General features: G+C 55.2%; 53 protein-coding genes (1 of these 53 running past the window's edge). 19 read left to right on the forward strand and 34 right to left on the reverse strand.

Translation table 11 applies throughout. The annotated features are described in order from the left end of the window. From JNK54_02435 to JNK54_02465, 7 genes are all read left to right on the forward strand, one after another. Positions 1 to 221, forward strand: a 221-nt coding sequence (locus tag JNK54_02435; protein MBL8023126.1) for a transposase, incomplete at its 5' end; no start/stop codon positions are given. Between the two features lie 293 nt (positions 222 to 514). After that, entirely contained in the window at positions 515 to 730 is a 216-nt protein-coding gene (locus JNK54_02440) for a hypothetical protein (GenBank protein ID MBL8023127.1), read from the forward strand. After that, positions 727 to 981 carry a hypothetical protein gene (locus JNK54_02445; GenBank protein MBL8023128.1) on the forward strand — a complete coding sequence of 85 codons (255 nt, stop codon included), beginning with the start codon at positions 727 to 729 and terminating at the stop codon, positions 979 to 981. The genes JNK54_02440 and JNK54_02445 overlap by 4 nt, the downstream gene beginning before the upstream one ends. Positions 982 to 1065: 84 nt before the next feature. Next, on the forward strand, positions 1066 to 1350 hold the full coding sequence (locus tag JNK54_02450; protein MBL8023129.1) for a BrnT family toxin: 285 nt from the start codon (positions 1066 to 1068) through the stop codon (positions 1348 to 1350). Further along, entirely contained in the window at positions 1322 to 1549 is a 228-nt protein-coding gene (locus JNK54_02455) for a CopG family transcriptional regulator (protein ID MBL8023130.1), read from the forward strand. Before JNK54_02450 ends, JNK54_02455 begins: the two co-directional genes overlap by 29 nt. 76 nt (positions 1550 to 1625) lie before the next feature. Further along, positions 1626 to 2066, forward strand: a complete 441-nt coding sequence (locus tag JNK54_02460) for a hypothetical protein (GenBank protein ID MBL8023131.1) — start codon at positions 1626 to 1628, stop codon at positions 2064 to 2066. Positions 2067 to 2081: 15 nt separating this feature from the next. Next, entirely contained in the window at positions 2082 to 2990 is a 909-nt protein-coding gene (locus tag JNK54_02465; GenBank protein ID MBL8023132.1) for a transposase, read from the forward strand. A 134-nt stretch (positions 2991 to 3124) separates the two neighbouring features. On the opposite strand, the gene JNK54_02470 is transcribed toward JNK54_02465, so the two are convergent. Genes JNK54_02470 through JNK54_02520 form a run of 11 tightly spaced genes read right to left on the reverse strand, consistent with a single transcriptional unit; the run spans position 3125 to position 13849 of the window. Next, positions 3125 to 3472 (reverse strand): hypothetical protein, encoded by a 348-nt coding sequence (locus tag JNK54_02470; protein MBL8023133.1) that lies wholly within the window; start codon positions 3470 to 3472, stop codon positions 3125 to 3127. Continuing rightward, positions 3469 to 4308 carry a fumarylacetoacetate hydrolase family protein gene (locus JNK54_02475; GenBank protein MBL8023134.1) on the reverse strand — a complete coding sequence of 280 codons (840 nt, stop codon included), beginning with the start codon at positions 4306 to 4308 and terminating at the stop codon, positions 3469 to 3471. Before JNK54_02475 ends, JNK54_02470 begins: the two co-directional genes overlap by 4 nt. Next, the gene (locus JNK54_02480; GenBank protein MBL8023135.1) at positions 4242 to 5021 is read right to left on the reverse strand and encodes a 4-hydroxy-tetrahydrodipicolinate reductase; all 780 of its coding nucleotides are present in this window, start codon (positions 5019 to 5021) and stop codon (positions 4242 to 4244) included. The genes JNK54_02475 and JNK54_02480 overlap by 67 nt, the downstream gene beginning before the upstream one ends. A 1-nt stretch (position 5022) precedes the next feature. Next, complete coding sequence (locus JNK54_02485) at positions 5023 to 5925, reverse strand: 4-hydroxy-tetrahydrodipicolinate synthase (GenBank protein MBL8023136.1); 903 nt, start codon at positions 5923 to 5925, stop codon at positions 5023 to 5025. A 9-nt stretch (positions 5926 to 5934) separates the two neighbouring features. Beyond that, a complete protein-coding gene (locus JNK54_02490; GenBank protein MBL8023137.1) occupies positions 5935 to 6786 on the reverse strand; it encodes a diaminopimelate epimerase in 852 nt (283 codons plus the stop codon). After that, the gene (gene lysA / locus JNK54_02495) at positions 6783 to 8108 is read right to left on the reverse strand and encodes a diaminopimelate decarboxylase (protein ID MBL8023138.1); all 1326 of its coding nucleotides are present in this window, start codon (positions 8106 to 8108) and stop codon (positions 6783 to 6785) included. The genes JNK54_02490 and lysA overlap by 4 nt, the downstream gene beginning before the upstream one ends. Continuing rightward, positions 8051 to 8995 carry a tetratricopeptide repeat protein gene (locus tag JNK54_02500; protein ID MBL8023139.1) on the reverse strand — a complete coding sequence of 315 codons (945 nt, stop codon included), beginning with the start codon at positions 8993 to 8995 and terminating at the stop codon, positions 8051 to 8053. Before JNK54_02500 ends, lysA begins: the two co-directional genes overlap by 58 nt. A gap of 34 nt (positions 8996 to 9029) precedes the next feature. Then, the gene (locus tag JNK54_02505; GenBank protein ID MBL8023140.1) at positions 9030 to 9995 is read right to left on the reverse strand and encodes a patatin-like phospholipase family protein; all 966 of its coding nucleotides are present in this window, start codon (positions 9993 to 9995) and stop codon (positions 9030 to 9032) included. Positions 9996 to 10012: 17 nt separating this feature from the next. Continuing rightward, positions 10013 to 11284, reverse strand: coding sequence for a TolC family protein (locus tag JNK54_02510; protein MBL8023141.1), 1272 nt, complete (start codon positions 11282 to 11284; stop codon positions 10013 to 10015). A 2-nt stretch (positions 11285 to 11286) separates the two neighbouring features. Next, positions 11287 to 12630 (reverse strand): argininosuccinate lyase, encoded by a 1344-nt coding sequence (gene argH, locus JNK54_02515; protein ID MBL8023142.1) that lies wholly within the window; start codon positions 12628 to 12630, stop codon positions 11287 to 11289. A 10-nt stretch (positions 12631 to 12640) separates the two neighbouring features. Then, positions 12641 to 13849 carry an argininosuccinate synthase gene (locus JNK54_02520; protein ID MBL8023143.1) on the reverse strand — a complete coding sequence of 403 codons (1209 nt, stop codon included), beginning with the start codon at positions 13847 to 13849 and terminating at the stop codon, positions 12641 to 12643. 248 nt (positions 13850 to 14097) lie between these two features. Here JNK54_02520 and JNK54_02525 point away from each other — a divergent pair, with 248 nt between their 5' ends. Next, positions 14098 to 14598, forward strand: coding sequence for a DNA starvation/stationary phase protection protein (locus JNK54_02525; GenBank protein MBL8023144.1), 501 nt, complete (start codon positions 14098 to 14100; stop codon positions 14596 to 14598). Between the two features lie 32 nt (positions 14599 to 14630). Here JNK54_02525 and JNK54_02530 read toward each other — a convergent pair whose 3' ends face one another. Next, positions 14631 to 14882, reverse strand: a complete 252-nt coding sequence (locus tag JNK54_02530) for a 4Fe-4S binding protein (protein ID MBL8023145.1) — start codon at positions 14880 to 14882, stop codon at positions 14631 to 14633. 74 nt (positions 14883 to 14956) lie between these two features. Here JNK54_02530 and rpmH point away from each other — a divergent pair, with 74 nt between their 5' ends. The 8 genes from rpmH (at position 14957) to JNK54_02570 (ending at position 21564) form a co-directional block, all read left to right on the forward strand. Further along, positions 14957 to 15094 (forward strand): 50S ribosomal protein L34, encoded by a 138-nt coding sequence (rpmH, locus tag JNK54_02535; protein MBL8023146.1) that lies wholly within the window; start codon positions 14957 to 14959, stop codon positions 15092 to 15094. 199 nt (positions 15095 to 15293) lie between these two features. Further along, the gene (gene rnpA, locus JNK54_02540) at positions 15294 to 15641 is read left to right on the forward strand and encodes a ribonuclease P protein component (GenBank protein MBL8023147.1); all 348 of its coding nucleotides are present in this window, start codon (positions 15294 to 15296) and stop codon (positions 15639 to 15641) included. 5 nt (positions 15642 to 15646) lie between these two features. Next, on the forward strand, positions 15647 to 15889 hold the full coding sequence (gene yidD / locus JNK54_02545; GenBank protein MBL8023148.1) for a membrane protein insertion efficiency factor YidD: 243 nt from the start codon (positions 15647 to 15649) through the stop codon (positions 15887 to 15889). Next, complete coding sequence (gene yidC / locus JNK54_02550; protein MBL8023149.1) at positions 15886 to 17418, forward strand: membrane protein insertase YidC; 1533 nt, start codon at positions 15886 to 15888, stop codon at positions 17416 to 17418. The genes yidD and yidC overlap by 4 nt, the downstream gene beginning before the upstream one ends. Beyond that, positions 17415 to 18419 carry a Jag N-terminal domain-containing protein gene (locus JNK54_02555; protein ID MBL8023150.1) on the forward strand — a complete coding sequence of 335 codons (1005 nt, stop codon included), beginning with the start codon at positions 17415 to 17417 and terminating at the stop codon, positions 18417 to 18419. The genes yidC and JNK54_02555 overlap by 4 nt, the downstream gene beginning before the upstream one ends. A gap of 19 nt (positions 18420 to 18438) precedes the next feature. Next, on the forward strand, positions 18439 to 19830 hold the full coding sequence (gene mnmE / locus JNK54_02560) for a tRNA uridine-5-carboxymethylaminomethyl(34) synthesis GTPase MnmE (GenBank protein ID MBL8023151.1): 1392 nt from the start codon (positions 18439 to 18441) through the stop codon (positions 19828 to 19830). Beyond that, positions 19796 to 20680 carry a M23 family metallopeptidase gene (locus JNK54_02565; protein MBL8023152.1) on the forward strand — a complete coding sequence of 295 codons (885 nt, stop codon included), beginning with the start codon at positions 19796 to 19798 and terminating at the stop codon, positions 20678 to 20680. Before mnmE ends, JNK54_02565 begins: the two co-directional genes overlap by 35 nt. Beyond that, positions 20677 to 21564 carry a cation transporter gene (locus JNK54_02570; GenBank protein ID MBL8023153.1) on the forward strand — a complete coding sequence of 296 codons (888 nt, stop codon included), beginning with the start codon at positions 20677 to 20679 and terminating at the stop codon, positions 21562 to 21564. The genes JNK54_02565 and JNK54_02570 overlap by 4 nt, the downstream gene beginning before the upstream one ends. On the opposite strand, the gene JNK54_02575 is transcribed toward JNK54_02570, so the two are convergent. From JNK54_02575 to JNK54_02635, 13 genes are all read right to left on the reverse strand, one after another. Continuing rightward, complete coding sequence (locus JNK54_02575) at positions 21561 to 22292, reverse strand: type I 3-dehydroquinate dehydratase (GenBank protein ID MBL8023154.1); 732 nt, start codon at positions 22290 to 22292, stop codon at positions 21561 to 21563. The genes JNK54_02570 and JNK54_02575 overlap by 4 nt on opposite strands. Position 22293: 1 nt before the next feature. Continuing rightward, positions 22294 to 23220, reverse strand: a complete 927-nt coding sequence (locus JNK54_02580; GenBank protein ID MBL8023155.1) for a PorV/PorQ family protein — start codon at positions 23218 to 23220, stop codon at positions 22294 to 22296. After that, positions 23217 to 28727 carry a carboxypeptidase regulatory-like domain-containing protein gene (locus tag JNK54_02585; GenBank protein ID MBL8023156.1) on the reverse strand — a complete coding sequence of 1837 codons (5511 nt, stop codon included), beginning with the start codon at positions 28725 to 28727 and terminating at the stop codon, positions 23217 to 23219. The genes JNK54_02580 and JNK54_02585 overlap by 4 nt, the downstream gene beginning before the upstream one ends. Continuing rightward, positions 28717 to 29943, reverse strand: coding sequence for a hypothetical protein (locus JNK54_02590; protein ID MBL8023157.1), 1227 nt, complete (start codon positions 29941 to 29943; stop codon positions 28717 to 28719). Before JNK54_02590 ends, JNK54_02585 begins: the two co-directional genes overlap by 11 nt. Continuing rightward, a complete protein-coding gene (locus JNK54_02595) occupies positions 29940 to 31649 on the reverse strand; it encodes a FecR domain-containing protein (protein MBL8023158.1) in 1710 nt (569 codons plus the stop codon). The genes JNK54_02590 and JNK54_02595 overlap by 4 nt, the downstream gene beginning before the upstream one ends. Before the next feature lie 192 nt (positions 31650 to 31841). Beyond that, complete coding sequence (locus tag JNK54_02600) at positions 31842 to 32648, reverse strand: TatD family hydrolase (protein ID MBL8023159.1); 807 nt, start codon at positions 32646 to 32648, stop codon at positions 31842 to 31844. A gap of 5 nt (positions 32649 to 32653) precedes the next feature. Further along, a complete protein-coding gene (gene metG / locus JNK54_02605; protein MBL8023160.1) occupies positions 32654 to 34180 on the reverse strand; it encodes a methionine--tRNA ligase in 1527 nt (508 codons plus the stop codon). Beyond that, a complete protein-coding gene (gene holB, locus JNK54_02610) occupies positions 34177 to 35163 on the reverse strand; it encodes a DNA polymerase III subunit delta' (GenBank protein MBL8023161.1) in 987 nt (328 codons plus the stop codon). Before holB ends, metG begins: the two co-directional genes overlap by 4 nt. After that, complete coding sequence (gene tmk, locus JNK54_02615; protein MBL8023162.1) at positions 35160 to 35882, reverse strand: dTMP kinase; 723 nt, start codon at positions 35880 to 35882, stop codon at positions 35160 to 35162. The genes holB and tmk overlap by 4 nt, the downstream gene beginning before the upstream one ends. Positions 35883 to 35906: 24 nt before the next feature. Further along, positions 35907 to 37325: a hypothetical protein gene (locus JNK54_02620; protein MBL8023163.1), complete on the reverse strand. Its 1419-nt coding sequence runs from the start codon at positions 37323 to 37325 to the stop codon at positions 35907 to 35909. A gap of 174 nt (positions 37326 to 37499) precedes the next feature. Beyond that, the gene (locus JNK54_02625) at positions 37500 to 38867 is read right to left on the reverse strand and encodes a hypothetical protein (protein MBL8023164.1); all 1368 of its coding nucleotides are present in this window, start codon (positions 38865 to 38867) and stop codon (positions 37500 to 37502) included. 144 nt (positions 38868 to 39011) lie between these two features. Further along, complete coding sequence (locus JNK54_02630; GenBank protein MBL8023165.1) at positions 39012 to 39518, reverse strand: hypothetical protein; 507 nt, start codon at positions 39516 to 39518, stop codon at positions 39012 to 39014. A gap of 4 nt (positions 39519 to 39522) precedes the next feature. Then, entirely contained in the window at positions 39523 to 42114 is a 2592-nt protein-coding gene (locus JNK54_02635; protein ID MBL8023166.1) for a carboxypeptidase regulatory-like domain-containing protein, read from the reverse strand. Positions 42115 to 42783: 669 nt separating this feature from the next. Between JNK54_02635 and JNK54_02640 the strand changes: the two genes are divergently transcribed. The 3 genes from JNK54_02640 to JNK54_02650 are packed head-to-tail and all read left to right on the forward strand — an operon-like array spanning position 42784 to position 47134. Then, complete coding sequence (locus tag JNK54_02640; protein ID MBL8023167.1) at positions 42784 to 45378, forward strand: carboxypeptidase regulatory-like domain-containing protein; 2595 nt, start codon at positions 42784 to 42786, stop codon at positions 45376 to 45378. Between the two features lie 29 nt (positions 45379 to 45407). Beyond that, on the forward strand, positions 45408 to 45869 hold the full coding sequence (locus JNK54_02645) for a hypothetical protein (protein ID MBL8023168.1): 462 nt from the start codon (positions 45408 to 45410) through the stop codon (positions 45867 to 45869). Next, on the forward strand, positions 45869 to 47134 hold the full coding sequence (locus JNK54_02650; protein MBL8023169.1) for a hypothetical protein: 1266 nt from the start codon (positions 45869 to 45871) through the stop codon (positions 47132 to 47134). Before JNK54_02645 ends, JNK54_02650 begins: the two co-directional genes overlap by 1 nt. A 14-nt stretch (positions 47135 to 47148) precedes the next feature. On the opposite strand, the gene rnr is transcribed toward JNK54_02650, so the two are convergent. From rnr to JNK54_02695, 9 genes are all read right to left on the reverse strand, one after another. Then, positions 47149 to 49068, reverse strand: coding sequence for a ribonuclease R (rnr, locus tag JNK54_02655; GenBank protein ID MBL8023170.1), 1920 nt, complete (start codon positions 49066 to 49068; stop codon positions 47149 to 47151). Between the two features lie 161 nt (positions 49069 to 49229). Beyond that, the gene (locus JNK54_02660; GenBank protein MBL8023171.1) at positions 49230 to 49832 is read right to left on the reverse strand and encodes a DUF4202 domain-containing protein; all 603 of its coding nucleotides are present in this window, start codon (positions 49830 to 49832) and stop codon (positions 49230 to 49232) included. Continuing rightward, positions 49829 to 50656 (reverse strand): hypothetical protein, encoded by an 828-nt coding sequence (locus JNK54_02665; GenBank protein MBL8023172.1) that lies wholly within the window; start codon positions 50654 to 50656, stop codon positions 49829 to 49831. The genes JNK54_02660 and JNK54_02665 overlap by 4 nt, the downstream gene beginning before the upstream one ends. After that, entirely contained in the window at positions 50653 to 51831 is a 1179-nt protein-coding gene (locus JNK54_02670) for a tetratricopeptide repeat protein (protein ID MBL8023173.1), read from the reverse strand. Before JNK54_02670 ends, JNK54_02665 begins: the two co-directional genes overlap by 4 nt. Next, complete coding sequence (gene nadB / locus JNK54_02675; protein ID MBL8023174.1) at positions 51828 to 53456, reverse strand: L-aspartate oxidase; 1629 nt, start codon at positions 53454 to 53456, stop codon at positions 51828 to 51830. Before nadB ends, JNK54_02670 begins: the two co-directional genes overlap by 4 nt. Next, complete coding sequence (gene folP / locus JNK54_02680; protein MBL8023175.1) at positions 53441 to 54325, reverse strand: dihydropteroate synthase; 885 nt, start codon at positions 54323 to 54325, stop codon at positions 53441 to 53443. Before folP ends, nadB begins: the two co-directional genes overlap by 16 nt. Positions 54326 to 54355: 30 nt before the next feature. Beyond that, on the reverse strand, positions 54356 to 56248 hold the full coding sequence (gene ftsH, locus JNK54_02685) for an ATP-dependent zinc metalloprotease FtsH (protein MBL8023176.1): 1893 nt from the start codon (positions 56246 to 56248) through the stop codon (positions 54356 to 54358). Between the two features lie 85 nt (positions 56249 to 56333). Next, complete coding sequence (gene tilS, locus JNK54_02690) at positions 56334 to 57299, reverse strand: tRNA lysidine(34) synthetase TilS (protein ID MBL8023177.1); 966 nt, start codon at positions 57297 to 57299, stop codon at positions 56334 to 56336. A gap of 1 nt (position 57300) precedes the next feature. Then, positions 57301 to 57671, reverse strand: partial view of an adenylate/guanylate cyclase domain-containing protein gene (locus tag JNK54_02695; GenBank protein MBL8023178.1) — the 3' portion only. The gene runs 1660 nt beyond the window's last position; only the last 371 of its 2031 coding nucleotides appear in the window; its start codon lies beyond the right edge, outside the window — the gene reads right to left on this strand; it ends in the stop codon at positions 57301 to 57303.

The following is a 57671-nucleotide window of genomic DNA, read 5'->3' on the forward strand; positions in this document are numbered from 1 at the left end:
CGTTGGGGCGCTTTATTTACAGTCGCCGGATGGGAATGATCGAGCCTGTGTTTGGGAATATTCGGCACGCGTTGGGATTGGACCGGTTTACCTTGAGGGGAAAGGAAAAGGTGAACATCCAGTGGAAGTTATACACGACGGTGCACAATCTTCTGAAGATCTTCCGCTACGGGTGGACAACGGCGATGGTGCCGAGCGGACTGAGGGCGATGGCGGGGTAGGGAAAACTTTATCCCCGGTATCCACAAGAAAATATGAAATTAGATGGAAAGATGGACTGGAAATTATGCTGAACGGGAGGTAGGCTAGGTTCTGTGGGGCCGGGGGGCGCGAGATCGCAGAAGTTCCGACGGATTTACCCGGACCGGCATGAGAGGGGTGTTGGCTCCCACCAAAAGATGAGCCCCACGACAAGGGTGGGCGTATGTAAAGAGAGTTTTTCTACAGACTCGTTGGGCTTAAAAACGAAATGGTAAAATCATCGTAACCCAGTTTGTTTGGAGACAACTGACCCATGAAAGAAAATCTGTTTCGTGCGGCACGAGATTACATCGATCTGATTGAATTGATAGAAAAAACCAGCGACCGGAATAAACTCCAGGTCCTCGATGAGAAACGGGCCGAGGCCCATTGGAAGTTCATCGAGATGCTCAAGACCCAAGGAATCAAATTCAAAGATAGAGAGCATGCGACACGAATCGCTTTTCGGATCGCTAATGAGGAATTATGACCCTGCTTGAAATCGCCCAAGTTTACACGGATCTGGTTTTAACGGAAAATCAGGTTCCTGAACATGAGCACATTGCAAAAGAAGAAATCAATGCCCTGAGGTCCAAGTATCATCAGATCCTAATGGATAAGCTCCACGAGGAAGGCATTGAATTTTCCGATCGCTTCGAAGCGATGAACATCGCTTTCGAAATAATCAAATCCCCCAACCAGTCATTCCAGCGGACGTTGCCCTCCGGGCAACGCCGTTGAATTCTAACGTTGGGCACGGACTTGACATAGAATATTAATGTATGTATTTTTATAAGGTAGTTAATATGGCTTTTCGAGAGGGACATGCTTCACTTTGAATGGGACGAAACAAAAGACACTGAGAACCAAAAAAAGCATGGCGTTTCCTTCAGTTTGGCCCAACACGCCTTTGCCGACCCCATTCGTGTCATCTCCAACGATTTGGCGCATAGCGATTCTGAAAGAAGATTTTATTGCTTCGGCAAAGCAGGAACAGGTGTTTTAACCGTCCGCTTTACTTATCGGAAAGATATTGTCCGGATTATCGGAGCCGGTTATTGGAGGAAGGGGAGGACGATCTATGAAACAGAAAACAAAATACACGAATGAAACCATTCAGGCGCGTGTGGTTAGGGATTTTCTCCCCCCTCCTGAAGATCTAGTTTTTAAAGAAGACAATGTTAAAGTCACAATGTTTTTAAGCCGCTCCAGCGTCGAATTCTTCAAACATACGGCAAGACAACGCCACACCCATTACCAGAAGATGATTCGGAATCTTTTAGATACCTACGCGGACAAATTCAAATAGACCCATGGCCCAACAAGGCGCTCCACCGGACGCGGTTATGAATGGCCCGCGCCGGTGAGCTTGGGTTGTGGGCATTATGAAAAATATTCTTATCCCGTTGATGTTGGTCACCTGTTCTCATGTGGTGAGCATTGCCTGTTCATGCGCTGGAATACCGTCAATTGAACAGGGGCTATCCAGTGCTGCGGTCGTGTTTGTTGGTGTAGTCAAGTCCACAGCGTCCCCCACTCCCGATATTTCCACCACCACATTGGAAGGGAAGAGATTTTGGTTCGATATTCATGATGATGTCCGCTACACTTTTGATATTCAAGAGACGATAAAAGGGACATTATCTCAGACTGTTGAAATTGCGACTAAAAAAGACGGGGCAATGTGCGGCGTTCATTTCGAAATTGGCACTTCCTATCTTGTTTATGCATACCAAAGAAAAACAGGATTGCGCACAAATTCATGTTGGCGAAATCGAATTATGGATTTTGAAGCTCAAGGAGAGGTCATTGAGCTAAAGCGTTAACAGGGGCCGAAGTGTTTGATTCTTCGGCGCGTCTTTCAAGAGCAGTTCCGCGTGGAGGAGAACGAGGTTTTGGCGGAGCGGACGGGATCTGGTCAGATACAGAACCCGCATGATCCAGAGGCACAGTATCGAACGAAACAGCAAGGCAAACGGGGATGGGTTGGATACCTGATGCAGGCAGCCGAAACAGTGAGCGAAAAACCTGTCGCACCCGGTGAGCCGACGGCAAACTTTATCACCTCGATTGTGACCCAGACGGCACTGGGGAGCGACGAGGCGGGCATGGCCGAAACGATGGAAGAGCAGGGGCAGATGGGGATGGAGAAACCGGGTGAACTGTATGTGGATGGAGCCTATATCTCTGGCAAGGAGTTAGCGATCGCGGCGGCGGAAAATCGAGAACTGATCGGGCCCGCGATTTCGGCGCGTGCGGGAAAAGAGGCCGAGTTTCGTGTCAGCGACTTTATTGTTGATATCGATGGGAGAGAAGCTCTTTGCCCTGCGGGCCAGGCCAGCACACAATGTAGCCGGATTGAGGATCGATGGAATGGGATAGTGGAATATCGGTTTGAATGGAGCTGGCGATGCCAGGCCTGCCCTGCGCGCGCGAAATGTTTAAGCACTGGACAAAACCATCGGACGATTCGAGTGGGGCCACATCCTATGCACCTGCAGGCCCGTCGTCGGGAGATGAAAACGGATGCGTTTCGGGAAAAGATGAAGCGACGCTCGGCGATTGAAGGGACACAAAGTGAATTGGTCCGCGGGCACGGAGCCCGCCGTGCGCGCTATCGGGGATTATCGAAAGTGCGCCTACAGAATTATTTTATCGGGGCCGCGTGCAACGTGAAACGATGGTTGCGCCGAATCGCCTGGGAAAGGCAACACCTTCCAGGGCTCCAACAGTGTGCACAGGGGGCATAAAAAGAGTCGTTGGAAGATCAGAAATGAAGAAATCCATCTCTTGAAGATATTGGAGACCTAAAATTAAAAACTTTTTACATTCTCCTCGCAAAGCAGGGGGGTTTTGCAGCAGAATCATTAGTTGAGAACGTCCCCTACTTTTTTAGGGTATAGCGGATGCTGAAAATTAGGGAGAGGGACAGGAGGAGCGCTAGGAGGTTGACGGGCCAGCCTTTGAAGAGACCCATCGCTTGGGGGGATCCTTGGTAACCGTAATCGCTTAGGGTCTTGGAGGTCAAGACCACTTGAAAGAAGGGGCCGATTTTAGTGAAAAGGCCTCCCTCGAACACCAGAAGGGCCCACAGGATCCAGAAAAGGGTTCCCATCGCCACAAGACATCCCACGACAACCGCCGCGGCCTGGACGGGGTCATAGACCATTTCTTCCTTCGCAGAATCATCTTCCCACAGATCCAGAAGCGCGCGGCCGGCCCTCCGGATCACTTTCGGTTTCCCACGGTGTTGATCAGACGGCCGATCTCGGGACTCCGAATTTCGACCCTGTCACCGGACTGGAGGGGACCCACCCCCGCGGGAGTCCCCGTTGAAATAATGTCACCGGGTTCTAACGTCATCACGTGACTGATGTGTGAGACAAGCGTGGGAATATCGAAAACCAACTGTTGGGTACTCGACGATTGGCGACGGCGACCGTTCACATAGGTCTGGAGGGTTATCTTTCGGGATGGAATTCCACACATCACCCAGGGACCGAGCGGGGCAAAAGTGTCAAACCCTTTGGCCCGGGACCATTGACCGTCCGTCCGCTGCAAATCCCGGGCGGTCACGTCATTCATGAGCGTGTACCCTAAAATATATTTTTCCGCGGCGGCGCGCGAAATGTTTCGGGCGCGCCGACCGATCACGACCGCGATCTCTCCTTCAAAATCCACCTGATGGGACACCGCAGGCTTTTCAATGACGTCCCCCGGACCAATCACGGCACTGGGAGGTTTCAAAAACAAAAGTGGAATGGGGGGAGGCGCTTTGCCGAATTCTTTCGCGTGATCGGCGTAATTCACGCCCACAGCAACGATCTTGCTGGGGAGCACGGGGGCGAGAAGGCGAACTTTTTTAAGCGGCCAAATCAATCCCGTGGGGGAATACGCGCCAAAGGGATTGGGAAGGATTTCTTCGACCAAGAGTCCCGCAACAAGACCCCAACGAACAATCCCTTCCGTTTCAAAACGGGCGAAACATTTCTTTAGGGTTTTCACCCTTTTTTTAACCCCAACACATCTCGCATATCGTAAAGTCCGGACGGCTTCCCCACCACCCATTTGGCGGCTGCCACAGCCCCGGATGCAAAAGCGGTGCGGGACGTCACCCGATGAACCAATTCCACACGCTCCCCGTTTCCAAGATAGAGCACCGTGTGGTCGCCCACCACGTCACCACCGCGAACGGCGTGAACCCCAATTTCCTCTTTCGTTCGTTCACCCACCAGTCCATGACGGCCGTAAACAAAGCGGCCGGATGTCCGGCCCCGTTGAACCGCTTCCGCCAACCGCTGTGCGGTTCCGGAGGGAGAATCCTTTTTGACGTTGTGATGGATTTCGATTACCTCCGCGTCATAGTCGGGGAGAAGGGCCGACACGCGCTCGGCCACATCAAACAACACGTTCGCCGAAAGACTCATATTGGGAGAGAAAACAATGGGAATCCGCTTTGACACTTCCGAAAGATTTTTTCGCCCCGCCTCATCAAGACCCGTCGTTCCTAAAACGAAGGAAACATTCCCCTCCGCGGCCAGGACCGCGTGGGCCAAACTGGCGGAAGGGGAGGTGAAATCAATGAGAACGTTCACGTCCCGTAACGACGTGGCCAGCTGATCCGTCACCCGAAGACCATAACGTTCTTCCCCCAGCGAGGGGCTCCCGGGAGCTTCGATCAGGCCCGCCAAGGTTACCGCTGGGTCCTGGTGAACGAGGTCCGCGATGGCCCGGCCCATTCGCCCACCAGCCCCGATGACCCCTATTTTAATGGAAACCATGTCAGCAGACCGGATGTTTCCGACGCGTGGAAACAAGACCGTAGTCGCGGAGAGCCCTTTCAAGTTTTTCTTCGCTGGATTTTTCCAGGGGAACAAGCGGGAGCCGGAGATCGGGAGAACAAAGGTCCAACCATCCCATGGCCGTTTTGACCGGGATAGGGCTGGTTTCAATAAACATGGCTTTGACTAAGGGAAACAGTTTGTGATGCAAGCGGCGGGCTTCCCCCCAATCGCCTCGCAAGCCAGCAGCGCACAAAGAGGAAACGTCTTTGGGCACAATGTTGGCCACCACCGAGATGACGCCTTTTCCCCCCACGCTCATCAGCGGAAGGATGAGAGAATCGTCCCCCGAAATGAGTTCAAACGAATCCCCCAGAGCCCCGGCAATTTCTGTGGCCTGGTCCAAACTGCCCGAAGCTTCTTTGATGCCCACAATATTTTTTTCCGATCGAGCCAACTCAATGACCGTGGCAGGAAGCATATTGACGCCCGTCCGACCGGGAACGTTGTAGAGAACGATGGGAAGATCCGCCGCCCGGGCCACCGCACGAAAATGTTCCACCAACCCCCGCGGGGTGGGTTTGTTGTAGTAGGGGGTAATGTGCAGGGCGCCGTCGGCCCCAGCCTCTTTCGCCCAACGGGTGAGAGCCACCGCTTCCGAAGTGGAGTTGGATCCGGCACCAGCCAAAATTTTAGCCCGCTTGCGTGCAAATTTGATCACCAGCTCAATGACCCGTCCATGCTCCGCGTGGGTCAGTGTGGCGGATTCTCCGGTTGTCCCGCAGGGGACCAGGGTGGAGGTTCCCCCTTCGATTTGGAACTCGACCAATTGCTCCAGTTTCTTTTCATCAATGGTACCGTTCAAGAACGGCGTGACCAGCGCTACCGCGGAACCTTCAAACATAATCGCTCCTTAGATTTCAAACATTCCATCAAAAACAAAAGTCGCTGGTCCGGTGAGATAAACCCGGTTATCGGCGTTCCATTCCACCGTGAGGGGTCCTCCCGGCAAAGACAAGGTGACTTTGCGGTGAAAACGGCCCGTCAACACACCCGCCACACCCACCGCGCAGGCGCCCGTACCACAAGCCAGTGTCGCCCCACTTCCACGCTCCCAGACGCGAACCCGAGCGTTGTCGGGGTCCGTCACTTGCACAAATTCCACATTGGTCCGCCGTGGGAAAAAGGGATTCTGTTCCATCGCCGCCCCCCACTCCGCCAGAGGAACCCCGTCTACGTCCTCCACAAAAACCACCGCGTGGGGATTCCCCATCGAAACACACGTCATCTCCAAACTCACTTTTTCCTTTTTCGTCCCTCGCGCAGGAACGGTCACGAGAGAAAAGGGATGATCGATCACCCGACCCTTCGCTCGGGTCGGGATGAGCGCCGCGTCTAAAAGGGGTGCCCCCATATCCACCCGAACGTTCTGGCGCACCAAAACGGTTTGGCGGATACCGGCCAAGGTTTCCACATTCAGTTTCCGTTTCCGGGTGTGTCCTCTTTCAAACGCGTAGCGGGCCAAACATCGAATACCGTTTCCACACATCTCCACCTGGGATCCGTCCGCGTTAAAAATCAACATTTTAAAGTCAGCCTCTCGGGAGGGAGCCAACACCAACACCTGATCCGCTCCGACCCCGAACCGACGGTCGCAAAGACGGCGCGCCAAAGCCGCGGTCACCCGAACCGGGTGCCGGACAGCGTCCAGCAACACAAAATCGTTTCCTGTCCCTTCCATTTTTGTGAACGCAAGCTTTTTCATTTAAGCGCCTCTGGAATTTTTTCTCCCCGAACCAAATCTGCGGGAGTTTCCCGTTCGCGTACCAACCAATATTTTTTCCCAAGGACCAAGACTTCGGCCGCGCGAGGACGAGCGTTGTACTGGGAACTCATGGAGAAACCGTAGGCCCCCGCCGCCATCACAGCCCACACGTCGCCGGGATGGGGGCGCGGAACCAAACGCCCCTTGGCCAAATAATCCCCGGATTCGCAGATGGGCCCCACCACATCGGCCACATAGGATCCGGGCTTGGCTTGGCGCAAAGGCCAGAGAGCGTGATGCGCGTCGTAGAGCGCGGGCCGGGACAAGTCATTCATGGCCGCGTCCACTATTACAAAATTCTTATGGCCAGGCTCCTTGCGGTACAAAACTTTCGTAAGCAAGCACCCGGCTTCCGCCACAAGAAACCTTCCGGGCTCAAAAAAGAGCCGCATTCTTCGGCCTTTCAAAAGAGGAAGCAATTGTTCCGCCAATTGGGCGGGGCGGGGAGCTTTCTCATCTTTGTAAACGACGCCGAGCCCCCCCCCCACATCCAGGACGTGCAAAGAGATACCGGCCTTTTCCAACCGGTCCACGAGCTGAAGCAATTTGACGAGTGTCTCCCGATAGGGCCGGACGTCCAAGAGTTGGGACCCGATATGGGCCTGTAATCCGGTGACCCGAAGCCAAGGGTTTTTCGCCGCACGACGGTACAGCATTTCCGCTTGGGCCATCATGACCCCAAATTTGTTTTCGGCTTTCCCCGTTGTGATGTGGCGGTGGGTGTTCACCGCAACGTTGGGGTTGACGCGCAGGGAAAGGGGCGCGGGCTTCCCAAAACGCCGGGCCGTGCGGGCCAAGGCCTCCATTTCCTCCGAAGACTCCACGTTGAACATCAGGATCCCCGCCTTGAGGGCCGCCAACATTTCATTTTCCGTTTTCCCGACCCCAGAAAAAACAATCCGCGAGGGAGGAACACCGGCCTTCATCGCTCGATAGAGTTCCCCCCCCGATACAATGTCCGCGCCCGCCCCCGCCCGCGCCAGAAGGCGGAGAACCGCGAGATTCCCGTTGGCTTTCATGGCGTAGCAAATCGTGTGGGGATGAGGAGCAAAAGCCTGATCAAAAGAATTAAATTGCGAAAGGATTTTTGTTCCCGAATAGACATAAAGCGGGGTGCCAAATTGACGAGCCAAATCGGCCAGTTTTACCCCTTCGACCTGCAAGGATTTCCCCTTGTAATGATACGTGTCGTAAGCTCGTTCGGTCACGGTGTTCCTCCAGCGAGCCGTGCAGCGATCGCCGTTTCTAGAATCGTTTTCCATCGCGTCGTGCCGGGATCCGTGGCCTGGAGAGAGGCGAGAGCGCGCCGCGCGCTCACCGTGTTCCCTTCCTCCAACGCCATCAGAACCATCCAAAAATCCGGCGGAAAATATTCCGGTCCCTGGCGTGTGGCTTTTTCCAAAAGCTGCGTGGCCCCTTTTCGATCGCCCTTCCGCTCCGCGAGAACGGCCCGCTCAAAAGTGGGCGCGGGCCCCGTGTCCCCCATCTGTTCCGCTTGAGAAAACGCAATGGCCGCCTGCTCGTAGGCGTCTTGACGGGCCCACAATCGCCCCAAGATCATATACCTTTCCGCAGAGGGGTTCAGAGACACCACGGTTTCCCATCGGCGCCCCGCGTCGGCCAATAAACCTTGGGATTCTTCAATGTTCGCTAAAAGTTCTTGGGCAGAATAATCCCGCGGCTCCGCCTTCACGGCGACCTCCGCCAGCTTGCGGGCTTCCCCCAAATGGCCCAACTCCCAATGCAGTTTAGCCAGAGCGAACGTGACGTCGCGCCGCGAACGATCGCGCCGATGGGCCAACGTGTAATGACGCAGAGCTTGATCATCGATTTCCACCGCATCATAGAGTCGAGCCAGGTCCACCAAACGGTCCACGTTTTTGGGATCCGCGTCATAGGCCTCTTGAAAGGCGGTCAGCGCTTTTTCGTAATTGCCTTCGGCTTCGTAGGTCCGGCCCACTTTCGGACGCCAGCGTCGAACCTCCGCTCGCGTGGGGCCTCCCGCCAGAGCCGCTATCCATTGATCGCGCGCTTCTTCAAAACGTCCGGCCTTGAAAAGGACCTCCGCCCGCTGAGAGAATTCCTCCTTCGCGCGACGAGACAAGGGCGCGGCATCAACGCCCCACCCCATCCCAAGGAATATCCCCATCACAAGGCCCCCCCCTCGCCAGGTCCCGTTCATATTATTTCTTCACGGGAGAAACCCCAACTGTTTTTAGGGCGAGGTGTTTTTCCAAGAACTTTTCCGCTAAAAACCGCTTTAACTCTGGCCAGGCGATCTCCGCCGCCCGTTGACCGGCTTCCATACACTCTTTAGAGCGCCATAACTCCAAGGCAGAAATTTCCGACACATTCGGGGTGATCACAAAATCTGCCCGCTTGATCTGATCTTCGCTGATCACTTGCCCCTGAATGTAAAGGGCCTGAGTCATCATAGTGAGCACGTTGGTCACGCTGTGACGACTAAAATCCGCGGGAACGTAAAGACAGATCAAGAGTTCCGCGCCCAACCGACGCGCGACTTCCGTTGGGACATTGTCAACGACACCCCCGTCAATCAGGAGGCGATGACGAAACGGGACCGGTTCGAAAATTCCCGGCATGGTGGCGCTGGCTCGGGCCGCTAGCGCGACGCTCCCTTCCCGCAGAACGATCCCCTCCCCCGTCCGAATGTCCGTGGCCAGACACGCAAACTCTTTCTGCAAATCGGCGAACTGAATGTTTCCAATTCTGTCTTGAAGATACTTTTCCATTTTCTTTGTGGAGAGAAGACGTTCGGAAACCAACAACCGCACCACCCGCGCGGAAGAAAGATCCGTCAATTGGTCCCAACCCACTTCCGCGGCCATCCCTTCGATCTCCGAGGCGGGGACCCCTCCCGCGTAGAGGGCCCCCACAATGGCCCCCACGCTCGTCCCCACCACGAGATCCACAGGAACGCCTTCCCGTTCGAACACTTTCAAAACCCCGATGTGCGCCAACCCCCGGGCTCCGCCCCCGGAAAGGACCAATCCCACGCGAGGCCTTTCCCCCACGGGAAGCGATCGAAGTTTCAGCCAGAGGGAGTTCGTGACAACATCCGCCACCGTTGATGGCGGCACGGATTCCGTTCGCCCCGGCACCACCAGAAGACCGGAAAAAATCGCCATTAAAACGATTCGCCGGATCACGGCAATTGGGGGAGACCCACGGCCTTCTCCAGGTGGGCCCGGGCCACACGGTGGCCGTGCACCGATTCCCAATACAACTGCTCCACACCGAGCAACTCGGCTCGCAAGGGAGCCTGTTCCACAACGTTTCCTTGCCGTTTGAAAACCCCCTCAACGGCGTCCCGCACGCTCACCAAGTCGTTTCGGCGGTTTTCCATTTCCGTTTCCCAGAACGCCACGTCTCCATAACTTTCCCTTACCTCACGCCGGACCCGGTCAGCAACCGCCGCCCGGGCAATGCGATTTTGGTTGGCGATCAAACGGGTCTGGCGGATCCGAGCCCGACTGGAAAATCCATCGAAGATGGGTAAGTTTACATTTAAGGTCGCGTTCCAAAAAGCTCGGTCCAACGGAAAAACAGCGTTGTTCAGCTCGTAGGCCGCCCCAAAAACAACCACGGGGTTTCGTTGAGCCTCCGAAAGACTCACGGCCAATCGATCAATTTCCCGTTGATATTCTGTCCCCCGAATTTCCAGACGCGCCTCCTGGGCCCGGGCCAACAGTTTGGGCAATGGTTCTTGAACAGGAAATGTTTCCAGAGATCCCCTCAGTTCCACCTGCGTGTAGAGCTCCAACCCCATGGCACTTAAAAACGCCAGGGACGACCGATCGAGATCTCTGTGGCGTGTCGCTTGTTCGCGACGCAACTGAGCGGAAAGAACGTTGAGAGTCGCCCTCTCCAACACGTCCCTTGATCGCGCGGCCTTCGTCCACCGGCCAATGTCCCGTTGAGCGGCCTCCACAAGATCCAATCGCTTTTGCGCCAACAGAACGTCAAAAAAAGCCCTGACGGTATTGACCGTGACTTCCCCGCGAATGGTTTCTTCTTGAATGCGGGCTTGAGCCAGGGCCGCTTCGGCGGACTGCAGATTGGAACGGTTCCTTCCTCCGTTGTAAATGGTCTGGCGGAGGGACACGCGAGTGGCGTAGAAATTATCCGGCTCATCGGATTTCGTTAACACAGTGGATCCGAAGTCGCCCGGCAAGGCCACGTAATCGTTCGCGCGATACCGTGACGCGTTCATGTTGAAGGCCAAGGTGGGAAAGTACAACGATCGCGCTTCAACAATTCGCTGCTGCGCGATGCGCACATCATCCCGAGCGGAAAGAAGAGCCTGGCTGTTTTGAAGTCCGGTCTGAACCGCCTGTTCCAGCGTTAAGATTCTATCGGGTTCTTGGGCACGGACCATCGCCCCAAAAATCAGGAAACAAAAAAGGAATCGTCGCATGATTAAGATTCCAGACGTCGGCGAAACGCCGCCGCCTGGCGTCGGACTTCCACCGGAGCGGTTCCTCCAAAGGAAGCCCGGGCCGACACGGCTTTATCCAAGGAAAGTGTGTCGTGAATCCAGGCCCCCGCTAGAGGCGTTTCCTTTTTCCAGAAATCGAGCGGAACATCCTCCAGGAAAACATTCCGATCCCCGGCGTAGCGAACCGCTTTGGCGACCACCCCATGGGCTTCCCGGAACGGCATTCCCCGACGGGCTAAACCGTCCGCCACATCCGTCGCCAGCAAAAACCCCCAACGGCACGCCTCGCGGGTTTTTTGGGGGTTTATTTTCATGGTGCGAATCATGGGGACAGTGACATCCAAACAGGCGTTCACTGTTTCCACCGCATCAAAAACAGGTGGTTTGTCTTCCTGGAAATCTCGGTTGTAGGCCAACGGTGTTCCTTTTATGAGAGTCAAAAGAGCCGTGAGGTCCCCAAAAACGCGCCCTGTTTTCCCTCGGAGGAGTTCCGCCATATCGGGATTACGCTTTTGCGGCATGATGGAAGATCCCGTGGTAAATTCGTCGGCCAAGTGCACAAATCCAAAAGAGGGATTGGTCCATAGGATCAATTCTTCGGCCAACCGAGAAAGGTGGGCCATTATCAGGGAAGCCGCGGCCACGAACTCCACGAGGAAATCCCGATCGCTGACCGCGTCCATGGAGTTTTCCATGACGCCTTCAAAACCCAACCGTTTCGCCACCCATTGACGATCAATGGGAAACGTCGTCCCCGCCAACGCGGCGGCGCCTAAAGGGAGTTGATTGACACGTCGACGAACATCCGCCAGGCGCTCACGGTCGCGTTGAAACATCCACCCGTAGGCCAAGAGGTGGTGGGCCACCAGGATGGGTTGGCCCGGCTGTAAATGGGTGTAGCCGGGCATAACCACAGCGATGTTCGCCTCCGATTGATGAAGGAAAGCTTTGCCAAGCGAAACCAGTTTTTCCTGAATCCCGTCCACACGATCCCGAAGGTAAAGCCGAAGGGCTGTGACCGTTTGGTCGTTACGGGACCGAGCCGTATGCATCTTCCCCGCCAAGGGACCAATTTCTTTGTAAAGACTTTTCTCAATGGCAAAGTGAACATCTTCCGCATCAACAAGCCGTGCCCCGCTCGCCACTCGCGCGACCAAGCGTTGGAGTCCCCCTCGAATTTTGGACCCTTCCGACCGGGAAAGTATCCGTTGCCGCGTGAGCATCTCCACATGGGCGATGGAGGCGGTGAGATCGTAGTGCGCCAGTGGGCCATCGAACCCGATCGACGCAACAAACGCGGCAGGAACGAGTGTCTTTTTTTTCACGGGAAAACGATCAGGAGCGGCCCTGACGAAGCAAGGCCGCCACTTTGATGGGTAACCCAAAGAGATTTATAAATCCTTCCGCGTCTTTTTGATTGTAAATGTCCTCGGCTTCAAAGCTTGCTAATTTCTGGGAGTAGAGAGAAAAGGGCGAGGTGCGCCCCTGAACAATGATGTTGCCCTTATAAAGTTTTAGGCGGACCTCGCCCGTTACCACTTTTTGTGTTTCATTCACAAAGGCATCCAGCGCACGACGCAAGGGGGAGTGCCACTGGCCAAAGTACACCAGTTCCGCGTAGCGGGGCCCAATCAGCTCTTTCGCGTGGGCGGTTTCCCTGTCCAAGACCAACGACTCCAACTCTCGATGGGCTTCATAAAGAAGTGTTGCGGCCGGGGCTTCATAAACCCCGCGGGACTTCATACCAACCAGTCGATTTTCGACGATATCGATTCGCCCCACCCCGTTTCGGCCAGCGATTTTGTTCAAGGTTTCCACTAACGCCACAGGACCAAGTTTTTTCCCGTTGACCGCAACGGGAATTCCTTCTTCAAAACGAATGGTGACGAATTCGGGTCGGGTCGGTGCTTTTTCGGGTGAAACCGTCAGCTCAAACATGTCCTCTTTGTAGGGCTGGTTTGGATCTTCGAGAACTCCGCCCTCATAAGAAATATGCCACAAATTCGCATCGGAAGAATACGGTTTCTTCTTGGTGACCGTGACCGGAATTTTGTGTTTGAGCGCGTATTGGATCTCATCTTCGCGTCCCTTAAACTCCCACTCCCTCCAGGGAGCCAATATCCCCAGGTTCGGGGCCACAGCCTTAAAAGTCAATTCAAATCTCACTTGGTCATTGCCCTTCCCCGTGGATCCATGGGACACGGCGTCGGCCTTCTCCTTGCGTGCGATTTCCGCGACTTTTTCGGCAATGATGGGCCGAGCGATAGACGTTCCCAAGAGATAACGACCTTCATAAAGAGCGTGGGCTTTTAACGTGGGCCAAACAAAGTCCGTCACAAATTCTTTTCGCGCGTCGATCACATAGGCTTTCGATGCCCCAGTGGCCAGCGCGCGAGCTTTCAATTGGGGGTAATTTTCAGCTTGTCCCACATCCACACAAGCGGCAATCACCTCGCAACGGTAACGCTCTTTAATCCAGCGCAACATCACCGAGGTATCCAACCCTCCAGAATAGGCCACCACCACACGGGAATAAGACGTCACAGAGATCTCCTGAAAACAGTTGATTTTGAGACAATAAGAAAAAACCGATGAGCCAGATTTTACCCGTTTCAGCGCCGAGGGTCAAATTTCAGAACCCCTTTCAAAGCGCGAGAATCGAGGGAAGTCACGAGAGCCGGTTCCAAAACCGTTGCCCTTCCGAGAAACAAAGGGGTTCAGAATGCCTTTGGTTCAGAAGGTGGACACCCGGTGGTGGATTGAGCTGGCCAGAGGTCTTCCAGGAAGGTACAATGAATCTCTATTCAAACCAGGAGGTTTCTATGACACAATTGAAAACAATCACCGTGGAACAACGGGTGGATATTGCCAAGGGACTCTCTGTCCTTTTGGCGGACAGCTACACCCTGTATTTGAAAACGCACAACTTCCATTGGAACGTGACGGGACCCATGTTCCAAACATTGCACCTCATGTTTGAACAACAATACACCGAATTGGCCCTGGCCGTGGACATGATCGCTGAACGCATTCGTTCCCTGGGGCAACCCGCCCCTGGATCCTACGTCCAGTTCGGGCAGTTGACGTCCGTTAAAGAAGCCGTTGGTATTCCTAAAGCCCAGGACATGATCCGCGAATTGTTGGAGAGCCATGAAGTGGTCATTCAAACCGCCCGACGATCGTTCCCATCGGCCGAACAAGCCGGCGACCAGGCCACCATGGATCTGCTGACCCAACGCCTTCAGCTTCACGAAAAGACGGCTTGGATGCTTCGGAGTTTATTGGAAGTTTAAAGAAGGGGCCGAGATCCGCCCCACCGCCCGAATCAGGCGGTGGGGCGGGGGACCATGGTGATGGCGTCCCATGGACAGATCTTCATGCAGAGGGTGCACCCCGTACAGATGTTGGCCTGAACGTCACAGACGATCAAGCCCGTTGGAAGGGTGTTATCGGTGGACGCTTTCACAATACAGGTTTCGTGGGGTGCGACCGCAATACAAGCCTCGCACCCCGTGCAGAGATCGGGAGAAATAAAGGCAATAGTTCGGGACTTTCGAAGGGGGGCGGGGGAAGTCATAGGCATAGTTTACTGTTCCCCAGACACATCTGTCAATTGACAGATGTGCCTCCCTCGAAGTAGAATGCCTCATCATGACCAAACGAACATTTCAACCTCATAAACGTCGGCGCAAGAAAACCATCGGTTTTCGCGCGCGGATGTCCACGGTCGGCGGGCGGCGAGTCATTAAACGGCGCCGCCAAAAAGGCCGTTGGAAACTAAACCCGTAAACGTCATCCGACCCGTTCCCTGCTTCTCCATCTGATCCAAGCGAGCGATTTTTAAATTTCGCTAGCGGGAAATAAAAGTATCGCCTTCGGCGCGGATGGAAGTGGAACGGGCGGGAGACGTGACGGTTCATTTTATAAAGGTGGGGTCCCGTGTCACGCTCCGGGCTCACGTGTTAAATCCGAACGCTCTGATTTGTCCGTGAGCGCGTTCACTTTTCAGCGACACGAACGCCTCTCCGGTCCAGATTTTAAGCGCGCCCAGCGAACCGGGCGACGACGTGTGGGCCGATGCCTGATCGTGTGGGCTTACCTTCGTGAAGGCAACCCGGCGCGGCCCGCCCGATTGGGGGTGGTGGTGGCCCGTCGACGTGGAGGAGCGGCTCAACGAAACCTGTTTAAGCGGCGAACGCGCGAAGTGTTTCGGACCCACAAACCTTGGCCGCGGGGGTGGGATTTTGTTGTATCGCCAAAATCACCCGGCCCATTTCCACCCGCTTTTGCCACTCTGCGGGAAGACGTGCTGGACGCCATCAGGAAACTGGTTTGAAAACAATGCCCATTCAACCTGGACGTGACGTTCTCATTTTTTTAGTTCGAATGTACCAATCCGCGGGTTTCTTTTGGAAACCCCGTTGTCGGTACTGGCCCACCTGCTCGGAATATTCCCGGGAAGCACTTGAGCGCCATGGCGCTCGGGGTGGTCTTCTTCTCACCGTTCGTCGTCTTGCGCGTTGCCACCCCTGGGGTGGGAACGGCTACGACCCGGTACCTCTAATGACAAAGGTCTCCTCATGAAAAAAAACTATATCCTCGCGTTCGTTCTTTCCTTTGCTGTGTTGATGTCCTGGCAGTACTTCGTGGGACATGGCAACACGCCCGTTCCATCGGCGGCCCCTTCTCTCTCGGGTCCCACCCCTGCGGCGGCCCCGTCCCTCCCCACGACCATCCCTCTTCCCGTGACCCGTGACGTCAAACGCGAAAGCGTGTTGGTTTTTGAAATGGGAATCAACCGAATTTCCATTAACCGGTATGGGGGCGCCGTTGCCCAATGGGAAATTCGGGAAAAGGACCAATGGCTGACACTGGTCCCCGAACAAAAATTCGCGGTTCAACCGCTGGCCTCTTTTCCCGACGTTTCTTTTGAGGTCCGGGCGGAAGGGGACCGACTGGTCTTGAACGGGCAACGACCCGACGGACTCACGATTGAGAAAACCATTCGGGTTTCGCCTTCTGCTTACATGCACGAAGTGTCCCATCGATTAACGAACACCGGAACCGGTCCCCTTTCCACCACCTACGAACTGGGGTGGGGCCCCGGGGTAGAAGCCGGTGACGAAAACGGAAAAAACGGACGTGAAGCGAAAGGATTTCAACGGGCCATTGTTTTTGACGGGACGAAACTCACCAAATTAAAGCCCGGAACTCATTCAGGGACCTATCAATGGTGGGCCGTGGATGGACACTATTTCTTGGGCGCCCTCATTCGAAACCCTGCTGAAGCGACAGAGGAAATCACCGTTCTTGTTGAAAAGGAAGAACACTACTTCTCTATTCGGCGTGTGATTCCTGTTCACTTGCAACCGGGGGAATCCCGCGTGGACACCTTAAATTTCTTTGTCGGACCGAAAGCTTATCGGGACCTCAAGGGGATGGGGATTGGTCTCGAGCGCTCCGTGGATTTTGGTTATTTTGCCCCATTTGGAAGACTGATTCACCAAGCTCTTTTCATTCTTCACAAGGTGACGGGAAATTATGGGTGGGCCATTATTCTCTTGACGGTCATTATTCAGATCTTGGTGATTCCCCTCACCGTAAAGAGTTTTAAGCACGGGCAGAAAATGAAAGCCGTTCAACCCCAAATGAAGCGGCTCCAGGAACTTTACAAGGGGGATGCTCGACGGCTCAACAGTGAAATGTTGGCCCTGTATCAGCGCCATGGGATGCGATTTATGGGGATGGAAGGATGCGTTCCCATGTTGATCCAATTGCCGGTGTTTTGGGCCCTGTTTTCAACTTTACGGAACACCTTTGAACTTCGCTACGCCCCATGGATGGGGTGGATTCGGGACCTTTCTGCCCATGATCCTTACTATGTGTTGCCGGTCTTGATGGGGGGGGGGATGTTTTTGCAACAGAAAATGACCATGAGTTCCATGGACCCAACCCAAAAACAAATCATGTACATGATGCCGATCATTTTCACGTTTGTGTTCCTTAAAATGCCGTCCGGATTGGTGATCTACTGGCTCACCAACAGTTTGCTCACCATTGGCATCCAATATTATCTGTTGCGCAAAGAATCGGGCCTTGGAGTTGCGAAATGAAAGAGTGGGTGGGGGAAGCGAAAACGGCAGACGCGGCACTGGCCCTGGGGTTAAAAAAATTGGGCCTATCCGAATCGCAGGTGGACATGAAAGTCCTGGGCGATCGGACGAGCGGGCTTTTGAGTATGTTTGGTTATCGACGGGTGAAGATCCGTTTACTGGAAAAGGTTCGCCGCTTTGACCGGGAAGATCGGTCGGAAAGTCGCAATGAGTTTGATCGTTCCGGACGGGGTGGGGATCGGGATTTTCGTCGAAATGGTCCGAAAGGTCGGAGAGAGGACCGTGAGCTTGAAGGCAAGGTGGATCGTTCCAAAGAAAAAGATCGCCGTCATGAAACAAAAGAATCGGCGCGTCTCACCCGCCAGGACGATCGGAAGGACGATCGCCCCGAAAACAATCGCAACCGGCGGCCTCAAAAATTGAAATCAACCCTCCCCCCCCCTCCACCCCCAGTGCCAAAAAAATCCGCGCGAAGGGAATCCCTCCCCTCTAAGGGGGGGAAACCGGCGACGGCCCCTTCTGGTGGGAATGGACCGTTCCGTCCCGCCATCCCCCCCGAATCCTTGTTGGCCCAATGGAAGGACCTGTTGGGATGGGAAGATTTGACGTGGAACTTTAAACCGGTGGAGAACCATCGATTGGTTGTTAACGTTAAAACCGCCCAGGGAGAACGATTGGCCGGCAATGGCGGGCGATCTCTGGAAGCCTTTGAATATTTATTCAACATGGTGTCCTCTGGGGGAGATCGGGAGAAACCCTGGGTGGCTTTTCGCGTTGCCGGGTATCCCTCCGCGGAGGAATCCCGGGTGGTGGACAAGGCACTTTTTGCCGCGTTTCAAGTTCGGCGGACGGCTAAAGTGTTTCATCTGGATCCCATGTCCCCGGCCCAACGACGAGCGGTGCACCAAACCCTGGTGAATCACCCAGACGTGACCACCTCTTCCGAAGGAGAAGGGCCCACGCGGCACGTGGTGGTTAAACCGAAAGAGAAAAAAGAATAATCCTCTTTTCCCTCCTCCCGTGTTGATTCTCGACGATACCATCACGGCTATCGCGACGCCTCTGGGAGCCGGTGGTTTGGGCGTGATCCGACTCTCGGGCACTCAAGCCATCGAGGTGGCCAGCCTCTTGTTTCAAGGCCCCCCCTCCCTCAAAAACTCTCCTTCCCATACGCTCCACCACGGTGTTCTGAAAGAAGGTACGGAAATTCTGGATGATGTTGTGGTCGGTCTTTTCCGTGCCCCCCGATCTTACACGGGTGAAGATGTGGTGGAATTCTCTTGTCACGGCGGGGCTCAGGTGCTGCGGCGGGTTTTGGAAAGTTGTCTTCGCGCCGGGGCAAGGATGGCGGACCCAGGAGAATTTACACGGCGGGCGTTTGTTAACGGAAAAATGGATTTAACCCAAGCGGAGGCCGTGGGGGACCTCATTGCCGCTCGGTCCGACGCGCAACGACGGCTGGCGTTGGACGCTCTGCATGGGAAAATTACCCGACCGATTCAACCCCTTCGCGATAAACTTCTCCATCTTCTCGCCCATCTGGAAGCCCACCTGGATTTCGTGGAAGACGAGATTCCGGACCTCTCACGGGCGGGGCTCCGAGATGAATTAAGATTTACCCGTGAAGCTCTAGAGACCCTGGTGGGAACACCGGGACGCCATCGCCTTTGGCGGGAGGGCGTACGCGTGGCGATCGTGGGCCGTCCGAACGCTGGCAAATCCTCTCTTTTCAATGCTTTCTTACAGGAGAACCGCGCCATCGTGGCGGCGGTCCCTGGGACGACCCGGGATACGTTGGAAGAATCAGTGGTCTGGGATGGAGTTCCCCTTACCTTGGTGGACACAGCGGGATTGAGGGAAACAGACGACAGGGTGGAGAAAGAGGGCGCGGATCGCGCGCGCCAAGCCTTAGCGGGGGCAAATCTCATTTTCTTTGTTGTGGATGCAGAGAACGGACCGCGGTCGGAGGATCGGGAGGTGGCCAAGACCGTTGGGGATCGACCGACCATCCTCGTGTTAAATAAGATCGATCGGGTGACAGGCCCTCCCCTGGCTTCCTTGGAATCCCGTTGGCGAAGGGGATTGCCCTGGGAAGAGGCACCCGTCTCGCTTGTGTCGGCCCGAACCAGCATCGGCTTGAGGGAATTGGGGCGGGCCGCGCTTCGTCTTGCTGGGGCAGGCGAAGAACCCCATGAACCTGGGATTGTTTTAAACGCCCGACAAGGAGAACGTTTACGGGAAGCCATTGACGCCCTCTCCCGAGCACTCACGGGAGTGGACGCGGGTGTACCGGAAGAAGCGTTGGCCATTGAACTCCGACTGACGTTGGGCGCACTCAACAACCTTACGGGGCAAGGAGCCCCTGAGGAGGTCCTGGATGCGATTTTTTCGCGTTTCTGCGTGGGGAAATAAAATGAAGGCTGTGGTCGGTTTTTTGATCTTCGCGGCCAGTGCCCAAACAACGGAACTCTCGTCCTTCACGGTGGAACCGTCTACGGTCACGGCGGGACGTACGCTGACGGTGCTCTACCAATCGGATACCCCTCTTCGGGACGGTCGGGCTCGGGTTGGAGAATCGGAAAGCCTCTTTTATAAAGAAGGGCCAACACATTGGAGGGCCCGCCTCGGAATCGACGCCCGGGAAAAGACTGGGACGCACACCCTCCTTGTCACGGGGAAAAAAGGATGGAAACGTTTTCGAGCTGAAATTCCGTTCATCGTCCGGAAAGGGACCTACCCCGTGAGTCGCATTCGGTTAAACCCGGAAAAAGATTCCCTTTACACGTCAGGGACCGTCGCGGCGGACGCCAACCGCTTGGCGTCTTTTTACGTGGAACCCGGTTCGTCTCAAAAACAATGGGACGGTGCTTTTCTAAAGCCCACCACCGGGGTGGTCTCCTCAGTATTTGGAGCCCAGCGAAGTTATGGGGCGCGCCCGCCCTCTGGATCCCATTCTGGGGTTGATTTAGCGAACGCCGCCGGCACCCGGGTGGAGGCCCCGGCCCGAGGACGTGTGGTTTTGGCCGAATGGATGGATGGGTTCGGAAACGTGGTCCTGTTGGACCATGGGCAAGGGGTATACACCTACTACCTTCATATGCAATCCATCAACATCAAAGTGGGTCAATGGGCCCATCCGGGCCGCCTCTTGGGCCTCATGGGGCAGGAAGGGGTAGCCACGGGGCCTCACCTCCATTGGTCTTTGGTGGTGTCGGGTGTACGCGTGGACCCGATGGAATGGGTCGAGAGAGCGATCCCATGACCGTCACGCACCACCATTCGGGATCAAGACAATCCCGGCCTCCACTTCTTTTTGCGGCGGGCCTGACCTCCCTCACTTTTGTCGCTGAGATTGTGGGGGGCCTCTACAGCGGATCGATGGCCCTGCTTTCCGATGCCGGCCATGTTTTCATGGATTTGACCGCGCTGCTCTTTGCGCTCCTCGCGTTGACGTTGTCCGCTCGGCCCCCATCGGACCGTCGGACGTATGGCCTCCACCGAATGGAGGTCTTGGCGGCGCTCACCAACGGGCTTCTGGTGGTGGGGCTCGCCTTATGGATCGTCTGGGAATCCCTGGGACGACTGTCCTCCCCACACTCACCCCGTTTGGTTCCCATGGCCATCATCGGGGGTTTCGGCCTTCTCACGAACCTGATTGTGGCGTGGCGTCTGCACGATTTCTCAAAGAAAGACTTAAATATCCGTGGAGCGTTCCTTCACGTGGCGTCTGACGCTTTAGCGAGTTTGGGGGTTGTGGTGGGAGCGCTGACGATTTATTGGACAGGCTGGTCCTGGGTGGACCCGCTGGTGGGACTGGGGATTGCCAGCGTCATTTTTTTAAACGCCGGAAGACTTTTGCGGGAAGGGATGAACCTCGTGTTGGAGGGTGTGCCACGGCACCTCCGGTTGAACGAGGTGGAAGATGCGATTCGGGGAGTTCCTGGCGTCGTTCGCGTGGAGGACCTTCATCTGTGGGGGATTTGTTCCCACCTTTCGTCCCTGACCGCGCACCTCACCATTCAACCCCAATTTCTCTCGGATCCCCGCGCCCTCTTGGAAGCCATCAACACCCCTTTGCGGGACAAATTCCACATCACGCACACCACCCTCCAACTGGAACCGGAAACTCCGAAATCCCCGGATTAAGAAAGAGGCGGTTGTTTGAGGGCGGCGGCCAACCGAGCAATGGGCCATTGGCCTGGAGCGAGGGGCCGGCGGATGTATCCGTAGGTGAGACACGATCCTTGACGGAACCCTTCCAGGCGGGAAGCGAGACCCAGGGGGCCCATGGCGATGAACGCCTTCCGACGAAAGAGCGAACGGGAACAAAAATCCATTAAGCGAACCACGTCTTGGCGCCCCTTCGGTTTCGCCGCAACCTTGAGGATGTCTCCCCCCAACTTCTTGGCCTTCCGAACGAACCCCGCGAGGACCGCTTGGCTCGGAGTGCGTTTGAAATCGTGTGCGGAGAGGACCACAAAACGACCTCGTTTGTGGGCTTCAAAAACCACATGGCGATTGATCTCCACCGCGGCCAATTCAACATCAACGCCGTCCACTTCCGTCAACGCCGCGCGAAAAAGGCCCAGGCGATCCACCTCCCGGTATTTGACGGACAACCCCCCGCCCTCTTCCCCCATACGGAGCGTTAGGAAGATCGGTCGGAGCGATTCCCGGCGGAGCTTTTTCAATGTTCGTTGAAGTCGTTCCGGTTTCAGAAGCATTTTAGGAAAGAGGTCCGCACGGACCTCTAAAAGGTCGGCGCCATCTTTCACGGCACGACGCGCGTCGGTCACGAGAGTGGCGGCATCGGATAATGAGGCCACAATAAGGGCACGGCGGCCCAAACCAGAGGGAAGTTTTACGCGTGGCATTTTAGAATGTGTAACGGAAAGAGTAACGGAACGCGTCCCCCAAGGCGCCTTGAGGGGCCCAGGTGGCGTCAAATCCCCAGCGTGGGAAGGAAAACCCCAACCCCAGGGAGAAGCCCGTCGCGTCAGAGACTTCCGGAGAATCAGAACGGTAGCCGGCACGAAGATGGCCCACCGCTTCTTTGTAAAGGGGTGGGGACACTTCAATCCCCGCCCCGAATGAGGGAGATTCATGACGAACCGAGCGTCCCTCGGCAGTGATCAACAGACGTTCCTTCAAAAAGCGTCCAGCGGCTCCAAACGCTACGGTCATGGGCAGAGGGTCTCCTTCCTCAACAAAGTCAATTGACCCCCCTATGTTACGAACCCCGGCCCCCAGGGTCAAGAAAGAAATCGGTGTTTTCCAAAGAGCACCCACGTTCACCGTCGAGGCGCCCGCGGATTGGCCGTCCAAGCTCTGGCGCACGTAGGTCATGCCCAACCCCAGAGATAGGTGCGGCCGCACCCTTCGCCCGTAGGATAAACTGTAGGCCGCGTCGAGGGACCCAAAGGTTCCTTCCGGTTCGTCTGTGTCCGTGATGCGTTTTTCAATTCCTTCGTAAGAAAGCGTGACCACACTGGCCGCGAACGTTCCGATTTTCGAAGGGTGCGCGTAGGCCCAGGAATCGTGTTGGCCTCCCTGGATCCATTGAGTGTGAGCGGCCGAAAATTCCGGGCGAGTCAGCTGAGGGAGTCCGGCGGGGTTCCAATGAGAGGCGTCCGCGTCATCAGCCACAGCGGTAAAAGTGTTTCCCATGGCCGCGGCCCGGGCCCCGGCCCCGATTTTCAGAAAGGCCGCTCCCGTTGTTCCGGCTTTCCCCCCCGCTAAACCAATGGAAGAAAGGAGCGCCGCCAGGACGACGCCACACACCGATCGACCCAGCGTTCTCACTTGATCACCGCCATCTTAAACATCTTTTCATCAGAACCGTTTAACGTGAATCGGGCCAAATAGAGTCCGGAGGAAACAAGGCGTCCCGCATCATTTCGGCCATTCCATTCAAGGTAGTAATACGTTCCGTCAGTCGGAGCCGATTGGGTGAGAACACGGACCAGGCCTCCCGCCACATCATAAATCTCGATCTTGACCTCTCCGCTCTTTCCAGGAGGCAAACTGTATCGGATCATCGTTCCATCGATCGTTTGATTTTGATCAGCGGCCTCGGCGGCGTTTAAGGTAATCGATTTGGGTTTCAGGTTGAAGGGATTGGGAGCATTGTGGACACGGATTTCTCGTCCGGTAAATGAATTTGCTCCAATGATACTGGCCTGACTGGGGAGAACCACAAAAGTGGACAGGTGACCAACAGACACCGTGATGGTGCGGTTCACCTCATCAATCGTCTTCTGGGCATTTTCTAAAAGGAAAATTTCGTGGATGGGATCGAAAAAATAGACGTTCAAAAGAGCCGGATCTTCTGCGTCCGCGTCGTAATTAAGCGTTAGACGCGCGTCTTTTTTTAATAAATGGCTGAGTCCCGCTGGAAGAAAAATTTCATAGAAGGGGCTGAACGCATCCACCGCTGGGGCGGCGGAAAGAGCTTGAAAGAGGCCCGCTGTTGGATAAGCCTTCATCCCCAGGGGTTGGGCGGTATGGGCCATAGCCGCGGCTCGACCTAATCCCGGGGCAGCGCTCGGGGCAAGGATTAAACTTTCCGCACTTTGAATTCCGATTTCGATGGCTGAGGACGTGGCCACATCAAAGGCTCCCGCACGGAAGGACACCCCGGCGGGAACCCCTTCCAACGAGCATTCCCCACCCGTTACATTTGAAATCGTGGTGGATCGGCGCGCTTTTATCCCAGCATAAAATGTAAAGAGTTGGTTGAATTGAAAGTTTTCCCCCAAGAGACTATCGGAATTTTTTTCTGTTGTGTAAAACGACAACCGCAATTTCATTGACGTTTCGTTTGCGCTAAGAGGAACCGTGTACACCGCGGTCAAACTGTCACGGGATGAATTGATCTCCAAATCACTCAATGTTCCGGCACCGGTGTCCACCGTGAGGAGCGTGGCGGGGTTGTTATCCGCGTCCGTTATCAAACGAAACGGTTGACTGGAGAAAAAACGGAGCGAGGTCACGCGGGTGGGACCGGACTCAGTTTGCGAGAGGGATTGAGACTGATTGACGAAAACCCGCGGGGGGGCCGCACGGTACAAAAGGGGGATCACCCGCTGTTCCGCTGGGTCCGCAAAGGCAACCCCCGTCTGGGCTTCTAGGATCGCGTCTTTCCCGGTCACGATTATTAGGGAATAAGATTTCTCGGTTTGGAATCCGGAAATGGAATAGCCCGTGACTTGTTTGGTGTCCTGATTGCTTTCCAAGGTGCCGAAAACAAACTCGTCAAAATTGTTGTCCACCCCGAGCACCATACGCACGTCGTTAAGGGTGGGGAAGGATCCGTCGGGTTTGGTCAGGGGCCCCGTCACCGTGGCGCCCCGGGACAGGGAAAGGGTTCCGATGGCGGTGTTGCCGGCGGTGACAACGATGGGTTTCACAACGCTCGCGTATCCCATGGCCAAGACGCGGAGGGTGTAGGCCCCGGGTTTGAGCCCTTCCACACGGAACGTCCCATCGGCGGCGGTCCTTTCTTCAATTTCCCCTAGAGGGCTGTCCTCAAAGGGCGCTCCCGTCCGATGGAGGACGATATCCGCCCCTCTCTCTCCGCCCTCATTGTTCTTGCTGGATAAGGCGGGGGTCAGGGTCCCGTTATCCAGCGCCACCACTCGCCCCGTAAGAACACCATTGGCCAGCGTGAGTGTAAAATCATTTCCCGATAGCTTATCCGGTGCGTTCACATCAATACCGCGCCGTCGTTCTTCAGCGTAGCGGGGTCCCGCTAGGCGCGAATAGGGGTCCCCGGATTGAAAACGCGGTGCGGCGATAATATCGTAGTATCGTTTTTCCCGGCTCACCCCTTGAAGTTCAAATCGACCGTTTTCTTGTGTGAACGTTTCCACCTGCAATGACCATTGATCCCTGCCATTGTTCGCGGAGGGCCGGGCCACAACGCGGATGTTTGGTAACGGAGTTCCCCCCGCGTTTCGAATGGTTCCGGACAGGAACCCGCCTTGTTTTAAATCGATCACTCCCACATCGATGGTTTGCCCCGCAACGACCTTCAAACCTGCCATTAAAGTCGGGGCGTATGTTTTTAGTCCCCGAGAAATAGCCTCGCTTCCAAGGGAACTGAACCCTCGAAGACGAAGGTCGTAGGTGTTGTCAGGTATCATGCGGGAGATTCGAAATTGGTTTGTGTTCGCATCAAATAAATATCCTCCCCCAGTGGGATTGCGATGGGCCTGAACATACCCTCCCGGGATCGAGGGATTGGCTTCGGCCGAAATTTCAAAATTGTCGGGAAGAAATTGAGAAACGTTTTGAGCGGTGAGAAGTGTTTGTGTGTCGGCATCCCGCAAGCGCCCCACAACAACACCCCCATTGGAAAGAGTCACGTTGACTGTTTTATCCGTGGTCCCTACTTTGAGGGATACGGGGGCCGCCGCGTACCGGGGGATGGAGCCTCCTTCCGTTGTTTCAAGGACATAGTCACCCGGCGCCACATGCTGGAACGAATAGGTATTTCCTGAATTTCCTATGGTTTCAATGGAGAGTCCCCAGTAGGAGAGATTATTGGATCGGCGCAAGCGAACAGAAAAGGGAACCGTATCGGAAGAAGTATCGGGCCGACTAATTTCCCCTGACACTTTCACACCATTTGTGAGGGTTAAATTAACTCCCGTGATTGCCCCTGTACTGACAAAAATCACCTGGGAATCACTGGCCAACTCAGGAAGGTTCAGGGGGGGGGTTCCCCCTGAAGAAGTGGTGGATGAATTAAAGTCTTCGCGCAGTCGCAAATGGTAGGCGCCTGGGGAGAGCGCCGGCACAAGATAGGACGCGGAACTCGGGAACACCGTGACGGGGATTGACCGGATGGGCGTAAACTCGTTCTGATAGTAGGTGGGCAGAGGGAGGGCATACACATCCACCACAGGAATGATTCCAGCGGCAACGAGCCCTGGCACCGAACTGACCGTAACGTTCCACGTGCTAGGCAAAACAATATTTCCCACAACTTCGACATTACCGGAAACGGGATAGGCCGGGAGAGACATATCCACGGTGACGGTGCTAAGGGATCCGTTGGTTACCGTTAGGACGGATTCTTGAACGAGGCCCCTTCCCGGGTTATTGTTTTTCAAGATGACTCGATAAAGTCCGGTTCCCAAGCGACTCTCTGTGGCCTCCGCGGGGGAGGACCCTGCCAGAACGCCCACTCGGGTCACCGGGTTGGGATTTTCTTTAATGAGTTCATACGTTACCTGCTGACCGGAATCGCCAGCGGGGAGGATGGCTTGAATTTTCACTTGACCGGTGAGAGCTTGAAACGTGAGGTGCTTTGATCCCACCCCATCGGACACCGTTACGGTTTGGGGCCCGGATGAACCCAATTGAAACCCAGGCAAATAGGAATGGATTTCATACACTCCATCCAGGAGACCCCGAACCTGGAAACTCCCGGACGTGGAAAGGGTTGAGGTGGCCAAACACACTTGGGCAAAGGCATTGTTAAATGTGACACGGGAAAACGCACTGATGTTTAATGGGAAAAATCCTGTGTTGCATCCGGGACCGGTGATATTTCCAGAACTCAATGCCGAGGAATCTCCCACGACCGTGATGGAGCCGGATATTTGGCCTCCGGAGGTGAAGGGGGGAAAGTCAATGCCCCCACTTGCCCTGTCTCCCCTGTCTAGGCTTGTGACCGTTATAGGTCCCGTGGTGCTCATCACATATCCCCGGACAAACGCACGAAGGGTATAGGTTCCCGGGGGAACCCCCGGCAATTCATAGATCCCACTGCTGTTTCCATTGGGCACATAAACCCCACCCGAAACGGTGGGCATTGTGGCCCCGGGGAGAAGGGCATCAACGGAAACCCATTCACCATTGAAGGGACTTTCCACCCCGGAGGGAAATTGAACCCGCCCATAGATATTGGCTTTGCGCGTCAACGGACCGAACGGAACTGATTGGAATCCATCGGGAGGAGAAGTGACCGATTCGGTTGATCGGCCGAAATCCGGGAGTGTGATTTCCACTGTGTATTCGACATTCGGTCGGACCGTGATGGTACTAATGGTTCCCCACAAGGGATCGTTCACGTGGCGCCCATTGTCCGAATTAAAGGATCCGCTGGCGACCCGAATGGGACCCCAATAATTTTCAGAATGATCCACGTTATACACACGAATATTTCCATACACATCTCGGGTGGGGGCCGAGGTGACGGTCGCTCGAACCTCTAACCCGACTCCGGAGGATAATATTTTTGTCCCCGCATTCACAAAGGCTCCCGTTGATGACCCCGTATTTTCTGTAAAGGATTGAGTAATGAACCCATTTTTTCGGAGTTCCATTTGATACGAAGTCTGGGGTTTCAGTCCGCTCACAAAGTATCTTCCATCACCCGAGGTTCGTGCGAAACCGCCTCCACCGCTTCCATAAACGCTTACTTCGACCCCCTCAATAAACTCCCCGCTTGCTTTTTTAACCTCCCCATAAAATCCAGCGGCTTCAACAACCAGGGTCACAGGCGAAGAAACGATCCCTTGGCCCATGGTTTGGTATCGGGCGTAATACGTCCCTTTGGCAACCGTCCTTTCTTCAAAACCTTCCCCGTACCAATAGGTTTCCGATGTTCCAAACCCGAAGAATCGACGTACGATTCCTGAAGCGGGGAAAGTAGCGTCTGAGGAAATCAGAAGTTCCCAACTTGTCGTGGGGGACGGCGGGATGCAGGAGAGGATGGCTCCGTCATCCACCCCGTCCCGGTCCGGTGTAAACAGGACCGTGGCCCCAGTGATGGGTGTGGGTTGAGAGGTTGTCCGGGCTCGAACGTTTGTAAATGTGGCACCACTGGAGAGGACTTCCACCGTGTACCACGCCTGCCGCGTTAGGGAAGGAGAAGGAAAATCAACGACCCACGCCTGAAGAGTTATTCGCCCTGGCGTAGCGCGACGGAATCGAAAGGGCGGTGTATTCCCTTGGCCGGTTCCGATCACCAGCGACCCTGTAAAGGGTTGAAAGGCTCCCCCATTGATGGATATTTCCGGGATGAACGAAATCCCTGCCGCGTCGGTTGCCGTGAGATACACCGTTTTCCCTGATGGGAGAAGTGTGTCTTGGTCATTGGCATCACGTACGGATACTCTTAAGTCGGAGGTGGGCGAGCCGGCGGAAACGACTTGAAATCCGTTTCCACTGGTTCCGCTAATCTGAATGTTCGCGGGGGTGGCGGAAGACGTGGGGGCAGCGCCCCGCACCCCGGGGAAAGGCCACAGGACGATAAAAAACATCCATCCAAAAGAAGTGAACCGTTTTTTAAAAGTCATAGCTTATTCCAATACCGTAGCTGGCGATGCGGTAATTGTAGCGGAAGATCCCTTCATAATTTGTATTGGAATGGCTCCAGCCCAGTGAACCGTTAAGATGAATCTTGGTGTTGGGAGTAAGAGAGTGGGCCAGGCCAAGACGGGTGGTGACCGTTGTCGTTATTAAATTTTCATTTAAATCAACGCCGGTGCTGTCTTGCGCTAACCGGTCGGCGTAACGGCGTCGCTCGTAATACCCGCTGAGAGACATCCGCCACAGGTTCTCAAGAATGGTAGCAACCAGTTGCGCTGAACCGCGACCTTCTTCATAGTCGTAGTAATTCGCTTGAAAAACGCTCTGCTTGGCGTCAAAATGGTTTTGATTGGAGTTCAGGGTTATATACCGGCCACCCAGATCGCCCCAAAACCGAATTCCGAATAAGGTGGGCAACGGATAGGTGAGAACCGAGTCAAGGACCAGGGATTCGTCTTTTCGATTTGTGGACAGAAGCTGACCTTGATCATTTACCAAGGGTTGGTCTTTGAACTTGCGTGAGTGAACGAGGCCCGTCACATCCAGCTTTCCTTTCCAAGGCAGCGACATCCAGGTGTTCAGAAGGGTCATCCCGTTGGTGTTGTTTAAAACCTTTTCCCCGGCTAATTCTCTGGACAAGGTGGGATCCTGGGCCGACTCAAGAGATTCGTAATTGGGGAAAATGATCTGGAAATAATCGTAAGCCGCGCGCCCTCCGAACGCGGGCGTTGGGTTGTATTCCACTTCCAGCCCCCCGTTCCATTTGCGGTAATCGAAAAGGCCCTGCCCCCAGCCTTCGTCTCGAGTCTCCCGCAACCATTCCATGGAAGCGCCAAGGGAAGGTTTTATTTTCCAAACACCGAAGGTGTGAACGTCTTTAAGCAATAGGGAGTGCCCGGTGGTGTCCCGAAAAAAACGTCCCCCGCCGGCCAGGGACTGAACGTCTTGGGTCCCCTGATAAAATCCGTGATAGGTGGGGAAGACGCTCCATTGATCGGAAAACTTCACAACCGGAGTGACCACAACATCCGCGTTTCCACTGACCGAGGTGGCGGTTCCATCGTAAAAGGATTGGCCCGTGGTTAACGTCATTTGGGTCAAGGGCGTGACCGTGGCGGCCGCCACTTCGATGGACGAAAGGTGGGAACCAAGGATCAACCCCGCTAAGAATACCCTGAGACCAAATGGAGGGTATTTTCTCATGGAATTAATCCCGACTTAATGAGGATTTTGGGTTCCACCACGAGGTCGATTTTCCTGCCTTCAAATTCCGAGGCTTCAATAATCTGTTGATAGTTCCATTTCAGTAATTCATTTTTAAACCCCGTTCCTGTGGTCAACCCCGCAAAGGCGTCTTGGGAAGCGAGGGTCCCTTCATCCGACAATATGTAGGTGTTCACTGTTTCTACTGTTTCCTTTTCATCGCTGTAAAAAATGGTGAGGCGGTTGTGCAGAAGGTTATCCCCGGCAGGTGTTTCTGAAACCGCGAAGAAAGTCGCGTCGGTTGGGCCGGGAACAGCGTCCAGATGCCGGGCGAGAACAGTGGAGACACCTGAACCTGGTTGATAACTTTGTTTTACAATGTCGTATCCCGGTCCCCATAGCTTGTGGGAATACTCATTGTAGGCAGTCCGCCAATAGGTATCCCCCGCCCCAAGGGGCCGGAATGTATCGTTTCGTCCATCATAAACGGCCGCTTGCCCTCCCCCCGCCTGAAATTGTGCGTCCGTAATGGTGGTAAAGCGGTCCCCCACGGGATCGTAGACTTTATGGTAGACCCCGGTGTCGCTCTGAAGAACTTCATCCGCCGCCACCGTTCGAGTCACAGACGGGTCGTCCTCGGAAGAGAGGGTATATGTCGTCCCATCATAAACCACTTTGACCAAATGTCCTCCCTCTGAAACATCCCTAATATTATCGATGGTATTGGATTGGCCCATCTCGTAAGACTCCAAATAATAGGTGGGTTTAAGATTAAGTTTCCCACGGACATCGTTTAAAGCGATCGAGAGATCGTCGTCAAGCTCTTGGTTAAATATTCCTAAATAGTAAAAGTAGTCGAACCGATTGGCACGCTCGTTCAGAACCACCAATTTAAACGCCTGATCTTCTTTCCCTCTCGCAATTTCATCGGTAGGACGGCGGATGATGTATTCTTCCAGACGAACCCTGTTTCCGTTCACATCCGTAATCGTTTTCCCTTCCTGGTATTCCGCACGGCGTATTTCATCGGCGGCGGCGGCCATGACCATTTCCTTGGTCATGCCCAGCCCCACCTCCCGGCGCAGGGATTGGCGTTCCTCCGCACGGGAAGATGTCCCGGACCCACGGGAAGAACGAGAGGGCGTGTTTCCCAAGGGTATATCTTTTGCAAATCCCATTCTTTCCCCCGCGCGGACATCCAATCCTTGATCCCCTTGAGTCAACGCCACCACCCCGCGACTTACTTCCAGGAATCCGGACGATTCTTTTTCGTCGTACCCCATCTCAAAAACTGTTCCGCGAACAGCGGCGGCGGCCAGGGGTGTCCGGATCTCAAACTTGCTTTGGGGCTGCAATTTCTTAATAAACGCTTTCACGCGGCCCACTGCCAAACTAAAGATTCGGGACGGCGCCGATTCCGCCACAGTCACACGGCTACGGGATCCCATCACCACACGGGACCCGTCATCCAGCTTGAGTTCCAACCGCGCGTTGTTCCCCGTGCGAACCGTATCCCCTGGCTTAATCGGAGTCCCTTTCTGTAAGGCGCGCCATCGATTGCTTTGGGAATTGGCTTTTTGAATTTGGGCGGCCCCTCGAACGGATTTTACGACAATGGGTTCGGCAAAAGTAACAGAGAAGAGGAGGCCTGAGATCAGCGTTCCTCGAAAAAGAAGGACTAATTGTTTGAAGTGGTATCGATTCATTCTTTTTACAGGCGCCGCCATCTCGCCCAGTGTTCGAAGCTTATGTCCAGTTCCTGAAGTTGTCAATGGCCAGTTTACGGTGCGATCAAAAAATATTAAAAATGGTTTTCCTGAATTTTTATCTAGAATGGGAGGGATGAACGAGGAGGGAATACGGATTCTTGGTATCCACGAGTTCGTATAAACTCGATTTTAGGCGGAGGGGAGATGAAATAGGCGCTTGGCGTTATGGGTGGTGAGGGTGGCTATGGTTTCGATCGGGACGTGCTTGAGATCGGCTAAGGCTTTGGCAATGGCGGGGATATGGGCAGGGTCGTTGCGTTTCCCTCGGTGGGTTTGAGGGGGAAGATAGGGGCTGTCGGTTTCGAGCACCAAGGATTCTAAAGGGAATTGCGCCATCAGAGCTCGGAGGGAGGAGGCCGCGGGATAAGTGAGGGGAGCGTCAACCCCTAACAGGAACCCCAGATCAATAAAAGCCCGGGCCGTTTTTTCAGATCCCTGAAAACAATGGGCCACCCCCGCCGGCGGTTTGTCGGAAGTTGGGATAACAACCGATTTTAAAATGGCCAGCATGTCGTCCTGGGCTTCGGTTTTCTCTGGGGAAGATTCGCGGCAATGAAGAACAATAGGTTTTTTCGCGCGCACCGCGGCCCTCGCCAAATTCTCGAAAACCCGTTTCTGAACGTCCCGGGGCGAATCGTCCCTGTGGTAATCCAACCCAATTTCGCCCACCGCAACACAACGGGGATGGCGCAACGCCGTTTCGAGCCGATCGACCAGCCCATGGTCGGCTTTGATCGCGTAGTAGGGATGGTATCCCGCCGTCCAGAAAACATCCGAATACTTTTCCGCTAACGCGCGGGCCTTGGGCCATTGGGGCTCATCTTCCCCGATCTCAATAAATAAACCCACCCCCACGTCCCGGGCGCGGGCCAAAACGATGTCTCGGTCCTGATCGAATTGTTCGTCCGTGAGATGGGTGTGGGTTTCAACGTACATGGGACTTATTTCATTTCTTTCCGCGGGAAAAGGGGCGGGCCCTTTTTGATTTTTTGGCCTGGGGCGAACGTAATCTCTCCGCTGGAGAGCAATCCGGGCGCGGCTTGGGCCAGGGGAAGAGATTCCCCCAGCTGTTCCCACATTTCTTGTGTGATGTCGGGCAAGACCGGATGAAGGGCCAGGGCGGCCAGTTTCAAACTGCGGGCCATTTCCACGAGAACTGATCTCGCTTTTTCCCGATCTTCTTTGACCAATTTCCAGGGCGCTTGATCCTCGGCAAACTTATTGGCCTGATTCACGAGGGTGAGAACCTTCTCCAACCCATCGTTAAAAGACAACCGGCTGAGGGATTCGTCGTATGACGCCAACCATTCTTGCGCGTTTTCTTTCACAAGGGCATGGGTCGCGGCGCCGGGGTCCAAAACGCCTTCAAAGTTATTTTCCACCAACGTCAACACACGGTTCAGCAGGTTGCCCAAAGCGTTGGCCAATTCCGCGTTGTACCGGGTCCGCAGGGCGTTCAGAGAAAAATCGCCGTCCGATCCAAAAGGCACTTCCCGCAAGAGAAAATATCGAAAAGCGTCCACCCCATACTCTTCGACGACGGAGTGGGGGTCTACCACGTTGCCCCGGGACTTAGACATTTTTTCTCCTTCCACGGTCCACCACCCATGGGCAAATACCTTGTGGGGAAGAGGAAGACCCAACGCCAAGAGCATGGCGGGCCAAATAACCCCATGGAAACGGAAGATCTCTTTGCCCACCAGATGAACGTCAGCGGGCCAGCTTTCCGTGAATAAGGAAGAAGAGGTCTTGGGATCGTAGCCCAGGGCTGAGATGTAGTTGAGGAGCGCGTCAAACCACACGTAAACGGTGTGCGGAGGATGGGCGATGACCGGGATCCCCCAACTGACTTTGGTCCGTGAAACGGAGAGGTCCCGGAGACCCGATTTGACAAAATTAATGATCTCCCCCGCCCGGGATTTCGGTGACAAAAAGTCCGGGTTCTTTTCGTAATGGGCCAGGAGACGGTCTTGGTACACCGAGAGACGGAAGAAATAGCTTTCCTCTTTGAGTTTTTCTACCGGACGTCCACAGGAAGGACATTTCCCATCCACCAGATCGGATTCGGACCAAAAGGTTTCGTCGGGGACACAGTACCAGTCTTCGTAGGATCCCAGGTAAATATCCCCTTGGGCTTCCAGTTTTTCAAAAACACGCTGGACGGTTTTTTTGTGCCGGTCTTCGGTGGTTCGGATAAAATCCGTTGGTGTGATGCCCAATCGGGTCCACAGGAGGCGGAACTTCTCAACCACGGGGTCCAGATAGTCGATGGGGGTTTTTCCAGCGGCGCGGGCCGCCTGGTCAATTTTGGCTCCATGTTCATCGGTCCCCGTCAAGAAGTAAACCGAGTCTCCCCGCAAACGGCGCCAACGCGCGAGGACGTCCGCGGCGATGGTGGTGTAGGCGTGACCGATATGGGGAACATCGTTGGCGTAATAGATGGGGGTGGTGATATAAAAGGATTTCATTGATCCTCCGAGGGACGCCGTGCGTTCCGACGCAAATGGATGAAAAGGTGTTGCAAGGTTAGGCCCACGTTCGCGTTCCAGCGAAGACGGGTCAAAGATTGAAACACCCGGTGGAGATCGTCTGGGGTGCGTTCCCCTTCCCGGGCTTCCACTTGAAACTGAGCGAGGAGGGATTCCAATAAACGTTCCGCGGCGGTGCGACCGAGTCGGGGATTTTGAAATCCTTCGCACCAAGACAAAAGGTCACTGAGGGGACTCCGCGCCCAATCGAAATCCATCCCTGCCCCTTCCTCCACCAACGTTCGTGCCCGTTCAACAGAACCATCGGCCCCGCGGGCGGCCTGGGTTAAGACCTCCAGGGGCCGGTTCCCAAACTCCCGGGCCAGAAGCAAGCTCACCACATCCACGGACAAGGGGCGAAATCGTATCCGTTGACACCGGGACCGGATGGTGGGCAAGAGAGACCCAGCTTCTGTGGCGATCAATATGAGGTGCGTCCCGGGTGGGGGCTCCTCCACGATTTTCAAGAGCGCGTGGGCCGCGTCATCGCCCAAGGCATCGGCGGGAGAGATCACCGCCACTTTCACGCGACCTTCCAACGGTTTTAGCCGAAGGGCGTGTTCCATCTCGCGAACAGTGGATATTTTAAGTGATTTTTGTTTTTCGATGGGTTCTTTTAGGAGAGCCGCTTGGCGAACAAAATCCACCCACACAAGATCCCCGTGGCCACCCCGTTCGACTTTTCCGCACGCCGGGCATGTTCCACAGGAGTGGAGCGGGGACGGAGGGTTTTGACAAAAGAGGAGTTTCGCCCACGCGCGCGCCGCGGTTCGTTTCCCCACACCCACCGGACCGGTAAACAAATAGGCGTGGGGCACCCGGTCCGCCGTAATGGAGGAAGCCAATTGGTTCATGGCGGCCTCCTGCCCTAAAATTTCCTGAAAGGGCTTCCCCGGAGGAAGAGTTTCCAAAATCGCACTCATGATCGGGGTCCCCTAGCCCTGGAAGGCCCTGGTTTTGAACGGACCCGAGGGAATCGGTCAGAGAGGAATTGATCAACATCAATCCGAATTTGTGCGTGAACTTCAGCCACAGGTCTTCCCCAGGAAATTTTACGGAACCGACGGGGGTCCCTCCGTGCCAGCGCCAGGTAACCCCGGCGCACTCGTTCGTGGAAAAGGGATGATTCCCGCTCCATGCGGTCCCCACCCCTGGCTTTAGCACCATGGCGGGAAAGACGTTTCGCCAACCCCCGGGCGGCGGACAGTCCCTTTGGGACGGGGACGTCCAAAAGAAATGTGCGGTCCGGCCGCAAGCAACCCGTGGCAATATCGTTCAATACCCGTATTTGAGATAAGTTTAAACCCCGGCCATAGCCTTGGTACGCCTCGGTGGCGTCGGTAAATCGTTCACAAATCACCACAGAGCCCGCCCGGAGCGCCGGGGAAACGATCTCCGCGAGATGTTGGGCCCGAGCGGCCTGGTAGAGTAAAAGTTCGGTGAGAGGAGCGACACGCCCCTTGGGATGGAGCAAGACCCGGCGAACCGATTCGGCAATGGAGGTCCCCCCCGGTTCACGGGTATGGACGACGGGGATCTCCTGTTGGCGAACGTAATCCGCCAACAGCCGGGCCTGGGTACTTTTTCCCGACCCTTCGCCCCCTTCTAGGGTGATGAACAATCCTTTAGGCACGACGGAGATTTAACCATTTCTCCAGGAAACGGTCTATGGCCAGGGGAGAGTCGAAGGCGTTACCTCGTCCCACGAGATCCGGCCCAGCACAACATTAAGAAGTGGAAGATTAAAGTTGGGCTCGTAAAAAACCAAGACACGCTCACCACTGGTGTCGTTGTTGACCACGTTTCCCACCACCCAGAGCGCTCCCGAAATATCCGAAAGTGAGTTGAGGGTCATGTTGCCCCCGGCATAAATAAAACCCCGGATCCCCACGTCCGTGTTTCCGGCAATGGGGCCGCCGGTCCAGGTTTCGCCCCCGTGATTGAACGTGAGTCGGTTTGTACGAAGACCGTTATCCGCCGGGTATTGATTCAGAGCCGCGGTGTCGTTGGTGGTGGCGCTAATCTTTTTGTATTCCCTCCAAGCGTTGGCGGGAACCGGACCCGTGTAAGCGTAGCAATCCCCAGAATCGATGGTCAGGTTCCCCCGGACGATCACCGTACCGTACAATCCAAGACGTTTGCACCCTCCCGAATCCATGTTGCCGCTCATGATCAGGTCGTTGTCCCAATACCACAATAGGTTGTCCCGAGATCGACTGTGATTGTTGGAATTAAAGAAATGGCAGGTGGTCGCATGAAAATGGGATCCCGCTGATGTTCCAGCGGACTGACAGCGACCCATCCCCGACCAACCGGTGCATCGGCCAGAACCGTTCGTCCCGGTGTTGGTTCGAAAATTCAAGGTTCCCGTGGCGGCCGCGGAAGCGCGCATGGTGGTAAAATCCAGAACAGGGAGGTCGGGGACGGGGTAGTCCGACCACCACTCGATGTTGTCGGTGTTGGGAGGATTAAGTCCTGTGGTGTCCCGGGGCCTGGAAGACGTTCCTGTCACCACTTGTTTTGAGAATTTTCGGGGAAAATAACGCGTGGCCGCCGTCCCTGAAATGGCGATGTTCCCATGGGCCATAATGGGACCCCATTGGGCGTCAAAGGTGTCGGCGTAATCCACCATGCCCCCCGAAAGAATGGGGCCTGGGATAGAACGGTTCTCGTAGACAACCCGCAAGGCCCGGAGCTGGCCAGAGTTAAGGTCTTTCCCTTCGGCAAGAATTGTCACTTGATGGACCCCGGGTCCCGCCGTAAAACGAAGTCGATACACCGCTCCGATAATGTCCGTGTAAACCACATCGAGGTCATAGCCTGGGATCACCGTCCCGGCCACCGCCGCGGCCCAGGTGGACGTGGCGCTTTTCAATTTCCACACCCCCCGGTCCACCGCCCCTTCCGCGATATTAAAGGTCGTGGTGGTTTGTTGTTCTTTCACCGCGTGTTTGGATTCCTGAGATCCCCACTGAACCATGATCGGAATCAAGATCATAAGAATGAGCACCAGTAAAGTTACTCCCACCAACACCTGCCCACGATCACGAGATGGAAAGGATTGTCGTCTCTTTTCTGCATTCATAGCATCACCTCGATTCGAACCTCATCCTGGGTTTCCCCTGTCTTTCCAACGAACAAAACCTGTTCTAGAATTTCCATTAAAGAAACGGGTTCGCTTGCCTTTCTCAGGTGATCCAGAGATTTGACTGGGAGATTTTTTTTGTTCATACGCTCACACTTGACAGGCGAATCCCTATTAGGGCCATGGGACAATAGTAGGAGTGACTTCATCCCAGGAAATTCGGCTCAGCACGACATTGAGAAGAGGCAGATTAAAATTGGGCTCGTAAAAAACCAAGACGCGCTCACCACTGGTGTCGTTGTTCACGACGTTTCCCACCACCCAAAGGGACCCGGAAATGTCTGAAAGAGAATTGATGGTCATGTTCCCACCCGTGTAGATAAATCCTCGGATGCCCACATCGGTATTCCGAAAATAGGGGCCCCCACTCCAGGTTTCATTGCCATGCTGAAAAGTCCGACGGTTAGATTGCAGGCCATTATCCGCAGGATATTGATTTAAAGTAGCGGTATCATGGGTGGTGGCGCTAATTTTTTTGTATTCCCTCCAAGCGTTGGCGGGAACCGGACCCGTATATGCGTAGCAATCCCCAGAATCGATGGTCATGTTTCCCCGCACAATCACCGTACCGTACAATCCAAGACGTTTGCACCCTCCCGAATCCATGTTTCCGCTCATGATCAGGTCGTTGTCCCAATACCACAAAAGGTTGTCCCGGGATCGACTGTGATTGTTGGAATTAAAGAAATGGCAGGTGGTGGCATGGAAATGGGAACCCGCCGACCGCCCTCCCGAACCACAGCGCCCCATTCCTGCCCACCCTGTACATCGACCGGAACCAGACCGACCCGTGTTGGTTCGAAAATTCAAGGTTCCCGTGGCGGCCGCGGAAGCGCGCATGGTGGTAAAATCCAGAACAGGGAGGTCGGGGACGGGGTAGTCCGACCACCACTCGATGTTGTCGGTGTTGGGAGGATTAAGTCCTGAGGTATCCCGGGGCCTGGAAACCGTTCCCGTCACCACTTGTTTGGAGAATTTTCGAGGGAAATAACGGGAAGCCGCGGCTCCGGAAATATTGATGTTTCCATGGGCCATGATGGGACCCCATTGGGCGTCAAAAGTCCCGGCGTAATCCACCCTGCCGCTTGAGAGAATCGGACCCGGGATGGAATAGTTTTCATAGACAACGCTTAGGGCTCGAACGGCCCCAGATTTCAAATTTTTCCCTTCGGCGAGAACGGTCACTTGGTTAAGATCAGGACCGGTAGAAAATTTGATGCGATACACCGCTCCGATAATGTCCGTGTAAACCACATCCAAGTCATAGCCTGGGATCACCGTCCCGGCCACCGCCGCGGCCCAGGTGGACGTGGCGCTTTTCAGTTTCCACAACCCCCGGTCCACCGCCCCTTCCGCGATATTAAAGGTCGTGGTGGTTCGTTGTTCTTTGATCGCATGTTTCGATTCATTTGAACCCCACTGGACCATTAACGGGACCAGGATCATGAGAATGAGAACCAGTAAGGTGACCCCCACCAACACTTGCCCGCCATCCGTTGGAGGGTTGAATTTTAGGGAAAGACTTGGCCTTGGACAAATGAGGTCAATCTTTTTTTCCCTGGAGCTCGTTCTAAGGTCACACCCTGGGTTCAAGAGACCCTCCTCTCTATTGCCGTCTCCACTCCGTTAATTCATGATCCGAACACGTTCGGTGGCCACATGGAGGGCCTTGGTTCGGTTTTCGTAAATGCCTTTTTCCAAGGTCATAGAGACGGAGACAATGGCCATGTCGTAAGAACGGGGAAAATAGAAGTTTAAAAATCGCAAATTACTGGACAACAGACGGGTGGCCCCGGCCCGTGTTTCCATTAGAGCGGTGTTGTTCTGAAAGTAAACGAAATCAGTCCCATTAATGTCCGTAAAGGAAATCCGCGAATAGTAAGGCTGCCCAGTAATTTGGTCAATGACCAATGTGGTCGAATCGGCCTGGCGAAGGGTTCGCGTGATGGTGGACAAACTGGCCCGGGCGTCCCGTTGAAGATCGACGCGGGTACGGTTTAAGAGGAAGAACCGCGTGGAGTGAACGAGGAGTGGCGCAATGATCAAAGCCAAAAGGGCGAGGATGGAAGCCGTGATAACGGTTTCTGTAATCGTAAATCCCTGGGACCGCTTGTGTTTTCGTTTTCGGTTCATTCCTTCACCAGTTAAAATGGGCCACAGCCGTACTCACCCCGGGGGTAACCCAAACGTTAGCGACCACACCCGAATAGATGGTCCATGGGGAACCTGGGACCGGGTAATACGCGTAGACCCGATAAGCCGTTGTGGTGCTTCCCCTCACTTCAAGCCGATAGGTCCCGTCTTCGTTACTGGAACCGGTGAAATAGGTGGCTCCCATAACACTATCAAGATCGAGAACTGGCGGAGCCGCTGGGATGGTGGAGGTGGTGGCAATAACCATGACCCCCGTTTGAATGGACTCCCCCCCTTTTTTTACCGTTCCTGTAATGCCCCCCATGGCCCCGGTGACCGTGAACGTGGCGGACCATACATTCGCGCCGATACCTACCGTCACGTTGGCGGAGGCCGGCGTGGCGGTTTCACCGGAATTGAGAACGGGGGTGACCACAAACGACCCCGTTGAGACATTGGACATAACGAACCGTCCATTGGACCCACTCACTTGGTGAGACTCCACGTAACTGGACGCGTTGGTCGCTTTAATCGCTACACCGGGTAACGGGTTGATCCCGTCCCGGGAAACAAACCCGGCAATTTGGCCGGCCTGGGACAAAGTGAAGTTCATATTAGAGACCACCTGCCCTGCTGTTACCGTGACAGGCCCAACGGAAGCACTAACGTAGCTCGCGTTCGCGTTGTTTGGGTTTGCCCACACGGTGAACACGCCTGGAGGGGACTTCAGCATATAGAACCCGTTCGCGGTGGACGCCGTCGTGGTTTGGGACCCGTTAGAAACCACCACCCCCGGAGTAATCGCCGTATTGGCCGCGTTTTTAACCGTTCCAGAAATATACCCTTCTTCCGTGGTCGAGGTGAGAAAAACGTCATATTGATTGGTCCCGGGCCAGCTGGGAGTTGTCCCGGCGTTGGGAATCCAAACCGTCCCGGCAGCCGATACGGTCACCGTGGACATCTCGATGGATTCCGTCCCGGAAGCCATAAACACATTCCACGTTCCCGTGGCCACGTTCGGCAACGAAAACCTCGCCACAGGGGGAGACCCCGTGGCGGCGGCGGTGACCGCACCAGAAAGCCCGTCATTGCACGTGATCGCCGCCCCAACCGCGGGAGTCCCTGCCAGAATGGTTTGGAGGGCCGAAACCGTGTTGCGTGGTGGGGTAAATATCGTTACCGCCCACCAATCCAGATTGTTTTGGTTGGAATCATAGGCTGGTCCCACGCTTGTGCTTACGCCCCCTGCACTGGAATATCGGATGAACAGTTCGTTCCTCTGGAGACCAATAAACTGGATCATGGGTGATGATTCGTAGGATATGGGATCCGGCGGTTGACCTCCATTGCCCTGCCACCCGACACGGTCCAGAACCTGGCCGGTGACCGTATTCATGAGACGAAGGCCGCCGGCCGCACTGGAAATACCATCTTCCGAAACAGAAAGAATATTATAACTCTCTAATCCAACCGTGGTGACAAAGCGGGGTGCGAAATTGATCTGGTTCGGTCCTCCCACAGCGGATTCCCAGAGGGCGTCCGCTGGAACCTCGACACCCGCCACCCGAACCGGTGATGTGTTGGAAAACAGGTAGAAACCTCCCGGCACAATGGTGGTTGTGCTTCCAGTGTAATCAATGGCAATGGGGACGGGGGCCGCGTCTTGACTGGATTGGCGTTGGAAGGTGAAACCGAGAACGCTGGGAACGGTCCACGTCCAGGTGGTGGGATTAAAAATTTCCACATATTCCTGGTCAAATCCCCCGGAAGTGGGGGAACTCCCCACCACTTGGCTGATGACCAAATGGTCCTTTTTCCAGACGTTGCCAGAGAGAGTGGCCACGGTCATCGGGGTCAGACTAAAGTTAGAAACGGCCGCCGTGTTGGTGGCCACAGACACGGCCGCCGTTTTTGTGAAAAACCCCTGGGCGGCACAGGTCAGGTTGTAATAACCTGGAAAGAGTGTGATCGAGTAGTTCCCAAGATTGTCCGTGGTGTCTAAGGCCCCATTGTTTTCCGTCACAGTCACAAGCGCGTCCGGCACCGGGACCCCACCGCTGGTGACGGTGCCCATCAACATACTCGAGGCAACGACCGCGTCCGGATTCGAAAATACGTTCTTAATTTGAACTTTATGAAAGTCCGAATCTAGGTGCCAGATGGTCGTTACAATAATTATTTTAAGGTTGGTGTCTGACGAGGTGGCGGGAAGGGGAAGGATTTCCCCCGAAATTTCCATGGCCCAGGCCACGTGGGTCAGCCGCGTAAAGGTTATCCCCCCCTCCAAAATTGTTTCGGGAGGGAAATATCCGGTGTCGTAGGGAATCGGGGGCGTGAACTCCGTCCGATAGGCCGTGTCTGTCGTGACCATGACCCGGTAATAATGTTTTTGTTTGAGAACCTGAAGTTGTTCCTGGGACAAATTTGCGGCCAGCCCACGGCATTTGGAATGTTGAATGGACTTGGCAATATAAATGAAGACCCCCATGACCCCGATCGCCGCTACCACAAGGATCACCATGGCGAGCATCAGTTCGACAAGCGTTACCCCAGTTGCAGCGCGACAGACACGCTTCGTGCGAAAGAAACGTCTCATGGCCCCCCCAATGAACGGGTTCAAGGTGTGGGAACCTGGTGGGTTTATCAATAGATAAAGGTAAGGTCAGAACCCTTTCCTGTCAAGGCCTGGGTGCTCGGGTCGAACCCGTGTGCTCCCAAACATCTGGTTCGAACTTGCGTAAAAATACAGGTGAACCCACAAAGTCAAAATTGGTAATAAAACCCCTTGGCATTTTCCTGTTTTGGGGTTATAGATTAGAGCGTTCATTGTGAGCCAACGTGGGCGATTCATTTCTTTGTTCTTACGTTGAGATTCTGTGAAAGGGGGTCCCATGCAATATGTGTTTTGGGCCGGGGTAGTGGTTCTCTTGGGATTCCTTTTTTGGCCGAGTCCGCCCCCCCCCACTCCACCTTTGTCCGTTCCTGTTCCCGCCTCGTCCCCCCACGTGGTCCTTCCTCCACCCAACGAGAGGATCAGGGTACCCCAGGTGACCTATTCCGTTCCTCCAACCGTGGAGCCTCTCAGCTCTTCCCCCCCGCGGGATCCAGAGGTGAATCTTCCGGGCCAGGTTTTTGAAAAATTAGTCACAGGCGTTGTTCCGGAACCTTTTTCTAGGGGGCCCACGTCCCCCCCTCTTTCTTCAAAACCATCCTTGGAAGCGCCTCACTTGCGGGGCGAGATTCCCGTCACACGAAGGCGGCGTTAATGGTCCAGTTACGATTACGACCTCGGGCCGGGGTGAGCTTAACAGAACTCATTATCGCCACGGTGGTGTTGTCGGTGGGGATTGTGGGCCTGATGGCCACGTTCCGATTCTTGTCTCTTAACACACAAAAATCTAAGGCCAAAACACTTGCCAACAACCTGGCGTTGGAACAAGTGGAAATCATGAAATCAAAGTCGTATTATTCCTTGCTTGTCACCACCTCCACTTTTAACGACACCCGATTTACCCCCGCCATTGGGTATGACAACGCGGCGTATCCCCCCGATGATATCGTGGCGGGAGGGATGTCGTTCACCCGGGCCACCCATATTGAGTATGTTTTTCAAGATGGATCGACCCTCACGGCGGTCCCCTGGACCAGCGACGACACCGGCCTTAAACGAGTGACGGTTTTTGTTTTGTGGAACGAGAGCGGCGAATGGAAATGTTTTCGTCACCAAAACCTATTGGGTCAGCTGTCCACTTCTGTCATGGACGGGCGCATTTCAGGAACGGTGACCCGACAAGGATCGGGCACGGCCATTGCCGGGGCGGTGGTCACCGCGGTGGAAAACAACAACTACACAGCAGTCACGGACAACGCCGGGGCCTATTCTTTTTCGGTGACTCCGGGAAGCTATACGGTGACCTGTTCCTCGCGTCCCTTTTTTATGGGGTTCACCCCGACTCCCGTATCGGTGGGTTCCGGCGCCACGGTGAATACGCCGTTCAACTTGCTCGCCATGGCGAGCTCAACGGTGACCACGGACCTCTATGTTCGCGACCATGTGGTGATTAGCCAAATCGTAGCGAGCACGGGCCCCGCGGCGGAGTGGGAATACTTCGAGTTATACAATCCGACACCAAACGCGATTCCCATGGGAGTGGGGGCACCGGGGGACGCCTTTTATTTAACCAACTGGTCTTCCTTTTTTTACTACTGGAAACAGGGGGGAGGATGGCGGTTTTCGCATATGACCTACCTCTCACCCCATATTCCTCCCCATGGTTTTTATTTAATTGCCAATGCCGCCACTGTTACAGTGGCCGGCGTCACACGCCAAGCGGACGCCCTTTACACCAATGGGTATTCCTGGGACGATGGAGTGGCCACCAATTTTCGTTCCCCCAGCCATATGTTCGAATTAAACAGCGCCGCGGGGATTTCTTTTTATCGAAAAGTGTCGGGGGTCTGGAGAACCGAGGATACGGTCGGATGGTGCAAAGGGGGAGTCACCCCGCCCCTGGGAGCGAGAGAGACCGCGTGCCGAACTTCGGCCTTGGGCCTTCAAGCGAATGAACAGTTTGTCCGGACAAGCGCCACAGGGACAGTCTTGACAGGATACGGACCCGCCTACGATTCCGAAGACAACAGTAAGGATTTTGAGAACATCATAGGGATCACAGTTCCTCCACGGAACACCAGCGACATCGTAGCCCCTTTGACAGGAACCCCGGCCATAGGCGCGTGGGTGGCCCTCTCGGACACCTTGTCGGAAGGAAAGGTTTGTGTGAACACGACCCTGCCCAGCGGTCATCTGGTGTGCCGCCATTCCGTCGCCGCGGCCACGGGAACCTGGACAGCCGTGGCCTTTATTCCGGGGATCTTTGGAACGAGCAATTACTTTACACTCGTGGATGATATTAATGTGGGGTTGTCCCCCGTCGTGTTTCCCAATGCCTCCACACTCCCCCCTTGGGTGGACTCCCCGTACAACCACACCATTTTGGAATCAACGACGTCCTACGCCTACGTGGCGGGAACCCTGTATGGGGTGGGGGGTCAACCGCTTTCGGGAATCCCTGTTGTGGGGTCCGGTGGAAACAGCTACACCACCGGGCCCAGCGGCCGATATTTCGTTTACGCCCAGGCGGGCGTGACGGATGTGACGGCGAACCCTGGGAACACCATTGGGACTTATTCAAGCGAATCGTTGAGCTTGGCCACGGTGGCAGGCGCCCTTTATGATCCCAGAAATTTTGTTTTGTCCCGGGCCGGGGGAGTGCAGGGATTTTTTCGCAACTCCTCCGGACAACCGTTGCCCGGGCGAGTGGCGGTCGCTCTCCAGGGATTCATAGAAAATGCCCAGGCGTCTTCCGACCACACGGGAACTTTTTTCTTAAAAAATCTTTCCACGGGGACCTACACCATCCAAACTGCCTTAGATCCCATGGAAACGGTGACCCCCTCTTCTGTCACGGTGACGGTGACCACCCCGGGGGTCTCTGTTTTTTCATCCACATTCACAGTGTCCAGCGGGCTGGCCACCATTCGAGGGCAAGCGCGGGTGGGAACGGTTCCCATCCCCACCGGCGTCGTGGTTTTGGCTACGACCGCCACCTTGGCGGGAGCCGCCACCGACCCTCCCCCTCTCCTAACGGGGACCAGCGGATGTTCCCCCTGCCTCTATGAGACCACGTCTGACCCAAATGGAAATTTCGACCTCACGGTGAGGAGTGGAGCCACCCCCTACAAGTTATACGGGTATTACACCACCTTTTCGGGAAGTTCGCCGTCCACCACCCGCCGAGGACCGTTTTCTGTTTCCGTGTCCACCGCCTCCGCTATGGCGACCCAGGACCTCGTCTGGTGAGAACGCGACGACACCCGGGTGGATATTCCTTGACCGAACTTTCCGTGGCCATGGTGATCCTGGTCCTCTTGATCCTGACCGTCACGCCCCTCATGGTTCATGTCACGCGTTTCTTTCGCCTGAACACAGCACGTCTCGAAATCCAGCGGGACGCTCGGAACGCTATGGAATCCATGAACCGTCTTATCCGCCAAGCCGTGGCCACCAGCGTGACCATCGACCAAGTGACCGGGCAACCCCCCCGGTCGCGGATTACGTTCACAGGCATTAATGGAACCACCTACCAAGTGTATCAACAAAATCGATCATTGTTTTTGTCGGATGGGTCACCCCATGAACTCTCTAAACACTTGCGGTTCATCGCTTTTTCTTACCCGCGAAGTGATAACCCGAACGTCCTTTCCATGGCTCTGACCATGGAGGCGGGCACCTATGAAGGACAAACAAAAATTCTAGAGTTTTCCATCGAAAAAGTGAGGGTCATGAACTAATGAAAAAACCAACGGGAAACGCCTTGGTCATGGTGGTGGTCATTTTGGCGGTGCTCATGATTCTGGTGCCTGGCTTTGTTCAGTTTATCACCAGCGACACCCGCCTGACGGTGAAGGCCAACAACAGCACGCGAGCTTTCCAGTTGGCGGAGTCGGCTTTGGAACGGGGTTTTCAAACCCTCACCATGTCGACGGCGACATTGGCGTTGGTGTCATCGGGCACCGCCGTGGCGGGTTACAATTTTGATGTCACTTACAGCGAACCCAACGTGGGGGAATATCAAATCCGATTGGCTTCCCAGACCGCCAGCACGATCCTGATCACGGGAGTGGGCCGCACCACAGCCGATGGCGCGGTTCGCGCGGTCCGAGCCGAGTATGCTCGATTGGGTGATTTGAATAATTCCATCACCGCGGAGGGCATCGTGGGGATGGGAGGGAGCACAGAAGTCGAATGGGGCTCAGTCCTTTCACGAACAGGAATTGCAACAAGCGGTCGAAATCATCCCCGATTTTATTCCGTGGGTTCCGTCACCCCCCAAGACGGAAACGGGTCGGCTCCCCCGAACACCGACAACGTTCAGTGGTGGTCGTATAAAACGGATCTTCCGCCCAATCCCACTTTAGACCTGCCCTATTACCAGGTCCAATCCCAGGCCGATGGCGCCACGATTTCGGCCTGTGGAAGCACGTTTTACAAAGTGGGAGATTCTTCTTTTAAAGGCTGTAAAAATGGGGGGTCTCCGCAGACAGGAACCTGGTTTGTTACGGGAAACGCGTCCTTTAAACCTGGATCGGGTGGCAATATTATGGAAGGAGTCTTAATCGCCTTGGGGTATGTGGAAATTCAAGGAAACGGCGGTTCGTCCCGTACCATGACAGTTCCCGTACCTCCCAAAGCGTGGAAAGAATATGGGAACGATTGGAATTATTACCGGTCTAATTTTGATGGTGCGGCCCCCGGCAGTTACGCGGCTGCCGTTGCGGCGGATTACACGGCCTCAACCACTAAAACCATCGACAATATATTGTTCAGCGGGTTGTTTTACGCGGGGGGTGGGTTACAGTTTACAGGGTCAGGAAATTCGTCTGTTTACGCGGCCGCCATTGTTCAGGGGGCTCCCGCCTTGGGGTCGAACCATACCTTCTATTTTAATCCAGACGCCGCGGTGGCGGCCAAAACCACCAACCGGTCCATTCAACGGATTTCCTGGCGGGACGTGGCGTGCACCTGGGAGACAGGAAGCAACGCCGCTTGCCCATAAGAACGTTTTTACGATCAGCGGTTGGGGCGGGGAGTTGGTTCGAGGGAAAAATCCAGCTGGCGCTTTTCGGTGTTGGCGGCGGCCAAACGGACCCGAATAGCTTGGCCGAACCGGTACGTCCGTCCGGTCCGGCGTCCATGAAGTTGGGCACGTAATTCATCGAAGAGATAGTAGTCGTCTTTCAGTTCGGTCATCGGGACCAAACCTTCCACAAAAACGGTGGTGGGTTGCACGAAAAGGCCGAAACTGGTTACACCCGTGATCACGGCATCGAACGTTTCCCCAACCCGGCAGGCCATGAGCTGGGCCCGTTTTAAATCCAAAAATTCCCGTTCCGCTTCCACCGCGATGCGTTCCCGGACCGAAGCGTCTGCGGCAAGTTCACCCAATTGGTTTCCCCATTCTTTTTGGCGGGCGGGGGTGAGAACCCCGTTGAGTTTTTCTTTAACAAGACGATGAACGATTAAGTCGGGATAACGTCGAATAGGGGACGTGAAATGGGTGTAGTTGGAAGAGGCCAGGCCGAAGTGGCCGGAATTTTTTGGGGAATAGACGGCCTGTTTTAAACTGCGTAAAATCATCATGTGGACCATGGGTTCCACGGGTTTGCCCCTCACCCCTGCCATCACTTTTTGCAGAGCGGCGGGTTTTCCGTCATGTAAGCCCGTGGGGACCGACACCCCCACCGCCCGGAGTGTTTTTTCCAACGCCTCCATTTTGGCGGGATCCGGTCGTTCGTGAATGCGGTAGAGGAAAGGAACGTCGGCCATGGCCTGGGCCACCGTTTCGTTCGCGAGAAGCATGAATTCTTCGATCAATTTGTGACTTTCTCCCCGTTCCCGCCGCCGGGCGTCCAAGGGCCAGCCCTGGTCGTCCACAACGATATAGGGTTCCGGAAAATCAAAGTCCAGGGACCCACGCCCGAACCGTCTTTCCCGCAACCGACGGGCCAGCGCCCCCATGCGGGTCACCGCGTTCTGAATGGAGGGGGACACATCGAGGGCGGTTTCCCCCTTTAAGAGCGACTCCACTTCTTCATAGGTAAACCGGCGAACACTACGAATGACGCTTTCAAAGAGTTCATGATGAGTGACTTCCCCATCGGCGTTCAAATCCATGAGGCAGGTCAGAGTCAGGCGGGGGACGTGGGGGCGAAGCGAACACAGGTTGTCTGAAAGGGGAAACGGTAACATGGGGACCACCGCCCCGGACAGGTAAACGCTGGTGCTGCGTTCTCGGGCCGCCTCGTCCAGAACCGACCCGTCCTGGACATAATGAGACACGTCAGCGATATGAACACCCAAACGCCATCCCCCTTGAGGTCGTTCTTCCAAAGAGACCGCGTCGTCAAAATCTTTTGCGTCCGATCCATCGATTGTAAACACAGGGAGATCAAAAAATGTTTTCCGGCCCTGCCACGCGGAGGAAGGGACATCGTCACCGAAAGACGTGGCGGCTTGTTCCACCTCAGAAGAGAACGATTCGGCGAGACTATGTTTGCGGAGCAAAAATTTCAAATCGGTTGACGGGTCGTTGCGTTTTCCCAATATCTCGGTGAGGACACCCGCCGGGGGTTCCGCCAACGTCGGCCAGCGCGTGACACGAAGGACGCAAAGATCCCCGTCTTTGGGCGCTAATCCTCCGTTGTCGATGATCAGGACAGGATCCCCAGGCCCTTCTGGGGCCAACGCGGGAAGCGGACCCGCGAGGAAAGCGCCCACCAAGGTTGTCCGAGCGTGGGTCACAATGGAAAGGATTTCCCCCTCCGGCCGATCCCCGTGCCGCAACGTTCGGGCCCGGACGCGGTCCCCGTTCATGGCCAACTTAAGCGTGGGGCCTGTGATAAAAAGGTCGGGTTTCCCAGGTGTTTCTGACAAAACGAAACCGAACCGACCTTTGTGTTGAAGTTTTCCTTCCACAGGAGGACTTTCCACACGCGGAGAATGACGCCCGGGAGCAGGTGGTCGTTGAATAGAGGTCTTTAAAGGGGGACGACTTTGGGCAGGTTTGGAGGCTTTGGGTTGGGGACGTGAAGCCCCTTTTCCCTGCCTATTTTTTCGATGGGATCCTCGGGTCATGGGTAAAGTCTAACATTTTACTGGGGTGGAGCCTCAGGCCCTTCGGAAAAAGCTTGCACGAGGGAGGCTTTCTCTTGGACGGATAGGGGAAGGGATTGGGCCGCTGCCCGGCCCGCGGGGGACATTTTATTCCAGGTCTTCCGAAGAATTTCTGTCATTTTCGATTCCGGAGTTTTGGTGCGCAACGCCGAGAACTGGGTTTCTAGAAAAACCAGACAGAGGGCGTCCTCCAAAACCTGGCCTTCCGGGTCCCCAGCCCGGAGCGCTTTTTTAGTGATCAGGGCGGTCACACGGTCCCGTTCTGCCAAGGAACACCCGGCCTGGATCATGACCTCACCCGTCCGACGAGCATGAAACGTTTTAAGATCTTCCCGCCACTGAAGATAACCGGCCCGTCCTTCCGGATATGAGGCGCGTGGGTTGATCCATCGCTCAAGATGTTGCCCCCGAGCGGCAATTTGAAGAAGCGCGTTGGCCTGGGGGTGAAGGCGAAGCACCCATCGGGTTAAGTGTTCGGCGTGGGCCACTTCCCACGGCTTCCCTTCCGGGGTCGCCCGCGGATCCGCGGCGTTGGCGGCGTCAATCGCGCTTAAAACACTTGATAAACAGGAAGAATTCATAAAAATCGGACGCCCCGAATTGTCACTCGGCCACGCCCGCCTTGATCATCCTTTTTTTTTGAAACAGCAAAATAAATCTGGCGCACCCGTTTCCAATCCAGGGTGGTATCCCCTCCCCAAAGGTAAGGTAAATCCGACAAAACCAAGTCCACAACGGTCCAGGCCGTGTTCCCTGATTGGCGCGGCCAGGACGTTCCGACATTGGTTCCATCGGAATCAACCACTTTGAATTCGAACGTGTTGGAGGCGCCTTCCCCCCTAAACAAAAATTGAACGCGGGAAAATGTGCGGAGGTCCGCCCGGAGACTTAACGAAGCTTGAACCCATTCTCCTTGAGCCAGGTCATAGTTCAGTTTCAGTTCTTTTTCTCCATTCAAATCGATCATTTTCGTGGAAAGCCGGGCGGGCCCGTCCACCTCCCTTTTAGGACTTCGCGCTTCTTGCAGGAGATTAAAGCTTTTGTTTTCCGGAATGACTTTAACCGTGGTCGGTCGTTTCGGTTTTGCAGGGGGTGGGGGAGCCACGGGTTTTTGACGGGCAGGTTTCCTTTCAACCGGTTTTTCCACCACGATCGGAGGAGGCGAGGTCCGGGCGATCGGATCTTTCAAAAGGGCAACAGGAGCCGCTCTCTCGAAGGGGACCTCGTTCGGTTGTTGCGGTCGGCGCAAGAACCACCCCGCCAGCGCGAAGGCCGTCATTCCAGATGAAAACATCACGAGGGTTAATAGAAACCATGCTAAATCCGTTTTTCGGCGAAAAGAAAGCAGGGATCGTTTGCGGCGCGGGCTCAGAATCTTATGGGCGGGACGTTCGTTGGGGATCATGAAACGGGGCCTCCAATGGCTTCCAATGAGTCGAAAGAATTTTCTACTTCATAGCGGTCCTGCGCCTCCAAGGAAATTCGGGCGTTGGTGATCGCCGCCCGAACCGCCGGGTGATGAGGACCATGGATCCGCTCTTGAGTTCGGACCAACTGCCCGAAGAGGCGATCCGCTTCTTCATAACAGGACCGGTCGAAATACAGGGCCGCCAAACCGAATTCCGCTTGAAGAAGGCCCGGAGCATCGGACCCCAGCGTTTTTTCAAATATTTCCCAGGCACGGAGAAACCCCACCTCAGCCTTTTCAATAGCGCGTCGTGCCGCGTCCGCTTCGGCCAATAGAACCAGGAGTTCCGCCACGTCCGGATGGTGGGCCCCCAAGGCCGTTTCCCGTAACGCTAAGGCTGGACGTAAAAGGCGAATCGCTCGGCGAGGATTTCCCTCAACCAAATAGAGCCTGCCTAAATGCTGGAGGACCCCCCCTCCCTCCCCCCGCAAGTACTCTTGAGCCCGTTGATACAGCGCCTCGGCTTTATCGTAGTGTTTTTGGTCCCTTTCAACATGGCCCAGGAGCGTCCACGCTTCAGCGAATCCGGGATGACGATCCCCCAAAACCCTTTGAAAATTTTCAATGGCCTTAAAAATCCAAACCCGTGCCCCCTCATGGTTTTGACGGTCTTTTTGGAGTTCCCCCCACGCCAGATAGACCCGCGCCAACGCCGGGCTTTTTTCTCCATGGACAATACGGGCGATGTTTTGAGCGCGAGCCAAATGGGTCTCAGCGTCTTCCCAACGTTCTTGGCGGGACGCCGCTCGAGAGAGATCAACCAAACAGTCCGCCACTTGAACACTGTTTTCCACCGAATCACGCTCAAATATTTTAAGGGCCAGACGGAGAACCGCCGCCCCTTGGGCATAGCGACCCATTTTTTCGTACAGATGAGACAAACGAACCAAGGGGCGAGCCAATGTTTGATGTTCGGGCCCAAAGATTTTTTCTTGGAACGAAAGCGCGTTCACCCACAAAGGTTCCGCTTCGTACAAGCGTCCCCGTTGAGTGTAATGGTCCGCCAGAGCGGTCAGGGCTTCTAACCGGCGATGGTTGAGCCGGCCCAACCGTTCCGCCGCGTTGACTGCGTTACGAAGATTATTTTCCTCGTCCGCAATGGAAGAGTTCAAGTCCACCTCGATTTAAGAACCACGGTTTTTTTCCAATGGAGATCATCCCTCAAAGTGAAATCAAGCGTGTGGTGGAGGCCTCGGGATTCCTGACGGGCCAATCCCGCACGGATCACCAGTTCCGCCACCAACGCGATGTTGCGGAGTTCCAGGAGGTCGGGGGTGACCAGAAAGTTCCAGTAATACTCTTGAATTTCTTTTTGGAGCAGAGTGATGCGGCTCCGCGCTCGTTCCAATCGTTTCGTGGTGCGAACGATCCCCACGTAGTTCCACATGAACCGGCGAATTTCCTCCCACACCTGGCGGATAATGACTTGCTCGTCCGGGTTCCGGGCACGGCCGGTGTTCCAGGTCGGAACGTCAGCGGGATAGAGAGGAAATTCTTGTTGGGCCATGCCGGCCCAGGTTTCGGCCACCGCGTGGGAAAAAACGAGTGCTTCCGGCAACGAATTGGACGCCAATCGGTTCGCCCCATGCAACCCGGTACAAGCCACTTCACCCACAGCCGAGAGCCGGTCCAGCGCGGTTCGGCCCCAGGCGTCCGTCATGACCCCGCCACAAAAATAGTGAGCCGCCGGGACCACCGGGATCGGCTGGGTGGTGATGTCAATCCCGAAGGAAAGGCATTTGGCGTAAATCTTGGGGAACCGGCGGTGGAGAAAGGATGGGCCCCGGTGGGTGATATCCAAGAAAACGCATTCGTCCCCTGTGCGTTTTAGCTCGGCGTCTATGGCCCGAGCCACAATATCCCGGGGGGCCAGTTCACCCCTCGGATCGTATGTCTTGGCGAACCTTTTTCCAGAACGGTTTTTGAGAATGGCGCCTTCCCCTCGGAGCGCTTCGCTGATTAAGAAATTTTTTGCCTTGGGATGAAAAAGACAGGTGGGGTGAAATTGAACGAATTCCATATTGCCCAATCGGGCCCCGGCCCGATAGGCCATGGCCATCCCGTCGCCCGTTGCAACGTCGGGGTTCGACGTGTAAAGATAGATTTTCCCAGCGCCGCCCGTGGCCAGGGCCGTGGCGCGAGCCAGAAAAGTCTGCACCTGGCCCTTTTCAATGTCCAAGACGTAAGCGCCCCCACAAACGTCTCGAGATCGGGCGGCGGGCTTCCCCAGACGTCGACGCGTTAGGAGGTCCACCGCGGCGTGGTGTTCATGAAGGGTGATGCGAGGGTTTTGGCGAACACGATCCACCAAGACTTGCTCGACCGCCTGACCGGTGTAATCGCCCACGTGCAAAATACGCCGTTGGGAATGGCCCCCCTCTAATCCCAATTCAAACGAGGAACGTCTGTTCTTCGTGACCCGTGAAGGAGAAAAACGCACTCCCCAATCCATCAAATCCTGGACGCGCGCGGGGGCTTCCGTGACCACTTTTCGAACGATGGATTCGTTGGAGAGACCCGCCCCCGTTTCGAGCGTATCCCGCACGTGGGCGTCAAGGGAGTCTTCCTTGGAGAAAACAGCGGCCAATCCTCCTTGAGCATAGCCCGTGGCGGATTCGAACAACTGCCGTTTGGTAACCAATCGGACCGATCCGTGTTCCGACGCCTTGAGCGCCAGGGACAACCCCCCAATTCCAGAACCGATAATCAGGAAATCGGAGGCTAGGGTTTTCGGCATTCGAGTCGGGATGGGACCCGTTCCACGTTTGTTATTTTTTTCCAAACCGTTAAGGCCCGGGCTGTTTCCTTTACGTCGTGAACACGCAGAACGTGAACCCCCTGAGCGGCGGCCCAAAGGTTTGCCGCCAGCGTACCTTCCCCCCGTTCGGAAGGAGGCCAAGGGCTCTCTTCCCCTCCGCCCAGTCGTCCGATAAACGATTTTCGCGAAACACCGACCACCAGGGGGCACTTTAAACTTAGAAAATACGGTAAATGGTTGAGGAGGCAAAGGTTGTGGTCCGTGGTTTTTCCAAACCCGAATCCCGGATCTAATAGAATGTTGTTCGTTCGGATGCCTTTCGTTTCCGCGTAGCCCAGGCGTTCGCGGAAAAAATTTAGGATGTCCTCAAGGAGGTTTTCATAAACGGGGTTGTCTTGCATTGTGCGCGGATTTCCTTGGCGATGCATCAGGATGACCGGAACGTTGTGGTCCCGAAGAACCGCAGGCATCCAAGGGTCTCCCAGCGCCGAGACATCGTTCACCAAGGAGGCCCCTTCTTCCAAAGCCTGTCGGGCCACTTCGGCTTTTGTCGTGTCAACGGAAAGGGGAAGAGAGGGGAGACGGGAGGCTAATGTTTGAATCACTGGAATCACACGCTTCAGTTCCACTTCGAGGGGAACGGGGTCAGACCCGGGCCGTGTGGATTCTCCGCCCACATCGATCAAAGACGCCCCCGCTTGGCCCATCGCTTCGGCTCGCGCCAAAGCCTCATCCAGCGTGTTGTATCGTCCCCCGTCCGCAAAGGAGTCCGGAGTGACGTTGAGAATCCCCATCAAAAGGGGAGGGTTTGACAGGTCCAGAGCTCCCGCGCGGGTCGAAAGGATCATGCGCCGCTCGAACGCCCCATCGCTAACCCGTTAGGCGGGATTCGGCGCGGGGGAAAAACCCGGCGCGGCCCCCCCCTCTTCCCCATTGGTCAGGTTCAAAGGAGGGGTGGTCGGTGGAGCCGGAGGACGACCATCGACGATGGCGTTGATCTCCTCGGCGTTCAGCACTTCTTTTTCCACAAGGGTTTTCGCCAACGTTTCCAAAACAGCGCGGTAATCGGTCAGAATGGTGGTCACCCGCTCCTGCGCCTCGGCCACCAACCGTTTCACCTCTTCGTCAATCATTTGGGCGGTTTGGTCGGAATAATTTTGCCCAGAACCGATCTCTCGACCCAGAAACAGTTCTTCGGATTTTTTACGGTAAGTGATCGGGCCCAGCCGTTCGGACATACCGTATTCGCACACCATTTTGTGGGCGATCTGTGTGGCCTTGGCCAAATCGTCCTGGGCTCCGGTGGTCACTTCGTTGAACGTCAACTGTTCGGCGATACGGCCCCCCAGCAAAATGCAAAGCCGATGGTTGATTTCCGATTTTGTCGTGAGGTAGCGATCCTCCGTCGGCAGTTGGAGAGTGTATCCCAACGCGGGCCCCCGGGGAATGATCGATACTTTGTGAACGGGATCCGTGGTCGGTAACTTTTTGGCCACCAACGTGTGCCCCGATTCGTGATAGGCGATGACCAATTTTTCTTTTTCGCTCATCATGCGGCTTTTCCGTTCGGGACCCGCGATGACGCGCTCAATGGCTTCTTCCAATTCGTTCATGTCCACGACTTTCTTGTTTCGCCGGGCCGCCAAAAGAGCCCCTTCATTCACAAGATTAGCCAGATCCGCGCCGGTGAACCCCGGGGTTCGTCGGGCAATGACCGAAAGGTCCACCCCCCCCGCCAACTTGATGTTTTTTGCGTGAACCGTCAACACTTGCTCACGACCTTTCAGGTCCGGCATGGGGACGGAAACCTGGCGATCGAACCGGCCGGGCCGGAGAAGGGCCGGATCCAACACATCGGGACGGTTGGTGGCGGCGATTAAAATCACCCCTTCTTTGGTATCAAACCCGTCCATCTCCACCAACAGCTGGTTCAGCGTTTGTTCCCGTTCATCGTGGCCACCGCCAATCCCGGCAAAACGTTGTCGCCCCACCGCATCGATTTCGTCAACGAAGAGAAGACACGGGGCATTTTTACGTCCTTGATCAAAGAGATCTCGGACGCGTGAAGCGCCCACGCCCACAAACATTTCAACGAAATCCGATCCTGAACTGGAGAAAAAGGGAACACCGGCCTCCCCGGCAACGGCCTTGGCCAGAAGGGTTTTCCCGGTTCCGGGCGAACCAAAGAGAAGAACCCCTTTGGGTATTTTACCCCCCAACTTTTGGAATTTTGCGGGCTCCTTTAAGAACTCGATAATCTCTTCGAGTTCTTCTTTCGCTTCATCACACCCGGCCACGTCCTTAAAAGTGACCTTCTGTTTCTTCGCGGACTGGAGTTTAGCTTTGGACCGCCCAAAAGCCATGGCCTGCTTGCCACCCCCTTGCATCTGACGGATGACCACGAACCACCAGAGGAAAAAGAAAACGCCAATCCAGAGGAGATTCATGAACATGGAATTGACCCAGCCCCGTTCGGGTTCCCCAGAAAACTGTGTGACTCCGGAAAGTTCAAGGTCTTCCACCAGTTTGGGGTCGTTGAGGGGGATCGTTCGGAACGGAACCGTTTTCCCGCCCGCGTCATTAATGTTCCCGCGAATCAGGTCTCCCCCCACCCGGACTTCGTCTACCCGTTTTTCCTTTAAAGCGATTTTGAACTGGGAGTAAGGAATTTCTTTTTCGGACACACGGGCCGTGCGAAGACTTTGAATAAAGAACAGCACCCCCGAGAAGATCAAGAGCCAGAGTATCACGTTGCGACCGTTACTTTTCATGTGTCCGCCTTTCCGGGGTCTGAGTGCCCGGTTCCTGATCATCCCGCGCGCGAGAAAATCAAATTGTGGTTCGTTCGCTGGGGGGTCATCGGTGAGGCCGATGAAAAAAGAGAAATCTCCCGACCTTACCGACGTGGCCTTCCGGAATGTCCAAAGGGCCGTGGGTGCGATCCGAGGCAAAGCGTCGGACACGTTCCACACTCTCAAATCGGGTGAGCCCGTAAAGGTGGCGGAGTCGCCGCCTTTGTTCGGCTACATGATACCGTAAAAAGGAGGTCCGTTCAAGACGAATCGGCCGGGTCTTCCGTCGTAAAGAAAAGCGGGTTCGCCAATACTCTTCTTCGTCCTGAAGGATGCGAGCTGTTTGGGCCATCCGTTGAAAAAATCCGGGGCGGAGGGAATTCCAGGATTGAAGAACCGGGCGAAGTCGATTTCGTAGAAAAATGGGTTTCGCGTTACTGGCGTCGTGGCGAGATGGAATGTTATTCGATGAAAGGTAATGGAGAACATCTTTTTTAGAAACGTTTAAAAAAGGACGAAGCAGGGTGGGCGGTTTGCCCAAGACGGGGATGGGCCAGGGGCTGGCCTCCCTCATTCCGGCCAACCCCCCAGGCCCCGCCCCGCGAATAAGATGCATGAATATCGTTTCCGTTTGGTCGTCCAGCGTGTGGGCTGTTGCGACCCCCGCGCAACGAAACCGCAAGGCCAGGCGGGCCAAAGCTTTGTAGCGGAGTTCCCGGGCCGCTTCCTCCAATCCGCGCCCGCGCCGAGCGGCCCAGTCGCGAACAGGAACGGAGAGAACACCGCAAGGGAGTTTTCTCCGGGCCGCTTCCTTTTGAACAAAAGTGGCGTCGCCCTGGGAGGCTCGGCCCCGGAGCCCATGGTTCACATGCCCCACGGCCAAATACCTATCGGTTTCTTTTCCCCAGCGGTCCGCCACATCCAGGAGCGCCATGGAATCCGGACCGCCGGAACAGGCGATAAGTATTCGGGAAAACGTGTTTTCACCGAACCCGGATATCCGGACACGGAATTCCGCCTCCACGTTCACGCTATTTGGACGTCATCACGAACACCCCGTCCCAATCGGTGGGCGGGGGCGTATGAAGAAACTGGTCGCATCTCTTCACGTAAAGACGGGCGGGGATATCTTCCGGAAGGAGGTCGCGGACCCGAAGGAATTCGGTTCGGGACTCCTGAAAACGCCGGTCCCGGTACAGGCGGAGCGCATCGGAAAAAATCGCGAAGGCCTCTCGCTGAAGAGGGATCAAATTGCCTTTCAATGCCACCAGTTCATAAACCCGCAAGGGTTTCTTTTTCCCCTCCACACGCATAAAATCCAATTCCCGCGCTTCGATCCCGTGATGGGCCGCCTGGTACGTTGATTCAGAGATAAGGATTTTGGTGCCGAACAATTTATTTG

The organism is Elusimicrobiota bacterium, assembly GCA_016788905.1.
Taxonomy (GTDB): Bacteria; Elusimicrobiota; Elusimicrobia; order FEN-1173; family FEN-1173; genus JADKHR01.

What these genes read in the sequence shown, in the direction of transcription:
- JNK54_02440 (MBL8023127.1), top strand. Translation starts at nt 515, where the DNA reads ATGAAAGAAAATCTGTTTCGTGCGGCACGAGATTACATCGATCTGATT.
- JNK54_02490 (MBL8023137.1), bottom strand. Translation starts at nt 6,786, where the DNA reads ATGAAAAAGCTTGCGTTCACAAAAATGGAAGGGACAGGAAACGATTTT.
- JNK54_02485 (MBL8023136.1), bottom strand. Translation starts at nt 5,925, where the DNA reads ATGTTTGAAGGTTCCGCGGTAGCGCTGGTCACGCCGTTCTTGAACGGT.
- JNK54_02640 (MBL8023167.1), top strand. Translation starts at nt 42,784, where the DNA reads ATGGTCCAGTTACGATTACGACCTCGGGCCGGGGTGAGCTTAACAGAA.
- JNK54_02600 (MBL8023159.1), bottom strand. Translation starts at nt 32,648, where the DNA reads ATGTACGTTGAAACCCACACCCATCTCACGGACGAACAATTCGATCAG.
- JNK54_02505 (MBL8023140.1), bottom strand. Translation starts at nt 9,995, where the DNA reads ATGGCGATTTTTTCCGGTCTTCTGGTGGTGCCGGGGCGAACGGAATCC.
- JNK54_02650 (MBL8023169.1), top strand. Translation starts at nt 45,869, where the DNA reads ATGAAAAAACCAACGGGAAACGCCTTGGTCATGGTGGTGGTCATTTTG.
- lysA (MBL8023138.1), bottom strand. Translation starts at nt 8,108, where the DNA reads ATGGAAAACGATTCTAGAAACGGCGATCGCTGCACGGCTCGCTGGAGG.
- JNK54_02660 (MBL8023171.1), bottom strand. Translation starts at nt 49,832, where the DNA reads ATGAATTCTTCCTGTTTATCAAGTGTTTTAAGCGCGATTGACGCCGCC.
- JNK54_02455 (MBL8023130.1), top strand. Translation starts at nt 1,322, where the DNA reads ATGAAACAGAAAACAAAATACACGAATGAAACCATTCAGGCGCGTGTG.
- JNK54_02595 (MBL8023158.1), bottom strand. Translation starts at nt 31,649, where the DNA reads ATGAATCGATACCACTTCAAACAATTAGTCCTTCTTTTTCGAGGAACG.
- ftsH (MBL8023176.1), bottom strand. Translation starts at nt 56,248, where the DNA reads ATGAAAAGTAACGGTCGCAACGTGATACTCTGGCTCTTGATCTTCTCG.
- JNK54_02665 (MBL8023172.1), bottom strand. Translation starts at nt 50,656, where the DNA reads ATGATCCCCAACGAACGTCCCGCCCATAAGATTCTGAGCCCGCGCCGC.
- JNK54_02450 (MBL8023129.1), top strand. Translation starts at nt 1,066, where the DNA reads ATGCTTCACTTTGAATGGGACGAAACAAAAGACACTGAGAACCAAAAA.
- JNK54_02590 (MBL8023157.1), bottom strand. Translation starts at nt 29,943, where the DNA reads ATGAGAAAATACCCTCCATTTGGTCTCAGGGTATTCTTAGCGGGGTTG.
- JNK54_02475 (MBL8023134.1), bottom strand. Translation starts at nt 4,308, where the DNA reads ATGGGTGGTGGGGAAGCCGTCCGGACTTTACGATATGCGAGATGTGTT.
- JNK54_02570 (MBL8023153.1), top strand. Translation starts at nt 20,677, where the DNA reads ATGACCGTCACGCACCACCATTCGGGATCAAGACAATCCCGGCCTCCA.
- JNK54_02445 (MBL8023128.1), top strand. Translation starts at nt 727, where the DNA reads ATGACCCTGCTTGAAATCGCCCAAGTTTACACGGATCTGGTTTTAACG.
- JNK54_02635 (MBL8023166.1), bottom strand. Translation starts at nt 42,114, where the DNA reads ATGAGACGTTTCTTTCGCACGAAGCGTGTCTGTCGCGCTGCAACTGGG.
- JNK54_02585 (MBL8023156.1), bottom strand. Translation starts at nt 28,727, where the DNA reads ATGACTTTTAAAAAACGGTTCACTTCTTTTGGATGGATGTTTTTTATC.
- yidC (MBL8023149.1), top strand. Translation starts at nt 15,886, where the DNA reads ATGAAAAAAAACTATATCCTCGCGTTCGTTCTTTCCTTTGCTGTGTTG.
- JNK54_02630 (MBL8023165.1), bottom strand. Translation starts at nt 39,518, where the DNA reads ATGAACCGAAAACGAAAACACAAGCGGTCCCAGGGATTTACGATTACA.
- JNK54_02575 (MBL8023154.1), bottom strand. Translation starts at nt 22,292, where the DNA reads ATGCCACGCGTAAAACTTCCCTCTGGTTTGGGCCGCCGTGCCCTTATT.
- nadB (MBL8023174.1), bottom strand. Translation starts at nt 53,456, where the DNA reads ATGCCGAAAACCCTAGCCTCCGATTTCCTGATTATCGGTTCTGGAATT.
- JNK54_02510 (MBL8023141.1), bottom strand. Translation starts at nt 11,284, where the DNA reads ATGCGACGATTCCTTTTTTGTTTCCTGATTTTTGGGGCGATGGTCCGT.
- JNK54_02500 (MBL8023139.1), bottom strand. Translation starts at nt 8,995, where the DNA reads ATGGGGATATTCCTTGGGATGGGGTGGGGCGTTGATGCCGCGCCCTTG.
- rpmH (MBL8023146.1), top strand. Translation starts at nt 14,957, where the DNA reads ATGACCAAACGAACATTTCAACCTCATAAACGTCGGCGCAAGAAAACC.
- JNK54_02565 (MBL8023152.1), top strand. Translation starts at nt 19,796, where the DNA reads ATGCGATTTTTTCGCGTTTCTGCGTGGGGAAATAAAATGAAGGCTGTG.
- JNK54_02480 (MBL8023135.1), bottom strand. Translation starts at nt 5,021, where the DNA reads ATGGTTTCCATTAAAATAGGGGTCATCGGGGCTGGTGGGCGAATGGGC.
- JNK54_02525 (MBL8023144.1), top strand. Translation starts at nt 14,098, where the DNA reads ATGAATCTCTATTCAAACCAGGAGGTTTCTATGACACAATTGAAAACA.
- yidD (MBL8023148.1), top strand. Translation starts at nt 15,647, where the DNA reads ATGCCCATTCAACCTGGACGTGACGTTCTCATTTTTTTAGTTCGAATG.
- JNK54_02460 (MBL8023131.1), top strand. Translation starts at nt 1,626, where the DNA reads ATGAAAAATATTCTTATCCCGTTGATGTTGGTCACCTGTTCTCATGTG.
- JNK54_02530 (MBL8023145.1), bottom strand. Translation starts at nt 14,882, where the DNA reads ATGACTTCCCCCGCCCCCCTTCGAAAGTCCCGAACTATTGCCTTTATT.
- metG (MBL8023160.1), bottom strand. Translation starts at nt 34,180, where the DNA reads ATGAAATCCTTTTATATCACCACCCCCATCTATTACGCCAACGATGTT.
- folP (MBL8023175.1), bottom strand. Translation starts at nt 54,325, where the DNA reads ATGATCCTTTCGACCCGCGCGGGAGCTCTGGACCTGTCAAACCCTCCC.
- JNK54_02620 (MBL8023163.1), bottom strand. Translation starts at nt 37,325, where the DNA reads ATGAATGCAGAAAAGAGACGACAATCCTTTCCATCTCGTGATCGTGGG.
- JNK54_02555 (MBL8023150.1), top strand. Translation starts at nt 17,415, where the DNA reads ATGAAAGAGTGGGTGGGGGAAGCGAAAACGGCAGACGCGGCACTGGCC.
- holB (MBL8023161.1), bottom strand. Translation starts at nt 35,163, where the DNA reads ATGAGTGCGATTTTGGAAACTCTTCCTCCGGGGAAGCCCTTTCAGGAA.